This window comes from Flavobacterium sp. PL12, from assembly GCF_039123485.1.
Taxonomy (GTDB): Bacteria; Bacteroidota; Bacteroidia; order Flavobacteriales; family Flavobacteriaceae; genus Flavobacterium; species Flavobacterium weaverense.
Genome location: NZ_JBANDI010000004.1, coordinates 57,672 through 115,342 on the forward strand (window position 1 = coordinate 57,672; position 57,671 = coordinate 115,342).

At 31.7% G+C, this 57,671-nt stretch carries 45 protein-coding genes and 1 tRNA gene (2 of these 46 cut by a window edge); 25 read left to right on the plus strand and 21 right to left on the minus strand.

Annotated features, from left to right (window positions below; genetic code table 11):
- From RCH19_RS03020 to RCH19_RS03040, 5 genes are all read left to right on the plus strand, one after another.
- On the plus strand, positions 1-1,191 hold the final stretch of the coding sequence (locus RCH19_RS03020; RefSeq protein ID WP_343021977.1) for an HsdR family type I site-specific deoxyribonuclease. It extends 1,860 nt beyond the left edge of the window; the window shows 1,191 of its 3,051 coding nt (coding positions 1,861-3,051); its start codon lies beyond the left edge, outside the window; its stop codon occupies positions 1,189-1,191.
- The gene (locus tag RCH19_RS03025; RefSeq protein WP_343021978.1) at positions 1,191-1,886 is read left to right on the plus strand and encodes a SprT family zinc-dependent metalloprotease; all 696 of its coding nucleotides are present in this window, start codon (positions 1,191-1,193) and stop codon (positions 1,884-1,886) included. Before RCH19_RS03020 ends, RCH19_RS03025 begins: the two co-directional genes overlap by 1 nt.
- Before the next feature lie 23 nt (positions 1,887-1,909).
- The gene (locus RCH19_RS03030) at positions 1,910-2,518 is read left to right on the plus strand and encodes a hypothetical protein (RefSeq protein ID WP_343021979.1); all 609 of its coding nucleotides are present in this window, start codon (positions 1,910-1,912) and stop codon (positions 2,516-2,518) included.
- Positions 2,519-2,633: 115 nt separating this feature from the next.
- The gene (locus RCH19_RS03035; protein WP_343021980.1) at positions 2,634-4,295 is read left to right on the plus strand and encodes an ATP-binding protein; all 1,662 of its coding nucleotides are present in this window, start codon (positions 2,634-2,636) and stop codon (positions 4,293-4,295) included.
- A 62-nt stretch (positions 4,296-4,357) separates the two neighbouring features.
- Positions 4,358-4,588 carry a hypothetical protein gene (locus RCH19_RS03040; protein ID WP_343021981.1) on the plus strand — a complete coding sequence of 77 codons (231 nt, stop codon included), beginning with the start codon at positions 4,358-4,360 and terminating at the stop codon, positions 4,586-4,588.
- Positions 4,589-5,425: 837 nt separating this feature from the next.
- Here the strand turns inward: RCH19_RS03040 and RCH19_RS03045 are convergent.
- The 6 genes from RCH19_RS03045 to RCH19_RS03070 all read right to left on the minus strand — a co-directional run bounded on the left by RCH19_RS03045 (position 5,426) and on the right by RCH19_RS03070 (position 9,801).
- Positions 5,426-6,430, minus strand: coding sequence for a DUF6371 domain-containing protein (locus RCH19_RS03045; RefSeq protein ID WP_343021982.1), 1,005 nt, complete (start codon positions 6,428-6,430; stop codon positions 5,426-5,428).
- A 60-nt stretch (positions 6,431-6,490) separates the two neighbouring features.
- The gene (locus RCH19_RS03050) at positions 6,491-6,691 is read right to left on the minus strand and encodes a hypothetical protein (protein ID WP_343021983.1); all 201 of its coding nucleotides are present in this window, start codon (positions 6,689-6,691) and stop codon (positions 6,491-6,493) included.
- Positions 6,691-7,746, minus strand: a complete 1,056-nt coding sequence (locus RCH19_RS03055; protein WP_343021984.1) for an AAA family ATPase — start codon at positions 7,744-7,746, stop codon at positions 6,691-6,693. The genes RCH19_RS03050 and RCH19_RS03055 overlap by 1 nt, the downstream gene beginning before the upstream one ends.
- A 79-nt stretch (positions 7,747-7,825) precedes the next feature.
- Complete coding sequence (locus RCH19_RS03060; RefSeq protein ID WP_343021985.1) at positions 7,826-8,293, minus strand: hypothetical protein; 468 nt, start codon at positions 8,291-8,293, stop codon at positions 7,826-7,828.
- Positions 8,294-8,295: 2 nt separating this feature from the next.
- On the minus strand, positions 8,296-8,592 hold the full coding sequence (locus RCH19_RS03065) for a helix-turn-helix domain-containing protein (protein ID WP_343021986.1): 297 nt from the start codon (positions 8,590-8,592) through the stop codon (positions 8,296-8,298).
- 135 nt (positions 8,593-8,727) lie between these two features.
- Positions 8,728-9,801, minus strand: coding sequence for a hypothetical protein (locus tag RCH19_RS03070; protein WP_343021987.1), 1,074 nt, complete (start codon positions 9,799-9,801; stop codon positions 8,728-8,730).
- 125 nt (positions 9,802-9,926) lie between these two features.
- On the opposite strand from RCH19_RS03070, the gene RCH19_RS03075 reads away from it, so the two are divergent.
- The 8 genes from RCH19_RS03075 (at position 9,927) to RCH19_RS03110 (ending at position 28,660) form a co-directional block, all read left to right on the plus strand.
- Positions 9,927-10,484: a restriction endonuclease subunit S gene (locus RCH19_RS03075; protein ID WP_343021988.1), complete on the plus strand. Its 558-nt coding sequence runs from the start codon at positions 9,927-9,929 to the stop codon at positions 10,482-10,484.
- 1 nt (position 10,485) lies between these two features.
- Positions 10,486-12,009, plus strand: a complete 1,524-nt coding sequence (locus tag RCH19_RS03080) for a type I restriction-modification system subunit M (protein WP_343021989.1) — start codon at positions 10,486-10,488, stop codon at positions 12,007-12,009.
- A gap of 162 nt (positions 12,010-12,171) precedes the next feature.
- The gene (locus RCH19_RS03085) at positions 12,172-13,926 is read left to right on the plus strand and encodes an RNA-binding domain-containing protein (RefSeq protein ID WP_343021990.1); all 1,755 of its coding nucleotides are present in this window, start codon (positions 12,172-12,174) and stop codon (positions 13,924-13,926) included.
- A gap of 309 nt (positions 13,927-14,235) precedes the next feature.
- Entirely contained in the window at positions 14,236-15,480 is a 1,245-nt protein-coding gene (locus RCH19_RS03090) for a restriction endonuclease subunit S (RefSeq protein ID WP_343021991.1), read from the plus strand.
- Positions 15,481-15,625: 145 nt separating this feature from the next.
- Positions 15,626-18,655 (plus strand): RNA-directed DNA polymerase, encoded by a 3,030-nt coding sequence (locus tag RCH19_RS03095; protein ID WP_343021992.1) that lies wholly within the window; start codon positions 15,626-15,628, stop codon positions 18,653-18,655.
- A gap of 3 nt (positions 18,656-18,658) precedes the next feature.
- The gene (locus RCH19_RS03100) at positions 18,659-21,820 is read left to right on the plus strand and encodes an HsdR family type I site-specific deoxyribonuclease (RefSeq protein WP_343021993.1); all 3,162 of its coding nucleotides are present in this window, start codon (positions 18,659-18,661) and stop codon (positions 21,818-21,820) included.
- 50 nt (positions 21,821-21,870) lie between these two features.
- Positions 21,871-22,515 carry a SprT family zinc-dependent metalloprotease gene (locus tag RCH19_RS03105; RefSeq protein WP_343021994.1) on the plus strand — a complete coding sequence of 215 codons (645 nt, stop codon included), beginning with the start codon at positions 21,871-21,873 and terminating at the stop codon, positions 22,513-22,515.
- Between the two features lie 70 nt (positions 22,516-22,585).
- On the plus strand, positions 22,586-28,660 hold the full coding sequence (locus RCH19_RS03110; RefSeq protein WP_343021995.1) for an NACHT domain-containing protein: 6,075 nt from the start codon (positions 22,586-22,588) through the stop codon (positions 28,658-28,660).
- Positions 28,661-28,764: 104 nt separating this feature from the next.
- Here the strand turns inward: RCH19_RS03110 and RCH19_RS03115 are convergent, their stop codons facing one another.
- Both RCH19_RS03115 and RCH19_RS03120 read right to left on the minus strand, forming a co-directional pair.
- Positions 28,765-30,129 carry a tyrosine-type recombinase/integrase gene (locus RCH19_RS03115; RefSeq protein ID WP_343021996.1) on the minus strand — a complete coding sequence of 455 codons (1,365 nt, stop codon included), beginning with the start codon at positions 30,127-30,129 and terminating at the stop codon, positions 28,765-28,767.
- Positions 30,130-30,182: 53 nt separating this feature from the next.
- A tRNA-Met gene (locus RCH19_RS03120) sits at positions 30,183-30,256 on the minus strand.
- 152 nt (positions 30,257-30,408) lie between these two features.
- On the opposite strand from RCH19_RS03120, the gene RCH19_RS03125 reads away from it, so the two are divergent.
- Together RCH19_RS03125 and RCH19_RS03130 are read left to right on the plus strand one after the other, a co-directional pair.
- Positions 30,409-30,801, plus strand: coding sequence for an START-like domain-containing protein (locus RCH19_RS03125; RefSeq protein ID WP_121926133.1), 393 nt, complete (start codon positions 30,409-30,411; stop codon positions 30,799-30,801).
- Between the two features lie 54 nt (positions 30,802-30,855).
- A complete protein-coding gene (locus RCH19_RS03130; protein ID WP_343021997.1) occupies positions 30,856-31,695 on the plus strand; it encodes an aminotransferase class IV in 840 nt (279 codons plus the stop codon).
- Here RCH19_RS03130 and RCH19_RS03135 read toward each other — a convergent pair.
- The 5 genes from RCH19_RS03135 to RCH19_RS03155 form a co-directional block, all read right to left on the minus strand.
- The gene (locus tag RCH19_RS03135; RefSeq protein ID WP_343021998.1) at positions 31,692-32,252 is read right to left on the minus strand and encodes a YqgE/AlgH family protein; all 561 of its coding nucleotides are present in this window, start codon (positions 32,250-32,252) and stop codon (positions 31,692-31,694) included. The genes RCH19_RS03130 and RCH19_RS03135 overlap by 4 nt on opposite strands.
- 118 nt (positions 32,253-32,370) lie before the next feature.
- Positions 32,371-32,643: an HU family DNA-binding protein gene (locus RCH19_RS03140; RefSeq protein ID WP_026706853.1), complete on the minus strand. Its 273-nt coding sequence runs from the start codon at positions 32,641-32,643 to the stop codon at positions 32,371-32,373.
- 178 nt (positions 32,644-32,821) lie between these two features.
- Positions 32,822-33,769 (minus strand): methionyl-tRNA formyltransferase, encoded by a 948-nt coding sequence (fmt, locus tag RCH19_RS03145; protein WP_343021999.1) that lies wholly within the window; start codon positions 33,767-33,769, stop codon positions 32,822-32,824.
- Positions 33,769-35,664: an ATP-dependent DNA helicase RecQ gene (locus RCH19_RS03150; RefSeq protein WP_343022000.1), complete on the minus strand. Its 1,896-nt coding sequence runs from the start codon at positions 35,662-35,664 to the stop codon at positions 33,769-33,771. Before RCH19_RS03150 ends, fmt begins: the two co-directional genes overlap by 1 nt.
- A 60-nt stretch (positions 35,665-35,724) precedes the next feature.
- On the minus strand, positions 35,725-36,264 hold the full coding sequence (locus tag RCH19_RS03155) for an ATP-binding protein (RefSeq protein WP_121926134.1): 540 nt from the start codon (positions 36,262-36,264) through the stop codon (positions 35,725-35,727).
- Between the two features lie 146 nt (positions 36,265-36,410).
- Between RCH19_RS03155 and RCH19_RS03160 the strand changes: the two genes are divergently transcribed.
- The 4 genes from RCH19_RS03160 to RCH19_RS03175 all read left to right on the plus strand — a co-directional run bounded on the left by RCH19_RS03160 (position 36,411) and on the right by RCH19_RS03175 (position 39,874).
- On the plus strand, positions 36,411-36,695 hold the full coding sequence (locus RCH19_RS03160) for a DUF493 family protein (protein ID WP_343022001.1): 285 nt from the start codon (positions 36,411-36,413) through the stop codon (positions 36,693-36,695).
- An 88-nt stretch (positions 36,696-36,783) separates the two neighbouring features.
- On the plus strand, positions 36,784-37,509 hold the full coding sequence (locus tag RCH19_RS03165; RefSeq protein ID WP_343022002.1) for a DUF4290 domain-containing protein: 726 nt from the start codon (positions 36,784-36,786) through the stop codon (positions 37,507-37,509).
- 77 nt (positions 37,510-37,586) lie between these two features.
- On the plus strand, positions 37,587-38,897 hold the full coding sequence (gene murA, locus RCH19_RS03170; RefSeq protein WP_343022003.1) for a UDP-N-acetylglucosamine 1-carboxyvinyltransferase: 1,311 nt from the start codon (positions 37,587-37,589) through the stop codon (positions 38,895-38,897).
- Between the two features lie 107 nt (positions 38,898-39,004).
- A complete protein-coding gene (locus tag RCH19_RS03175; RefSeq protein ID WP_343022004.1) occupies positions 39,005-39,874 on the plus strand; it encodes a cation diffusion facilitator family transporter in 870 nt (289 codons plus the stop codon).
- A 191-nt stretch (positions 39,875-40,065) separates the two neighbouring features.
- Here RCH19_RS03175 and RCH19_RS03180 read toward each other — a convergent pair whose 3' ends face one another.
- From RCH19_RS03180 to RCH19_RS03190, 3 genes are all read right to left on the minus strand, one after another.
- On the minus strand, positions 40,066-42,546 hold the full coding sequence (locus RCH19_RS03180) for a DUF5686 and carboxypeptidase regulatory-like domain-containing protein (protein WP_343022005.1): 2,481 nt from the start codon (positions 42,544-42,546) through the stop codon (positions 40,066-40,068).
- 95 nt (positions 42,547-42,641) lie between these two features.
- Positions 42,642-43,055, minus strand: a complete 414-nt coding sequence (gene aroQ, locus RCH19_RS03185; protein WP_343022006.1) for a type II 3-dehydroquinate dehydratase — start codon at positions 43,053-43,055, stop codon at positions 42,642-42,644.
- A 75-nt stretch (positions 43,056-43,130) separates the two neighbouring features.
- Positions 43,131-43,694, minus strand: a complete 564-nt coding sequence (locus tag RCH19_RS03190; protein ID WP_121926003.1) for a porin family protein — start codon at positions 43,692-43,694, stop codon at positions 43,131-43,133.
- Between the two features lie 600 nt (positions 43,695-44,294).
- On the opposite strand from RCH19_RS03190, the gene RCH19_RS03195 reads away from it, so the two are divergent.
- The 3 genes from RCH19_RS03195 to RCH19_RS03205 all read left to right on the plus strand — a co-directional run bounded on the left by RCH19_RS03195 (position 44,295) and on the right by RCH19_RS03205 (position 47,599).
- Positions 44,295-44,927 carry an outer membrane beta-barrel protein gene (locus tag RCH19_RS03195; protein ID WP_343022007.1) on the plus strand — a complete coding sequence of 211 codons (633 nt, stop codon included), beginning with the start codon at positions 44,295-44,297 and terminating at the stop codon, positions 44,925-44,927.
- 75 nt (positions 44,928-45,002) lie between these two features.
- Positions 45,003-45,899 (plus strand): site-specific tyrosine recombinase, encoded by an 897-nt coding sequence (locus tag RCH19_RS03200; protein ID WP_343022057.1) that lies wholly within the window; start codon positions 45,003-45,005, stop codon positions 45,897-45,899.
- A gap of 179 nt (positions 45,900-46,078) precedes the next feature.
- A complete protein-coding gene (locus RCH19_RS03205; protein ID WP_343022008.1) occupies positions 46,079-47,599 on the plus strand; it encodes a PAS domain-containing protein in 1,521 nt (506 codons plus the stop codon).
- A 116-nt stretch (positions 47,600-47,715) separates the two neighbouring features.
- On the opposite strand, the gene rny is transcribed toward RCH19_RS03205, so the two are convergent.
- From rny to RCH19_RS03220, 3 genes are all read right to left on the minus strand, one after another.
- Positions 47,716-49,278 (minus strand): ribonuclease Y, encoded by a 1,563-nt coding sequence (gene rny / locus RCH19_RS03210; RefSeq protein WP_121926007.1) that lies wholly within the window; start codon positions 49,276-49,278, stop codon positions 47,716-47,718.
- A gap of 208 nt (positions 49,279-49,486) precedes the next feature.
- The gene (locus RCH19_RS03215; protein ID WP_121926008.1) at positions 49,487-49,780 is read right to left on the minus strand and encodes a cell division protein ZapA; all 294 of its coding nucleotides are present in this window, start codon (positions 49,778-49,780) and stop codon (positions 49,487-49,489) included.
- Positions 49,781-49,788: 8 nt separating this feature from the next.
- A complete protein-coding gene (locus tag RCH19_RS03220; protein ID WP_343022009.1) occupies positions 49,789-50,079 on the minus strand; it encodes a hypothetical protein in 291 nt (96 codons plus the stop codon).
- A gap of 175 nt (positions 50,080-50,254) precedes the next feature.
- On the opposite strand from RCH19_RS03220, the gene RCH19_RS03225 reads away from it, so the two are divergent.
- The 3 genes from RCH19_RS03225 to RCH19_RS03235 all read left to right on the plus strand — a co-directional run bounded on the left by RCH19_RS03225 (position 50,255) and on the right by RCH19_RS03235 (position 55,268).
- Positions 50,255-51,952 carry a M23 family metallopeptidase gene (locus RCH19_RS03225; RefSeq protein WP_343022010.1) on the plus strand — a complete coding sequence of 566 codons (1,698 nt, stop codon included), beginning with the start codon at positions 50,255-50,257 and terminating at the stop codon, positions 51,950-51,952.
- Between the two features lie 6 nt (positions 51,953-51,958).
- The gene (locus tag RCH19_RS03230; RefSeq protein ID WP_343022011.1) at positions 51,959-54,427 is read left to right on the plus strand and encodes a carboxypeptidase-like regulatory domain-containing protein; all 2,469 of its coding nucleotides are present in this window, start codon (positions 51,959-51,961) and stop codon (positions 54,425-54,427) included.
- 118 nt (positions 54,428-54,545) lie between these two features.
- A complete protein-coding gene (locus RCH19_RS03235) occupies positions 54,546-55,268 on the plus strand; it encodes a hypothetical protein (RefSeq protein WP_343022012.1) in 723 nt (240 codons plus the stop codon).
- A 9-nt stretch (positions 55,269-55,277) separates the two neighbouring features.
- Here the strand turns inward: RCH19_RS03235 and RCH19_RS03240 are convergent, their stop codons facing one another.
- Together RCH19_RS03240 and RCH19_RS03245 are read right to left on the minus strand one after the other, a co-directional pair.
- Positions 55,278-55,979, minus strand: a complete 702-nt coding sequence (locus RCH19_RS03240) for a hypothetical protein (protein WP_121926013.1) — start codon at positions 55,977-55,979, stop codon at positions 55,278-55,280.
- Positions 55,980-56,019: 40 nt separating this feature from the next.
- Positions 56,020-57,671, minus strand: partial view of an ABC transporter ATP-binding protein gene (locus RCH19_RS03245; protein WP_343022013.1) — the 3' portion only. Its footprint extends 217 nt past the window's final position; only the last 1,652 of its 1,869 coding nucleotides appear in the window; its start codon lies beyond the right edge, outside the window; its stop codon occupies positions 56,020-56,022.

Here is a 57,671-nt window from a genome sequence, read left to right on the forward strand (position 1 = left end):
CTAATTGTAGTTTCTAAATTATTAACTGGTTTTGACGCACCACCTTGTTCTTATATTTACATTGATAAAAAAATGCAGGATCACACGTTGTTTCAAGCTATTTGTCGCGTAAACCGATTGGATACCGATGATAAAGATTATGGTTATATCGTCGATTATATGGAACTGTTTGGCAAAGTAACTGATGCCATTGATGTTTATACTTCCGAATTAGATAGTGAAGGTTTTACCAATGAAGAAGTAAATATTCAGTTAAAAGATCGAATTAAAGCGGCTGCAGATCGACTGGAAGTAGCGATGGAAACGGTGGAAGCCATTTGCGAAAATGTTGATAGTCCAAAGAATGATTTGAATTATATTCGTTTTTTCTGCGGTAATACAGAAATTGCGGAAGAATTAAAAGGCAATGAATACAAACGTATGGCGCTATATAAAGCCATCGTAGAATTTATCAGAGCCTATACAAACATGGCTGCCGATTTTGAAAATGCAGGCTATGATGCAAAAAGTATTCTGAGATTTAAAACCAAATTAGAAGATTATTTAAGTGTCAGAGAGTTAATTAGAAAAGCCAGTGGTGAAACAATTGATTTGAAATCGTTTGAAGCCGATATGCGTTTTTTAATTGATACTTACATTAGAGCCGAAGAATCAGAGAAAATCACGCCCTTTGATGATATTTCCTTGTTAGAATTGATGGAAACGAGTATGACTGATGCAATAGCTTCTATGCCTGCTTCAGTGAGAGGAAACAAGGAAGCTGTTTCTGAGATCATGGAAAATAATGTGCGAAGTAAAATCGTGGAAGACCATTTACTAGATCCTAAATATTTTGATAAAATGTCACTTTTGCTACAAGAATTAATCGAAGCTCGAAAAAGAGAAATGATAGACTATCAAGAATATCTTATCCGAATGGCTGAACTAACTAAAATGGTCAATAAGGGACAGCAAGAAGATATTCCGAAAGCATTGAATTCAAAAGCAAAAGTTGCGTTGTATCATTTGTTAGAAGATGAGCAACTGGCTATGGTATGTGATGAAGCGGTTCACTATGCTAAACAAGATGGCTTTAGAGAAAATATGATGAAGCAGCGTAAAGTGAAAAAAGCCATTAGTGATATTGTTGAAGACGACGAATTAGCCAGGAAAGTGTACCAAATTATTGAAATTCACAAAGGCGAGTATTAATGAGTAGTACCAAAGTAATTATTGGATCAGTTGCCGTTGAGGTTCAGTTTAAACCAATTAAAAATTTACATTTGAGCGTGCATCCACCTTTTGGAAAAGTGACGGTGTCGTCTCCTGATTTTTATGATTTAGAGAAAATTAAAATTTACTTGGCTACTAAATTGTGTTGGATAAAAAGAGAGCAAAGGAAAATTGCCAGTCAAGATCGCGAAGCACAGAAGTTATATCTTACTAAAGAAAGCCATCAGCTTTTTGGAAAGAGATATCTCTTGGAAGTCGTAGAAGCAAAAAGATCCAAAATAGCAGTGCAGCATGCCAAAATCATTTTACACGCACTAAAAGACGCCACAGTAGCGCAGAAACAAAAAACACTGTACAATTTCTATCGTAAAGAGTTGCGTTTAAAAATAGAAACCCTAATAGATCTTCACGCAACTAAAATGGAAGTTCCTTGCCCGACTTTTAAAATACAAAAAATGAAAACGAAGTGGGGGAGTTGTGCCTCTGCATCTAACCGACTATTATTTAATATTGAATTGGCTAAAAAGCCTTTGGAATGTGTTGAGTATATAGTAATTCACGAATTAGTTCATTTACTGGAAAGAAAGCACAATAAAAACTTTATTCTATTGATGAATCGCTTTATGCCTGACTGGAGAGTGCAGAAGAAAATTTTGAATGAGTTGCCTTTATAATCAATTATAATTAATAAAAACGAATGGAAATATTAGATAAAATTACACTCAAAGGGCTACTTATTGCGCAAAAGCACGGATTAGTAGAGTTGCCAGAAAAAAAAGCGATTCCTTTTTGTGAAGAAATAATTGAAGACTTTATAAGATGCCAAATCGAAGATTTATTTGAATTTCAAACTTTAGAACAATTTATAAATACTGAAAATTTATTTTCGAGAGCAGCTCTATATACTTATGGGAAAGCTGCTGAATTCGCACTTTCACATTGTGTTGGTGAACCTTTGGAAAGAATTGGATATAATTTTGATGATTTTATGAATAGTACTATTTCTGCTAATATTCCTGTTACAATTCTAGATCAAATAAGCCAATATTCAAAACAAATTTTGGAAATGTATCATGAAATGTATAGTCAAACGAGGGTGAGTCAAGAATTACTTATCAAAGAAGGTATCTCCTTTCATGATTGTCTTTTTAAAATTTTAAGTGAAGTCTTTTTTATAGGAAAAAAAGTCGTTTTATCACTTGAAATTGATCAAAATGAAAATATAGACTTTACAAATAACGCCATTGACATCAAATACGATTACGATACTTACGAGGAGATTTACAAAGACACTATTGATGCTTAAAAATTATAATGTAATTATTTATAAAATTAAATAAAAATAGACCCTCTAAGTTTTCACTACGACGCACTCTGGCAGTGTGTCGTTTTAGTTTTGCATTATACTAAAACGCAAAATTATGAAAGTCAAGGAAATCACTATTTTAAAAGCCGTAGAAAAAGTTCATCAAGTTTCAAAACATGGTAAGTTAGATTTTGATAGATATATTGATGTGCGACCCGAAATACGTCATATTTCAGCTTATTTTCAAATTAGCGATATTCAAAGTATCTTACTTGCTAGTTTTATTAGTTTGTCCTGTTTTGACGAAATTGATTTGAACGAGTTGATTATTTATTTCGGTGTAGAAAAAGTAGGTTTACTAAGTTACTTAAATGATATTGAATATCTAGTTGACAAAAATATTTTAGCCAAAGACAGACACGGAAATATACTTCGTACTGATTATTGTGTGAAGAAAGATCTATTAGATTTTCTAGTTTCTAACACAAAAATCCCTTCTGAATTGATTTCGATTCAACCTAAAGAAGATAATTTTTATGCATTTTTGAAAGATATAGATAAATTAAGTAATGCTAAAGATGAGAAAGAAATTCGTTATAACAGCTTCGTATTTAAATTTAAAAAATTATTGCAGGACAATAAGAAGTTTCCATTGGTCAATTATGCCTGTGAGCATTTAGAGCCTATCGATTCTTTCATATTTTTTGACACTATAATTGATGCGATCGCCATAGGGGATAACAATTTTAATACTGCTTTTCAAAAAACGGTTGATGATTTTACCAACAGTAAGAGTGATACATTTAAGTATGTTTCTACTTTTCTTTTGGGAAAAACCAAGTTGAACAAGTTGAATTTGCTAGAAAAAGACAAAAATGAATTTGCCAACAGACACCACCTAAAGTTGTCAGTAAAGACAGTAAAAATGCTTCACGATTTAGAAGACATTGTATTTCTTCAAAAAGACAGTAACAGTGACAAGCTGATTTATCCAGATAAAATTCAAAAAACAAATTTGTTTTACAATCCTTTAGAAAAACAGTTGCTGGAGCCTATTGTAAATAGTATGTCGCATTCGTCATTTTCAAATTTACAAAAACGATTAAAAGATAATCATCTTCCAGTAGGGGTGCCTGTGTTATTTTATGGCGCGCCAGGAACAGGCAAAACAGAAACGGTATATCAAATTGCTAAAAAATATAAAAGACCAATATTTAAAGTAGAAATCTCGGAAACCAAATCGATGTGGTTTGGTGAAAGTCAAAAATTGGTTAAAAAGATATTTACGGATTATTATGAATTCAAGAAACAAGAGAAAGTATGTCCGATACTGCTTTTTAATGAAGCCGATGCCGTAATTGGAAAACGAAAAAGTGCTGGATCTTCAAGTGTTTCTGATACTGAAAATGCTATTCAGAACATTCTCTTAGAGGAACTGGAAAATTTTGATGGAATTCTGTTTGCTACTTCAAATTTGGTAGCTAATTTGGATCCTGCTTTTGAGAGAAGATTTCTTTTCAAGATAAAATTCGATACACCATCTTTAGAAAACGCTGCTAAAATTTGGAAAAATAAATTACCGACAATAACTCGTAAAGAAGCAATGCATTTGGCTAATAGTTATAAGTTCTCAGGTGGTGAAATGGGAAACATCGCTTGTAAATGCATTATGGAAAAAGTAGTATTGGGAAATAAATTGACTTTTGAAAAAATCATCTCTTTTTGTGATTCCGAGAAATGGGACAAAAGTGCTATTACCACTAAAATTGGATTTTAACGTGCTTCTTTTGGCAGAGCCTAGCAATATATTTGCTGTTTAACTTAAATAAATCAACTACTATGTCACAAATGATTAGCAAAGACGGTGAATTAATTAGAATTTGCCCTAAACAAAGTAATAAAATTGAATACTCAACCACTTCGGGAAGATCGTGGCACACTCGTTATTCTGGATCTTCATATGGTGAATTCAATGATTTAACAGATGCGGGAAAAGAGCTGTTGGCAAATACGTCCAAAGGGCTGTATTTCTCAACTACTAATGGCAGAAGCTGGCACAAAAGAGGATAGTTGATATTAGGTTTTTGAACCTCTCTAGTTTGTATAGTCTCTTAGGTTTCATTATTATATTTAACAACTGACAATCTCCGTCAAAAGAACTTTTAGTGATATGGCAAAAACTAAATCTTGTTCACAAAGCTGGATATATTAGTAGGATTTTCATCTAGCAACTCATCGCAGCTTACTTTTCTTTAACAAAGAATTAATGTACAATAATATACAAAAATGAGTTAGACAGAAGCCTTTGTACGGATACTTTTCTAAGAATCAAGTAATTTCTACATACCTCTTAATGTTATGGAAATCCTGTCGAGTTCAATAATTTAGATTTGTTCTTTTTTTAGCTTTTGAAATAATTTGTTTGAAAAGAGCTCGCATTCTTTTGGATTTAAATTGTGTAAAAAAGTAGTGCATAAAATTATGTGCATGCAGAATATTGAGTAATTCGATGCTTTATATAATCTAGATAGGAATTATATGTGTATTCAACCAAAAAAAAATTCTGAAAAGTTTTTATTAGCTACAAAAATTCTGTCTGAAATTGAACTAATATTACTAAAAAAGCAGTTGTTTGAAATGAAATACGTCACTCCTCCACGTCACTCCTCTTAAATGAGGTCTAGTTTTTAAGAAGATTCTATTTAACAAAAAACCCTTAAACAGTTGTTGTTTAAGGGTTTGTTCTTGTAGCGAAGACGGGAGTTGAACCCGTGACCTCAGGGTTATGAATTCGATTAAATTTATTAAAAATGATCGAAAATATCCTTTATTTTCTAGATTATATCAAAAGTGTGTACGGAATCGTGTACTGGTTAATATTAAAATTTGAAGCTAAATTAATCAATTTTATTTAATTTTAACAATAGGATTATCATTTTCATCAAGCAAATCAAAAACAGAAATTAAAGTCAATATTTCGGGGTTAATTTCTGCCAGTCTTTGTACTTCAATTTCAACTTTAGATTGTTTTCTTTGAGTGGGAATTGTATAGTTGTTTTGTTGTGCTTCAAGATAAATATCCGCTAAATCTGTTCCTACTTGAACGTCCCTATTTTCTATAAATTGACTACATCTTATTCTAAATCCTTCTCTTTGTAATGCAACTGTAATTTTATTCCAGTCGTCAAATTCTGATTTGTCTGGATAGACTACAATATTGTATTCTTTGATAGGTAATAATAATTCTCTTTTTAAGTTTGCTTTGCCTCCCGTTGCCATCCACGTGTACTCAGGTAGCAATAAACTCATCATAACAGTAGTTTTTTCAGATTCCGTAATTGCAATTGTTTGATGAGTGTTAGCATTTTTTAAATGCAATCCAAACAAACATTGTTGTAAGCTGTACGGTTCTATTTTTAGGATTTTGTGTACCCAAGTAATGTGAGGGGATGGTTTTTTTATTCGTGATCCTGATTTTTGATTATAAAGCATGACTTTTCCCGCCATTACTTCATTTTGGGAGTTAATTTGCCAAAACACAGTTGCTCCTTTCCAGTACACCGATGTTCCAATAAAATACTTTTCAATTACGGATTCTATCTCTTCATCCGAAAAATAATTTCTGAGGAATAGAACTAAATTGTTTTGACTGAAATTCTTTTTGCATCGATTTAGTAATTCAGGATTTAATGTAGATGCTTTTATTTTTACTGGAGGGTTTACTATGGTTGCGATCGTACCATTATGTTTGGGTGCTAGATGATATTTGCAATTACTTTCCCGATCACATCTGCCGAAATTTCCTTCTACAAGGCTGTTTTGTTCATTGTCAAAGTACCTAACAAAGGTTTTTTTTTGGCAGCTAGGACAAATAAATTTTTTACTGGATTTATCAAGTGAGTATTGATGCATGGGACTATTTTATATTCGTAAACTTCGTAACATTCGCAAGGCTTACGATTGTTACGAATGTTACGAGTCTTTATTTTTACTAAAACAGGTTTCAATTAAATATTTCATTACTTCTAAATCTAGAGCTGGTTTTTTGCGCTTTGGAGTCGTTAATTCTTCAATAACAAAGGGTTTGCTATCAGCTTCTAACATATCAAATAGCAGTGTTTTCTCCTTTTCGGGGAGAGTCTGTATTATTTGATAGGTTAGTTGTGCGGTCATTAATTAGTATCTGCTTTTTTTATCTTGTTTCTAACTGTTCCCTCTGATATGCCTAATTGTGTTCCAATCTCAACATTACTTAATCCTTGATTTTTTAATTTAATTATCTCACTAATTTGTTCGCTGTTATTTCTTGGTTTCAAATGTTCCATTTCATCATCGTAGCTATCAAATACAAATTCTAAAAAATTGGACTGCTTCTCAATTGTACAAATAATTACATTTTCGGTGTCGTATATTAGTTCCGTATTACGCTGTTTTATTTGCTTAATATAGCGCAGTCCATTTTTCTGTATGCTTTCACCGATGGCAAAGCAGCTGTCGCAAAAGTTAATTAGCATTTTACTACCTGATAGGTCATTTTTACTTAAAGGTTTAGAGGAGTCTCGTTTAGGAGTATGTGCAAGTACTAATATTGATAGGCCATATTTTTTCTTTATACTGTTTAGAAATTTCATTAGAGGCAAAGCCTCTTTTGCTTTTTCAGTGTCATTCTTTAAGTATGTAAGATTATCAATAACTATAATTTTAGCTTGAGTTTCAATAATTGCTTTTTCTAAGGAAAAGCATAAAAACTCTTCAAAGTCTTTGAATTTGGCAGGTATCTCCTGTTCAGGATTTATTTCTACTCGTATTAAATTTTCATTAAATACATAGTGTTCGGTGTAACTTTTAGAATATCGATTTTCGATCTGCTTGTCTGATAATTCAAAATCAAAGTATAGTACCTTTTGTGCTTCAACTTCATTTTTGAAACCTATAATAGAAATCCCCTTACTTATAGAATTTGAGATTTGTAAGGCTAGTATTGATTTTCCTAAATTCGTATCTGCAAATAAGATGCAGATCTCCCGTTGATACCATAATTCACTGAATAGCATATTTGGAATTGGACGATTTTTGGCTTCTTCAATCCAGTCATTCATCGGCTTAATCATAAAGCAACTGGGACTTTCTTCCACATTCGTGCTTTCAAATGCAGCTTTCAAGTCGGTTTCTAGGCTTTGTTTAAAGTCAATTGTTGCATTTAAGTTATTTGGTTGTTGTTCTGGCATATCTGATTATTGTAAATTGTATACAGAATGTAGTACAGAATGTAAGACAAGCTGTAATACATTCTGTATACAAATAGATTTAAAGTTGAATTCTGTTCTCAAAAGCTTTGTAAGCTATATAATCAATCAGTCCTGTGTAATCGAAGGTGTCTTCTTGGTATAGAACACAAAATCGAAATTGGTTATTTTCTGTTCCAAACGCTGCGATGAATCTTTGAAGATCAAATAATAGTTTTTCAAATTCCTCTATAAGATGCTCAGGGAGTTGATTATCTTTTAACACTTCCAATACAATATTTTTTAGGTCTACTAGCGTTTCTTTCTCGCTATGATCTTGTGGTTGTCCTTTTTTTGCTAAAATCCAAGAAAGGAGGTAGATGAATTTATTCGAATTATAAATTTCGTCTTCTTGAAGTTCTACGTCAAAATGATTGGCAATAATGGTGCGAAGGATTTCAGAAAGATTCACCCCTAAATCCATTGATTCCTCGTTTAGCCTGTCACTAAGGTTTTCAGGCACACGGACGTTTAATAATACTGATTTCATAATTATCCTATTTGGTTTAAATAATTAAGTACATCAATTCTCTTAAATCGAATGGTTCGTTTAATTCTTGTAAAGGGAATTATACCTTCTTTTCTGATTTTCCACAAAGTAACCTCGCTACAACTTAATAGCGTGCAAGTTTCCTTTACAGAAATCCAGTCCTCTAATACGGAGGACTTTTCTGGGGAGATTAGTCTAAAATTTTCTAATAGTAGTAGAACTCTTTGTTGAAGTGCTTTGAGTTCTTTTACCTCTTCTTGGAGGTTGTCAAATGATTGAAAAAATTGTGTCTGATTCATAATAAATTTATTGAATATTAATTGATTGCAATGAAGGCAACTTGTTTAATATCAGCAAATTAATTTTATGTCTGAAAATAAAAATTTTATGTCTGAAAATGAAAATTTTATGTCTAGAAATGGATTTTGTAAAAATCAGCCTTCTGGAAAGTAGTTTTGATTGAAAATTTTCCATTCATTTTCCAGATTTGTTACTCTTTTTGCGTGTAGTGTATTCTCTTCTTGTGGGTCATGGTTTTTTAAGTCTTTAACTTGTTCATAAAACGTCATGTTTACGAGATTCAAGAACTTACTATCGGTTTTTCCAATATATAATTTATTGATTTTTAAAAAACTAAAAAGACTTTCTAAATTTGATCTATTTATTTCGTCAAATTTTTTAATCGTCACCATTGTAAATACATATGCAGTAATACTTTTAAAGTTGTCCAATTGGGTATGGGCTTTTAATGAATATTCAAACATATTATTAAAATAAATGTCTATTTCGAAGTTAAATCTATTATTAAGTTCAAGTAAAATATCGACTTTTATTTGAAAGGATATAATGTCGTTAATTAAATCTTCATTGTAATAAGGATATTCATTTTGTAGAGAAATATCACCATATAAGTACGGTAAAAGGCTGTATGTATTTATTTTGTTAATAATTGATTGTTTTTCTATTGCTAATTTATGAAGATATGTTGGTGTATAAACAAATTTTTCGTTTTGAGCTGTTTTAACAATAAATGATTTAGTAGGATTTGTTAGATTAACCGTCTGATATATTTTTTTAAATTCCATTAATGCAATTTTTTTCATTTCTGTAAAATCCATTCCGTAAATAATATCTTGGAAATTATCAAAAAAATCTAATTTGAGATGCTCTGATTTAGAAATATATAAATCGCAAATATGTTCATATATTTCGTGTAAAAGAATAGAAGGTATATCTAAGTGAGTGTCATGAATTTCGTAATCAATTTCCGATTCTGGAATATTTAGCTCTATTAGTCGCTCTCGTATTTTTTCGTCACTAATAATTTTTTTAAAAATGCCTTTTTCTGCTAATAGATATTCAAAATCATATTCGTTACCCATAATTATTTCATGTTCTGAAAAATCCTCTTCAATGAATTTCATATAATCTTTTGGTAGATTATTTTCTATTTCTAATAGTTTTGTTTCTAGTTCGCTGCGATCTACTATGCCAAAAAAATATTTCATATTCTCTATTCTTTTAAAATCATCTTGTTTAGTACGAAACATACTCCTGTTTCTTATGCCAAACTTAATTAATTTTTACTAACTTTACAAAAAATAATTAAGTATACGGTGTACTAAAATAATCCATGAATAGGAAACTAACCGATATAGTAAGAATGAAATCAGGAGTATTTGCTAAAAGCGATACTAATCCTGATGTGTATTACATACAATCAACTGATTTTGATTTGAATAAGGAGTGGGTAAAACATCTGAATCCAGTTTTGAGCAGAACGCCAAAATTAATAAAGCACTTTTTGAAAAAAGGGGATATTCTTTTTGCTGCTAAGGGTAAAGAATTTTTTGCAGTCGTTTATGATGGAAGCTATTCGCCTGCCGTTGCTTCGACAACTTTTTTGGTACTGCAACTTACAACAAGTGAAGTCTTACCAGAGTATTTAGCTTGGTACTTAAATCATCCGAAAATCCAGAATGTTTTATGGACTTATGCAGGAACTACTGCAATACCTTCAGTAAATATTGCAACATTACAGAATATTGATATTTCTACTCCCCATTTTGTCAAACAAACTACTATCTTAGATCTTTATTTCTTACAAAAAAAAGAAAAGTTCTTACAGGACAGGATTTTAAAACTGAAAAAAGATTATTTAAACGAACTAACATACAAATCATTACAATAACATGAGTGCTAAAATAAATCAAAAAGAGATTAACCAAACCGTATGGAAAGCCTGTGATACTTTTAGAGGTATTATTGATCCTTCACAATACAAAGATTACATTTTGACTATGTTGTTTTTGAAATACATTAGTGATGTAAATAAGGAAAAGCGAAATGACTATTTACAAAAGTATAATGGCGACGAAGCGAGAACAGACAGAGCTTTGAAAATGGAACGTTTTCAAGTTCCTGAGCATTGTAGTTTTGATTATTTGTATGAGCACAGGAGCGAAGCCAATGTTGGGGAATTAATCAATATTGCTTTAGCAGATTTGGAAGAAGCCAATCGCGAGAAACTGAGCAGCGAGGATGGCAGCGGAATCTTTAGAAACATCGATTTCAATAGTAGTAACCTTGGTGATGTAAAAGATAAAAATACCCGATTAAAACATTTATTGGGGGATTTTGCCGAATTGGATCTAAGTCCGTCGCATTTGGAGCGTGAAGATGTAATTGGAAACGCTTACGAATATTTGATTGCCAACTTTGCAGGCGATGCAGGAAAGAAAGCGGGAGAGTTTTTTACTCCTGGTGAAGTTTCTACCTTGTTGGCCAAGTTGACTAAGTCTAAAGTAGGGGCACGGATTTGTGATCCTACTTGTGGATCAGGTTCACTATTGATAAAAGCAGGAAGAGAGGTAGGAACGAACAACTTCTCTTTATATGGACAAGAAGTCAATGGCAGCACTTGGGCTTTAGCGGTTATGAATATGTTTTTGCATGGTTTTGATAACGCTACCATTCGTTGGGGTGATACCATAAGAAACCCAAAATTAAAAGAAGGCGATCAATTAATGAAATTTGATACCGTTGTCGCCAATCCTCCTTTCTCATTAGACAAATGGGGTGCAGATATGGCAGTAAGCGATGTGTATAATCGTTTTTGGCGTGGTGTGCCTTCAAAGAGTAAAGGAGATTGGGCTTTTATTAGTCACATGATTGAGACTTTGAACGAAACAGGAAAAGCCGGTGTAGTAGTGCCTCATGGGGTTTTGTTTAGAGGAAGTAGCGAAGGGAAGATTCGCCAAAAAACCATTGAAGATAATTTGTTGGAAGCCGTAATTGGTTTGCCTGCCAATTTGTTTTTTGGAACAGGGATTCCTGCAGCTATTTTGGTTTTCAATAAAGACAAAGGAAAAAATACTGATGTATTATTTGTAGATGCTAGCAAACATTTTGAAAGCGGAAAAAATCAAAATAAACTACGAGACAGCGACATTGCCAAAATCGTGGCGACTTATGATGATTTCCATAACGGAAAATTAAAAAGCGGAATTGCAGAAGATAAATACAGTTTTGTAGCCACAGTAAATACAATTATAGAAAACGACTATAACTTGAACATTCCTCGTTATGTAGATACGTTTGAGGAAGAGGAAGCGATTGATATTTATGCTGTACAACAAGAAATTGGAAAACTGGAAGAAGAATTGAAAGAAGTACAGTTGCAAATGAATCACTATTTACAGGAATTAATAGATTGATTTCAAATGTATACACGAAATTAGTATTATGTGTTCATGTCAAAATAATAGGTATACAAAAAGACCATTTCGTATACATATTTAAAAAACAGCTATAGAACCCAACGTTTTTACGTACATTTTAAAACAGAAGTAAAATAATTTCAATCCTATTTCAAAATTATGCACAAGTACACCAAACATAGTATTCAATGGTTTTATAATCTTCTAGCGCAAGGGGAATGTGATATTTTAGATTTCAAACAGCAACTTGATGACAAAGTTATTTTTGGAAGATCAATAAAGAATTTTGCGTCTAAATATGAAGAACAAGCTAAAGATGTTGTTGCTTTTGCAAATAAAAAAGGAGGATTTATTTTTATAGGAATTGTTGACGATACTAAAGAAATTAATCCTGATTTTTTTGCTACTGATGCTAAAATATTTGAATTAATTAGACAAATTCAAGACAGAATTTTTCCGTCGATTACTTTGCATTCGCATAAACTTAAAATCAATGAGAGTGAAATACTCGTTCTTGAAATCCCTTTTTCACAACAAATGCATAGAACTTCTAAAGGGGAATATCTAATTAGAAGTAATGATGGAAATCGAGCGATTGAGCCTTATGAGATTGCTACAATTCAATCAGAGAAAGGATTAATTGTTTATGACCAGAAAACTTGGGATTTGCCTTTTCAATCAAGTGAACAAGACAAGCATGGAAATTCAATACCTGGATGGCAGGATATTTCAAGAACACGATTTCTTTATAATAAAATTCAAAGTGAGAAACCTAAAAGCCCTTATTTAAAAAACACATCAAATGAATTTACTGAAACGTTAGGTCTTGTTAAAGAGGAAAAAGGGGTGTCGTTGCCTACAACTGCAGGAGTTTTATTTATTGGAAATCAAAAAGCATTAAAAGAAATTCCATATAGTCAAATAAAGTATATAAGATATTACGAAGACGGAAGTTATAAGCCATTTGAATATACTGGAAATTTAATAGAGATCGCAGATGCTTGTTTTGCCCAATTGAAATCAGAAATTAAAGTCAAAGAATTTCATTTTGGGTTATTCAGAGATTATATTGATGACTATCCAGAAATAGTTTTACGTGAAATGCTTATCAATGCAATTGTTCATCGTGATTATAGCAGACAGCAAATTATTGAGATTAGGAAATACCCGAATTATATTGAATTTGAAAGTCCAGGTCATTTTCCACAAGGGATTGATGAAACTAATTTTTTAAGAAAAACAAATCCTCGAAATCCTAATATTATGGATGTTATGCGGGAGGTTAGTTACGCTGAAAAAGCAGGTACAGGATTTGATAAAATTTTTACAGCATTATTATCTAAAGGAAAAAAATTACCCAAATCTATTCAAAATGAACATTCTATTATTTTTAGGATTGATGCTGATGTATACTCTGAAAAATTGGCTGAGTTAAGTTATGAGTACAAGCAAATTACGGGTTCGGATATTGATCTCGAAAAGTTATTAGTTATTAATGCAATATATACTGAAAAGAAACAAACTTTTCAACAACTAGAAGCTAACCCTTTTGTAAATCAGTACCAACTTCGTAAGATATTAACGGAATTGCAAGAAATAGAATTTATTGAAGTTACTGGAAAAACATCTGGAGTAAAATATATCATTCATAAAAACAAATTAGCATCCACCGAAGATAAAATAAGTTATTCTAAAATAAAGAAACAAGAAAAGGCAAGGCAGATTGAAGCAATCATAAGATACCTTGAAACTGCTGACGAAATTGATAATGAAGCAGCAAGAAAATTACTCAATTTGCCTGATTCTGATGTGTCCTATATTTCAAGACTTTTTGCTGATATGATTGAAAAAGAACATTTAGAAATTGCACGTGAGATAAAACACAATCAAAGAACATATAAAATTAAAACATGATTGCAAAGAAAAATTCGTTGATTTACAGTGGTTTAGCCTGTTTCTTCTTTGCGTGTTTCTTTGCAAAAATAAAAACTTTCAAACAGAGCAAACAGCAGTTGTTATGTTTTTCATTCTTTGATATACAATTCCTAATGAGTTTTGCAAACAAACAAAGGCTGTTACTATGGAAGTTACATGATTTTTGTTTGCAGATTTGTTTGCAGAAATGAAAACATTTAACAACTGGTGCAAAATCATTAGTAGATTTATTTGCTGGTTCAGGAGGTTTTCAGTTAGGGGTCAAAATAAAATAATTTAAGAGCATAGATGAACACACCAACACAACATAAAGTCAATTACAAAAACTCTCCTGTAGGTTTGATTCCTGAAGATTGGGAAGTGAAGAAGTTTAAAGATATTTTGAAAGAAGGAAAATTAGGTGGGAATTATGAAAATTCAGAAGCTAATGAAGGTGTTCCTGTTATGAAAATGGGAAATCTCGGAAGAGGTGTTGTGAATTTAAATAAAATTCAATTTTTACCAGATAACGAGAAATATAATGAAGATGATATTTTAAAAGAAGGTGATTTATTATTCAATACAAGAAATACTTTAGACCTTGTTGGGAAAGTTTCAATGTGGAGAAACGAATTACCATTTTCACTTTATAATTCTAACTTGATGAGAATGATTTTTAGAGTGGAAGATGTTGGATCAAATAATTTTATGAATTTTGCTTTCAATTCTCATTATTTATTAAGTCAGTTAAGAGGAATAGCCACGGGAACTACCAGTGTAGCTGCTATATATGGCAAAGACTTAAATAAGATAAAGTTTTTGTTACCTTCAAAAGAAGAACAAACCGCCATAGCCAATTGTCTTTCTACTTGGGACAAAGCCATTGCAACCCAAACCCAATTGATTGCTCAAAAAGAACTGCGTAAAAAAGCCTTGGCCAATAGACTGCTGACAGGTAACGTAAGGTTGAAAGGTTTTGAAAAAGTGAAATGGGTAGAAAAGAAAGCAGATGCGATATTCAGGAATAATACTGATAAAACTCATAACGGAGAATTGGAAATATTATCTGCTTCACAAGAAAGAGGAATTGTGCCGAGAAGCTCCAATAATATTGACATCAAATATGATGAAAATTCATTAGTTTCCTATAAAAAAGTTGAAATAGGTGATTATGTAATTAGTTTGCGTTCTTTTCAAGGAGGTATAGAATATTCAGAATATGAAGGAATTGTAAGTCCTGCTTATACGATTTTAAAAGAAATTATTCCAATATCAAAAGTGTTTTATAAAGTCTATTTCAAAACAGAAACATTTATTAATAGATTGAATACTATTATTTACGGAATCCGTGATGGTAAACAAATAAGTTTTAAAGATTTTGCAACATTAAAATTGCCACATCCATCAATCGAAGAACAAACCGCCATTGCTAAGGTTTTGCAATGTGCAGATGAAGAAATACAATTATTAAAAAAGAAATTGCAACAACTCAAAGACCAGAAAAAAGGGTTAATGCAAGTTTTGTTGACAGGGAAAAAGAGGTTGGAGTTTTAAAACCGCAAAGCTCGTTACATTTCGGGATGTAACGAGCTTTGAAATTCAGTTCTCCTAGATTGGTAGATTGAACTGTGTAAAGATAGGGGCTATTTTAAATATTAGCTTTGCAGATTTTGCAAGAACTTTAAAAAATAATATAATTATGAGGTTTAGTAGAGAATATGTGGATTCGGCATATAGAAAATTGAAGAGTTATGTCTATTATGATAATTTTTCGCTGTTATTGAGGCAACAATTAGCAGAATTTGAAGCGGGTGAAGATTTTGATAAAAGACTTGATACTTTGGTGATTTATCTTAATATGCCTTTAAGTCTACCAAATTACTTTTCAGATTTATTAAAAACAATTGGATATGATGTAGCGCCTAAGAAGTTTGATAGACCTAAAAGTACTGATGATTTGATTATCAGTAATAATTTCACATGTGATAGTTATGACCTGCATAAAGTAAATTATTTTTTTAAAGGTGAAATAGAATTACATATAATATCCATTTTATGGATATTGGAGGAAGGTTATACCTTACATACAGATTATTGCAGAGATAATTATGCGTATTTTTTAGAATTAGATTCTGAAAAGGGAAAAGTGGTTGATGGGTTAAGATTGTTTAAACCATATTTTGATCAGTATCAGCGATGGAGAGATCGAGGTATTGATTTGGCAAAAAGAATTCTAGAGGATGATACTGATGTGGTAATAATTTCACTTGATATCAAGGAATATTATTATAATATTGTTTTTGGTTATGATTTAAGAGAAAAATTAGAAAGAACAATTAGAGATAGACTTAATTCTGATGCTGTTTTGTTAACTCCACTACTTTTTCAAATCAATGATCAATATTCTAAAGTATTTCCAAATAAAGAAAAATCAAAATCTGTTTTACCTATTGGTTTGTTGTCCTCAGGGATTTTGGCCAACTGGTATTTAAAAGATTTTGATTCAAAAATAAAATCAGAATTATCACCTGCTTACTACGGTAGATATGTTGATGACATTCAAATCGTTTTGTCAAATACTAAAATACCTAAGGGTTTTGATTCTAATAAATTTAAATCTTCTTTAGAATCTTTTATGGATAAATTTTTTGTCCAAAGAAAAATTTTTAATTCAAATATTGAACAAAGAAATAGCGACAAGGGAAAAATTGATTTGATATATAGTTTTTGTGATAAGAACCAGATTGAAATTCAAAAAGAAAAAATTGCGATATATTCCTTTGAAAGTAAAGAGTCTCGTGCTGTTTTGGATATGTTCAAAAAGAAAATTGAACAAAACAGTAGTGCTTTTTGGTTTTTGCCGAATGAGGATAGTATCAGTGATGATTTTGATGAAAGTGTTTATGAGTTAACCTATTCGGATACAATTAATAAACTTAGGAGTGTAATTGACATTAAACAAAGTAAATATGGTGCATCCATATTTCTCGCAAAAAAAATAAAAGTTAGTTTACTTTCTGAAAACTCAAAAGATGAAAAAACTACAGAACAAATTTTAACTTTTTTTAAAGGAATTGTAAATCTAGAGTTTTCATCTATTTGGGAAAAGGTTTTGACTTATTTTGTGATTACAAATGATAAGGACGCATTTTGGCAATTTTATAAAGAGACGATTACAACAATAGATAAGATAGGGCAAGGGAATGGAAATCTTAATGCAGCTACGATAGTTAAAACTAAAGAATATTTAGGTAAATACTTAATGAATTGTTGCGCAATGTCGTTGTCGCTAAATTCAGGCTTTATCGATGCTGATTGGTGGAAAAGTAAATGTTTAAATTACAATTTTCCATGGTTGTCTAATGACTATTATAATGTAGAGAGTTTGAAGAGGAAATATATATATTCAAATTTACTTCGAAATAGTTTTGTTGTTGTGCCCTTGCTGAATTACTTGAAAATTTCTGGAAAGGATAAAATAAATTTCATAAATTATAATTATTTGATGTCTCTGGATATACTGCCCTATGATTATTTTGAATTTGATGAACATAAACTAAAGTACGCACCTAGATTCATTTATTTTTATGAGTTCAATATTAATAAATATTTAAAGGAACTTATTTCAAAAGTAGCGAATAAAGACTCAAATTTTATAGAAGTTGATGCTTTTCAAAAGGATTTCAATCAGCCAATTTATGATGAAAGTTTTAATGATTTTTTTAAAGTAAATTATGAGATCAGAAATATGCATATTTACGGGCAAATGAACTCTGTGGATATGCATAGAGATAATTTAAAAGGTAATTATTTTTCTGTAGAAAAGGGAAGTGAAAGTTGTGATTATAAATTAGGTTATAATAAATTGATTATCCCATATTCAGGAAAGTTAGAAGACGATTTTAGAATTGCGGTTGCAAATGTAAAGGTCAGTATTGGTAATATTAGTAATTCACTTTTCAAAATTCCAGACACATCAAAAGTAAGAAGAAAGGAATTGATCGATATTTTGAATGATGCTGAAAAGGTTAAAGCGGATGCATTGATACTTCCAGAAGTCAGTGTCCCTCATAGATGGATACATATGATTGCAGATGAATCTCGAAGAAAACAACGTTTAATTATTGTTGGTTTAGAACATATTCGAATGAATAATATTTGTTATAATCTACTAGTAACGTGTTTGCCATTTGAACAAAATGGAATAAAAGATGTCGTTGTTAATTTCAGATTAAAAAACCATTATTCTCCTGAAGAAACTAAATTAATTTTAAAGAAGGGATTTGTAGTTCCTATGCCAAAAGTTTCACTGTATAATTTATTTGTTTGGAAAGGAGTAAATTTCGCAAATTATAATTGTTATGAATTAGCGGATATTAATCATAGGTCATTGTTTAAATCTAAGGTTGATTTATTATTTGCTTCTGAATATAATGCGGATGTAAATTATTTTTCAAATATAGTAGAAACGGTTTCCAGAGATATACATTGTTATTTCGTTCAAGTTAATAATTCTGACTTTGGTGACTCAAGAATTACGGCTCCCAAAAAGACAGAATCTAAAGATATTTTAAAGTTAAAGGGAGGTGAGAACAATGTTATCCTTTTAGGTAAAATAGATATTAATAAGCTAAGGAATTTTCAAAAGACACGAGTTTTTGGTCAAGACACTTCAATTTTTAAAAATACTCCACCTCATTTTGATCATGACGGAGTTGAAAACAGGTAAGATATGAGTACACCATCCTTCAAAGAAGACCATAGTTCACAAATCCCAGCCTTGCAATTATTGCAAAAATTGGGTTACACTTATTTATCTCCAGAAGAAGCGGACGAGCTTCGTGGCAATAAAACAGGTCAGGTGATACTTGAACCAATTTTACGAAAGCAATTGCATGAAATCAATAGTATTCAGGTAAGTTCTTCTAAAATGGCTTTATTTAGTGATGCCAATATCGAAAACGGTATTCAGGCACTCAAAGACATTCCTATGAACGAGGGCTATATTGCCGCTAGTAAGAAAATCTACGAAATGATTACGCTGGGTAAGGCTTTAGAGCAAAGTATTGATGGTGACAAAAAGAGTTTTACCATGCAATACATTGACTGGAAAAACTTAGAAAATAATGTATTTCATGTGACGGAGGAGTTCAGTGTCATGCGTACAGGAAGCAAAGATCATTATCGTCCTGATATTGTTTTGTTCATCAATGGTATTCCGCTTTCTATTATCGAGTGCAAACGTCCAGATATAAAAGAACCCATTACCGAAGCGATTTCGCAACACATCAGAAACCAACAAGAAGACGGCATCAGGCATTTGTATATTTACAGTCAACTGTTATTAAGCATTTCTACTTTGCAAGCCAAATATGCTACTACCGATACCAAAGAAGAGTTTTGGGCTTCATGGAAAGAGAAAAGCGATGCCAATGAAAAAACAATTTCTGATTTAGTAAATCAACCGTTGAACACTGCTCAAAAGGCAAAGTTATTCCAAAACAGAAAGGATTGGGAGAAGCGCATTATTGAACTAAAAGAAAAGGAGCGAGTATCCGTTAGCGAACAAGACCGCTATTTGTATTTTCTTTGTCGTCCTGAACGAATGTTGGCTTTAATCCAAGATTTTGTATTGTTTGAAGGCGGAACACGCAAGAAAATTGCACGTTACCAACAGTTTTTTGCCATCAATAAAATCATCAAAAGAATTCAGATTACAGAAGGAGGAAAACGAAATGGTGGAGTAGTGTGGCACACCCAAGGAAGTGGAAAATCACTCACAATGGCCATGTTGGCTAGAAAGATTTACCTAACCATCAGGAATCCAAAAATTATATTAGTTACGGATCGTGTAGATTTAGATACTCAGATTACAGATACTTTTAGGAGTGTTGACGTGCCTGTACACAATGCCAAAACAGGAAATCAATTAGTAGAGCTATTGCAAAGTAAAAGTGACGCCGTAGTAACTACAATTGTCAATAAATTTGAAGCTGCTGTAAATCAATTGGGTTCAACTCCATTAGAGAGTGAAAACATTTTTGTATTGATTGATGAAGGCCATAGAACACAATACGGAACCTTTAATGTTAAGATGCAAAAGGTGTTGCCAAATGCTTGTTTTTTAGCCTTTACGGGTACTCCGTTGATGAAAAAAGAAAAGAGTACCGCTCAAAAATTTGGCGGAATCATTGATGCTTACACTATTTTGCAAGCGGTAGAAGATGGTGCTATTGTGCCTATTATTTACGAAGGTCGTCATGCGGTACAAGATGTCAATCAAAAAGCATTAGACCGAGGTTTTGATAATGTTTCTGAACCTTTGAGCGAATATGAAAAAGTCGATTTGAAAAAGAAATTCAGTAGAGCCAATTTGATTTCAAAAACGGAACAACGCATTGACGAAATTGCAAGAGATATTTCAGATCATTATACTCAAAACTGGGGGTTAGACAAAACAGGGGAACGAAGTGGCTTTAAAGGAATGGTGGTAACGCCAGATAAGGCTACAGCAGTTAAATACAAAAAGGCGTTTGATTTAATTGGCAAAATAACAAGTGAAGTCATTATGTCTGCACCAGATAGTCGCGAGGGTAATGACGATATTCATGGAGAACCTACAAATGAAGTAGTTGCTTTTTGGCGACAAATGGAAGTCAAACATGGAAAAGATTTTGATAAATCCTTAATCAGGCAGTTTAAAAAAACAGATTATCCAGAATTGTTGATTGTAATTGATAAGTTGTTAACTGGTTTTGATGAACCAAGGGTAGTGGTGATGTACGTTTGTCGAAAATTGCGCGACCACACTTTATTGCAAGCTATTGCAAGAGTAAACCGCGTGGCTAAGGGTAAAGAATATGGTTTTATTGTAGATTACGAAGGAATTATTGGCGAGCTAGACGAAGCTATGAATGCGTATTCTGATTTCAATGAATTTGACGATGATGATTTAGCGGGGACTTTTACCGACATTAAAACAGAGATTGCAAAATTACCTCAATTGCATTCAGATTTGAATGCTATTTTTAAGCAAGTTTCAAATAAATGGGACATCAGTAGTTATGCGGCGTTGCTAACAGATGAAGCGATTCGAGTAGAGTTTTATCAGAAGTTTTTGGACTTTGCCAAGATTTTGAAATTGGCTTTTTCTTCTATTGATTTTGAAAACAATACTCCTGACAAAACAAAAGAGCTATATAAAACTCATTTTAAGTTTTATGCGCAATTGAGAATTTCGATTATAAATACCTATTCGGATAAAATCGATTTTAAGAAATACGAAAAGCAATTACAAAAACTGTTAGATCAACATGTAACAACAGAAGAGGTAATCCGCTTAACAGAGCAAGTTTCTATTTTGGATGCAAAAGCATTCGAAAAGGAACTAGAAAAGGTTGTTGGTACACGTGCTAAAGCAGAAACTATTGCCAGTAGAACAGCAAAGCATATTTCGGAAAGAATGGATGAAGATCCAGTTTTTTATAAAAAATTATCAGAGTTAATTCGAGAAACAATATCTGATTTAAGAGCTATGCGTATTTCTGACGTTGTGGCCATTAATAGATTGAAAGAATTAAGAGAACAAGCGATTAGTAAAAAATCAGATGATATTCCAGAAGCTATTATGCAGCACGAAAAAGTGATTCCATTTTATCGATTAGCGAAAACGAATAGTTTTATTTCAAATGATTATACTATTCCGTTTGCAATGGAAGTAGATCAGATCATAAAACAATATTTAATTGTAGATTGGACCACAAAACCTGATATTATTAGAAAAATGACGTTCTATATTGGGGAATATTTAATCGATGAATTGCATATATCAATAGAAGAAGCCGATGAAATGGCAGAGAAATGTATTGAAATTGCTAAGTTAATTTACAAATAATCATGTTGTATTCAATCCATTTCGGTTCTAAGGAAATAGTGTATACAATTTTGTATACAAAACGTAAGACATTAGGTATTACAGTCAATCCTGATATGGGAATTGTGGTAAAAGCGCCTGAAGAAGCTTCTTTGGAATTAATAGAAACCAAAGTAAGAAAGCGTGCGCCTTGGATTATCAAGCAGCTCAACTTCTTTTTGACTTTTCACCCAAAACCCAAGGACAAAAAATATGTTACTGGTGAATCTCATTTTTATTTAGGAAAGCAGTACCGTATTGAAATTATCGAAGACAAAAAGAATGAGGTTCATTACAAAGGACGCTACATTCAAATCAATACCAAAAATAAAAACAAAGCTAAAGAGTTGCTAAATGATTGGTATCGCATAAAAGCTAAAGAAAAATTTCAAGCTATTGCAGAACCCATTATTGAGAAGTTTAAAAAATACAATGTAGAACCCACTGGAATCTATATTCAAGAAATGAAAACCCGTTGGGGCAGTTGTACACCAGAAGGAAAGATTATTTTAAACCCTGAATTAATCAAAACTCCAAAAGGTTGCATAGAGTATGTAATTATCCATGAACTATGCCATTTGGTACACTACAACCATACTCAAAGGTTCTTTGACTTACAGGCCAAAGAAAATCCTTTGTGGGAGAGATGGAAAAAGAAATTAGAGGAGTTTGGGTAGATGATAGAGTTGTTAGTGAAATTTAGTCAGAGTATAATATTCAAGGTCGAATTCCTAAAAAAATAAATAAATGAATGAAGAAATAGTATCAGCAAGTGGAGAAAGAGCAGCTATGGGTGGGTATTTACCTCAATTTGATGAGTTCGCTTGGTTTGTATATTTGAATCTTGTAAATCAAAAACTTGAATGGATAAGAATTGCAGATCCTAAAGCTGAAAAATTAGATGATATTCAATATTCTACCTATTCAGAAATTCATGCTTATCAAGTAAAGTGGACTATTGCTGATGCAAACATATCTTATGCAAATTTTATTGATTTATTGCCACTTATCTGTTCTAGTTGGAAAAAATTAAAGAATGTTAATCCTAGTAAAAAAATAATCCCTCATTTAATTACAAACAAAGCTACTTCAGCACATGACAGTTTGAAAAATGGAAGGGATAAAATTGGCTCATTTGAAGATTTTATCTCTGAAGTATGGCTAAAAATAAAATCGAATCAATTCATTGATGACAAATGGAAACCGATTATTGAAGAACTCAAGAATATTTCAAATCTTAATGAATGCGAATTTGAAGAGTTTATTCTTTGTTTTGACTTTCAGCCAGATTATAAACAAAAGTATTTTAGTGTAGGTAATATTAGATATTCTAAAGAAGACGAAGATCTTCAACAGATAAGTCGATTTATTATTGAAAAAGTGGCGAGTCCTGAAAGAATTGTTGAATTTAATCGTCAAGAAATAATTAAAGAGTTGGGTTGGTCTGATAGATTTAAGACTACTTTTAATCATGAATTAATAGTTGATAGACAGAGATATCAACCAATTCAATCGACAATTAATTTGTTGAATTCAAAGTTAGGTGAACATAAAAAAGGATATCTATTTTTACAAGGTGGTCCTGGTTCTGGTAAATCTACCTTATTGAATCAATGGTCAAAAAGTTTAAAAATGCGTATAGTAAAATACTACGCTTTTGATTTCGTTAATCCATCATCTTATTTAAATTTTTACGAAAGAGGAAATGCTACTCATCTCTTCTTTGATTTAGTTTTTCAATTAAAAGAAGCAGGGATATATAAGAAAAACATACTTCCATATAAAGATTTAATTTTTTTAAAAGAAGTATTCAATGAGCAATTGGGAGCAATTGGACAGGACTATATAACAAATGGTCAACCGACGATCATAATAATTGATGGATTAGATCATGTACCTAGAGAGTACAAGTCAACAACGAATAGTTTTTTGCGAGAACTACCTTTACCTTCTTCACTACCAGAGGGTGTATTCATCATTTTAGGTAGTCAATCTTACGAACTTGAAGATATTCGACAAGAAATAAAAGCTGAATTTAAGAATGGAAACAGGACGATTCAAATAGATTCGCTCAAAAAGGAAGAGGTTTATCAATATATTAACACTCTAGATTCTTCGGTTCAACTTAGTCATTCACAAAAGTTGCAAATATTTGAAAAATCGCAAGGACATCCTCTTTACTTATCATACTTAATTGAAAAAATCAATGACTCAGAGTTTATTGACGATACAATCGAATCTTTTCAAGTAATTGATGGAGATATTGATAATTATTACAAAAAAATATGGAAACCTATCCAAGATGAAGATAACTTAATTCATTTACTAGGATTGATAGCAAGAATTAATGGTTCGATTAACCTTTGTTTTATTCAGGAGTGGGGATTTGATCGTAATGTTTTAAAGTCATTCAAAGAAAAGGCAAGAATTCTCTTTAATGAAACAGAAAAAACTTTGTCTTTTTTTCATAATTCATTTAAACAATTCCTTCTTTATAATACTTCATTAGACTATTTGACAGATGAATTTGATTTAACCACAAATCTGAGTTATCACAATCAACTTGTAGATTATTATATGAAATCAAAGATAGAGAAATCATGGAAACAAAATTATCACCTTTTTCAAGCTAGACAATTTGACAAGTTTATTTCAAAAGTTACACCTAATAGCTTTACAGCTCAATTATTAGATTTTAGACCTGTAGAGGATATAAAACAAGATGCAAAATTAGGAATTGAAATAGCCAGACAGACAAAGAGTATTAATACTCTCATAAAATATCTATTTTCATTGTCGGAGATTGAAAGAAGATTATTCAATGTTGATCCTGCTTTATTTACTGAAGAACTTTTAATTCTTGGTAAATTTGAATTAGCACGAGATTATCTTAGAACGGGTAATATTCTCCATTGCAGTGAATCATATGCTTTCAAAGCATCTCGTTTATTTATTGAATTTGGATACAAATCTGAGGGAGCAATATTATTTAATTTAGCATATCCAGAAATTATTTCAGATTATGGTATTAGCATTTCAGATTCTCATGGCTATGAACAAATAAGAGACTCCTTAGAAGAATGGGTTTATACATCCTCATATTTTGAAAAAATAGAGAAAATCTTTTCAATAATTGAGAATATTAACTTTTCGGATAAAATAAAGGGAAACACATTTGAGAAAAAGAAAGCTGATTTATTTTTAAGGTTACTTTCTAATCTTGGATATAGCTTAATTGATCAAAATAAATGGGATGATTTTAATCAGGTTATTGAAAAAATAGATGCCAACTCTTCAAAGGGAAAAAAAACTTTATTTGAACTTGTTCGGTTTGGTATTGAACAATGTATTGATTTAAAGGATAGTATTCATGCAAATGAGTACTTATCATTATTAACAAAGTATTTTACAAAACAAAAGACCAATCCAGTTGGGAAAATATATATTGCAGATTTAATTTATAAAGTTACTAGAGATGTTAATGAAACATATAGTTGGATTAAAGATATTAAACAACCGTCGAGTGTATTTAAAGACGAACTAGGATATAACGATTCATTAGATGCTTTTACTCCATTAATAAAACTTAACAAGTTACTTAATTTATGCGATAAAGGAATTTCTATAACTTCAGCAATTCCCTCTGTTGATAAAGGTACTGATCAAGAGGTTCTTGTTGAGTTTGAAAGAATGTTGTGTCTTACAACTCAAATTTTAAACGATGGGATTCTTCAAAATGCTTTAACTACAGATATAAAAAGTAGAGTTTTTCCTATTGTCAGATTCTACTATAAAGAGATTTCTCATCGAAATAATTATTGGTATAAACTTACACAGTGCAAGGGAGAATATTTTGATTTATTGATTTTTGCAGTTTCTAAATTAAATAATGAAAGTTTAGAAAAACTTGGAGATTATTTGTTTGATGAGTTTTTAGAAAATTCCAATTATTGGAATGCTACTACTAAAAGAAAAATAATTGAATCGTTTTTAAATAATGGTTTAAATACTAAAAAAGCAATAATACAGTTAAGGGGTTTAGAGGAATTCATGTTAGTAGATCGTGATATAGATGGTCGTATAACGGAATGTTTAGCTCATTCAAAGGTATGGCTTGGTATAGGTAAGTTTGAGGAAGGTGAAAAATGGCTTAAACAAGCTATTCAAGAATCTATAGGTATAGGCTATAGAAAAGATTATCAATTTAGTTCATGGATTGGTTGGTTAAGAAAAATTAACATAAAAGATTCCTTAAATGCGCCAACAAGAATAAAATGGTTTTTGTCTCATTTGAATCATATAAAAGAAACTACCGAAGGAAGAGCTTATTGGGATGCTTCTGAGGAATTATTAGAAGTTGCATATGAACATAATTTTAGTGATGGTCTTGAACAAACAATTTGGCAATTGGATCACAACCTAATAGATTTTAATGATTCGTTATCACTTTTTATTAAATATTTTGTAAAACGAATCGCAACTGAGGAAGAGTTAATTAGTATTATTCAACTATACAATGATTTGTATTTACTTCTCTCTGAGTCTGTCGATTCTTCATTGATAAAACTTATTTTAATAAAAGGGGACGAAATCATGGGAGAGGATTTTTTAGTTAAGTATGTTCCAAGTATTATTTCAGCTATTAATATTCGAGCATATGAAGAAAATAGATATTATTTACTCTCTGAAATTGAAGACTATTTTTTATTAAGAGGATTAAAAATAACGGATTATTGTTCAGGCTTTAAGAAACCTGTAAAAAAGGAAAAGGGCAGTTCATCAAGTTCTTCTAATACTTTAATTTTAAAAACAAATCATGTTGGAATTGATGAAACAGAAGTACTTGAACAAATATCTAATTTTGACGATTTTATGAAGATGGTTCAAGATGAAGATCAAGCTAATTCATTTTTTAATTGGTCAAATGTTATAGATAAAATATCTCCCTCATTATCTTCAACTCAAATAGAAAAGGTTGCGAATCTACCTAAAATTGGAAGAAAAGAATCAGATCTCTATGCTAAATTAAGTGAAGTAGCTTTTGGAATGAAGGATGAAGATCTTGCAACAAAATTAGCCAATAAAAGTATTGAATTGTCGAGCGAGTCGGGATGGGTTAAATATTATGATGGTGGTACTAGAATTAAAGCTTTTACCGCTTTAAGAAAAATAAATCCAATACTTTCATCCGAAAAAGCCTTTGAAATTTTTACTCATGATATAATAAGTGGGAATTATCCAAGTATGTACATTGAACATCTTGAAGATATAGTTCCTTTGCTAACGGAGAATTATATAGAAGAAGAGCTTTGGTCTGAAATATTTGGTTATTTACAGAGGCTCATGTCAAATAGTAAACCTTTTGAGGACTTGCCTACATTGGCTTCAATAAATCAACCAATAATGGAAACATTAATAGATTATTTGGTTTATCTATCAAAGAGTCCTGTCAATTTAATTAAAGAACAATCGCTACTTTTATTAGCAAAGTATATTAATCAAAGTAATTATTATGCATTGGCTCAGATTACAAATGAAAATTTGGATGATTATATGTGTTTGAATGTTATAATAGCATTATTTGAGTTAAAATCTCCAAAGATTTCTGAATTAAAATCTAAAATCCAAATATTATCTTTATCCGCTGATTATGAATTAAGAGAAAGTTCAAAATACATATTAACTGAATTAGGAGAAAACATTTCTACTCCAAAAGCCATTATTAAATTGCCAAGCATATATTTTTTACATATATCTGACTTAAGAAATATGGATTTTAACCAAGAGTTTACCTACTCCTTTCCAAAAGTTGATATTAATGATGCTAGAGATATGATAAGTCCATATGATTTTTTAATAAAAGTATTATCGGAGGAGTCAAATATTGCAGAATCGAATCTCATTCATAGAGCTTACTCTATTATGAAAGAAATAGGTAATAAAGAGGAATGGGCTCTTGACTATGAAAAAAAACTTAGAAATCATTTAGAAGAGATTTCATTAAAATATTCATTTAAAAGACCAAGAGCTATTACTGCTAGGAGAGCTATAATGCATGTGGCTAATGAATTAATTGATTCAGGAACTATAACAGATGATAGAATTCGTAATGTTTTTAAAAGCCATGATCATGCAGTCTTATTTTTTTCTGAATTTGCAAAGCCTGAATTCATTCAAACAATTAGAGAAAGGGATTATGGTGGGGTTGGTAGTGAATGGGTAAGTAGAATAAATGAATCTTTAAGACTATCTGAGTCTTTACTGAACTATTGTGAGAACTTTATAATCGTTGGAGAATATAGTCAAATTACAAATTTAGACTGGGGTTCTCCATCGGAAGAATATATGTGTCAAATAGCCATCACTGATGAATTAGATGAAGGAGAAAGTTATATTTTTGAAACTGTTTTTCATCAATTAAGCATAAATTACCATAAGTTGGTAGGTGGAGGAAATTCTATTATTGTAATTAGAGATCATAGATTTGATCAATTCGATATAAAATCAAGATGGATAGCTATTAATCCTGTTTTAGCAAGGCATTTAGGATGGATTCCTGAACCAACAAAATTATTTGCTTGGAAAAATTCACAAGATGAATTAATGGCAGAATCAATTTATTGGTCAAATGGAAATATTGAGATGACACCTCGTAAAGATGGAGAAGTTGGTGAAGGGTGGTTTGTTATAGTTTCTGACAAAGGATTAGAAAAGATTAAAACTTTAGAAAAGGATTTGTTTATTCAAAAAAAGTTGAAACGTACAAAATATGAGGATTCAGTTTTTATGGATAATGAATTATATAATGTAGCAAGAATATAGAGTTGAATCTCATGATGTAAAAAGTATGATTAATGATGAAATAAGAGCGCTTCAAAAATGAGAAGTTATAAAAATTAAAACAAAAAAGTAAAAAATATTAAATGTTACTTCAATAAATGAGAATAATCATCAGGTAAAGCAGCATCAATATCACGAAGATACTTTTCAAGAGCTTCCATTGTTTGGTGTCCTGTAATTTGCATCAAGGTACTTTTGGTTTCAAAAGGGGTTAAGGTTTTGTTTAACTCTCTGTACAAGTTTGTTATTGAAGTGTGTCTGAAACTATAAAGCCCATAATCCTTTCCTAATTTAAACTCATCTTTTACAGTTTTGAAACGTTTTGAGAAATGATCTCTTCTGTTATTTTCTTCCGCATCCCATTCTCCTCCAATTTGAGTTGGACAAAATAAGTAGTCAGTAGGGTTCATTTTCGATAAATCGGGTAATAAGTCCAATAGTTTTTGCGGTATTATTTTAATTTTGACTGCTTTATTTTTGGCTTTAACGAATAGTTTTTTTCCTTCTAAATCCAAATCACCTACTTTGAGCCTGCAAACTTCAACGGGTCTTAAAAAGTTATACGATATGAATTGGATAAATAAGAGTAGAATTTCGTCGTTTTCTCGTAGATATTTTAATAAATCAATCTCTTGATTGATAGAGTAGGTTTTGTTTCTTTCTGGGGTGGATTTTAATGTATTTATACTTGTAACTATATTATCTTTTATGATTTCATTATCAACTAATACTTGAGCCAATGAACTTAAATCAATACGGGTATTATTTCTATTTCGAGCACTAGTGTTCTCTAAAACTAAGTTCAAGTAATTGATAATAGTTTTTTTGTCTAATGTTGAAATTCCGCAGGTAGATCCATTGTTTAAATCCATCCAATTTAAAAACCGATTGATTCTTCCTTGTAATCCACTGTACGAAGTTTTGTTTATTACTTTGGCTTTGATTTTTAATCCAAAGTCAAAGGCTTCTCGAATAGTCATTTCATTTAGGATAGGAACGGTAGTAACGTCAGTTTTAGTTTGGATTATCTGTGGAGCTATGTCAATAGCAGAGACAATAACTTTTGGTTCATCAGTCTCATCAATGTTTAAAACTTCATTGATAAGAGCAGTGTTTTCTTTACTTGGGTCAAACCCTTTTCTTAATAAGTGTAGAAGATTTATTTTTAGAATTTCTAAACATTCTAATCGTTCTTCTTTTGTCTTTAATAAATTGACACCTGCTTTTATATTGTTTCGTCGAACTAATTTTTTGGTATCAGGATTTCTAAAAGAATAATAAAGATACCATTCTTTAGAAAGTGCCTCTTTTTGTTCGGTTTTGGAGAGTCTATTCCATTGTGAAATATCAATTCCTCCAGTGTAAAATTTTGGTGTGTTATAGTTAAGTTTCATAGGCAAATCGTGTACGGAAACGTGTACGGCACGTAAAAGTAGTGAAATTGATTCCATAAAAAAAGCGGCTTCGTGTACACGAAGCCGCTTGCCTATTGATTTTAATCTAGTAGCGAGACCGAGATTTGAACTCGGGACCTCAGGGTTATGAATCCTGCGCTCTAACCGACTGAGCTACCTCGCCAAATACTCAAGGTTTGTTGGCCTTGAATGCGGGTGCAAATATATAAATTATATTAAAGATTGCAAACATATTTTAAAGAAAAAAAATATTTTTGTAAATGCTTTCTTTTTGTAGTTATATTCTATATATTTCGGAAAAATTAAATGCAGCTCATGGATCAGAAAGTACGTTACGAAATCGAGTTTCCTATAAATTCTTCGCCTCAATTATTGTATCAATATATATCGACTCCATCAGGTTTGTCTGAATGGTTTGCCGACAATGTTAATTCTCGTGGTGAGTTCTTTACTTTTATTTGGGATGACTCAGAAGAGAAGGCAAGACTTGCTTCTAAAAAAACGGGCGAAAAAGTGAAATTCAAATGGGTTGATGATAAAGGAAAAGATACTGAATACTTTTTTGAACTACACATTTTAGTTGATGAACTTACTAAAGACGTTTCCTTAATGGTAGTGGACTTTGCTGAAAAAGATGAAGTAGACGAAGCAACTTTATTATGGGAAAATCAAATCTCTGATTTGAAACATCTAATAGGTTCTGTTTAGTAAAATCATATTTTATAACATATATTTGCCCTAAATTTTATTTAGGGCTTTTTTATGATCAATTTTAATGGAACTATCGTGTCTGAGGACGCTAATATACTTACTCAAAATCGTGCTTTTTTATATGGTGATGGAGTTTTTGAAACTGTTAAAGTATTAAATAATAAAGTACTTTTCTTGGAAGATCATTACTTTAGATTAATGTCTTCGATGAGAGTTGTTCGTATGGAGATTCCAATGAATTTTACCATGGAATATCTTGAAGAGCAAATACTTTCAACTGTAAATGAAAATTCGATAGCGCATTCTTCTCGTGCGCGTATAACAGTATATAGAAATGACGGCGGTTATTACTTACCCAAAATTAATACCGTGTCTTTCATAATTAGCGCTGTTGGTTTAGAAAAGCAGTTGTACTCTTTTGACAAAACCAATTACGAAGTGGATTTATACAAAGATTTTTACATTACTAAGCAGCTACTTTCTTCTATAAAAACTACTAATAAAATAATAAATATTACTGGAAGTATATTTGCCGACGAGAATGGTCTTGACAACTGCATATTATTAAACGACAGTAAGAACGTTGTCGAAGCTTTACAAGGTAACCTCTTTATGGTATTGGGTGATAAATTGATTACGCCACCAGTTTCAGAGGGTTGTTTAAATGGTGTAATGAGAAAGCAAATTCTTAGTTTAGCAAATAAAATAGCAAACTTGGAAGTGATTGAAGAAGTTATTTCTCCATTTGATCTTCAAAAAGCTGATGAATTATTTATTACGAATGTAATTAAAGGAATACAACCAATTACTCAGTATCGTAAAAAGAGTTTTTCAACGACTAGATCGGCTGAAATTTTAGAAAAACTAAATGAAATGATTGGAACTATTTAATTTAAATAAGGATTTTCGGGTGCGTTTAACCAAATTAAGTAATCGCCGCCAAGTTCTTTAATTTGATCTTTCCAAAAATGAGTTGCTGATTTACCAATTATTTTATTTTCGTAGCTATTAGAATTAATGATCCAAGAGTGACTTTCCATTTCGCTCTCTAATTGTTTTTCCTCCCAACCAGTATATCCTAAAAAGAAGCGGATATTATCATTGCTAATTTCTCCTTTATTGATCAGGTCTTTAGTAGATTCAAAATCACCTCCCCAGTAAATACCATTAGATATTTCAATACTATTGGGAATTAAATCTGGAATGTTGTGAATAAAGTACAAGTTATCCTGTTCCACAGGACCACCATTGTATATTTTAAATCGGGCGTGGATTTCTGGAATTAAATCCTGAATGGTGTACTTTAAAGGTTTATTTATAATAAAACCTACAGAACCTTCTTCATTATAGTCCGCTAATAAAATTACGGATCTGTTAAATGCTAAATCCCCTATTATAGTGGGCTCTGCTATAAGCAAATATCCTTTTTTTAATTTATCTTTAATCATTAGACTGGATTTTTTAATAAATTTAAGTTTTTTATTATAATACTGCCAAATAAAATCGATAAAATGTACAAAAAAACCTTCCAGTTGGAAGGTTTTGATTATATACAAGAGAATAGAATTAGTTTACTGCACCTTCTAATTCAGCACCTGCTTTAAATTTCACTACATTTTTAGCAGCGATTTGGATAGTTTTACCTGTTTGAGGATTTCTACCATCTCTAGCAGCTCTAGCAGAAACAGACCAAGATCCGAAACCTACTAAAGATACTCTTCCACCTTTTTTCAAAGTCTCTCCTACGTTTCCTAAAAATGACTCTAAAGCTAATTTTGCTGCAGCTTTTGTAATTCCTGCATCAGCAGCGATAGCATCGATTAATTCTGATTTGTTCATAATAAATAGTTATTAATTGTTGGTTATACAAATTGTTAATACACAAATTTAGTAGGAAATACGTTCCTTGCAAGTGTTTTATGTTAATTTAATTTATTTTGTTGATAACTTAATTTTTTTGTTGATAAATGATTAATTTTTTAACCTTTGGTTCCCATTACCCCCGCATTTGTTGATGTTAATGCACATTAGCTTCCTCTGAAAATTTAATTCCATTTAGTAATTCGGCTGTGCTCATTTTTTTCTTTCCTGGAAATTGTAGCTGAAATATTTGTATAAATCCATCCTTTACAGCAACTTTTATTTCCTTTTTTGTGCAAATTAAGCTACCGGTTTTATAATCGTGAGATTTAGTAATCATCTTTGACTCATAAATTTTCACATTCCATTCTTCTGTTTTATCTGTAAAGAAGCTCCATGCTGCAGGATACGGACTTAGGCCTCTAATCAAATTATGTATCTCTACACCTGATTTATTCCAGTCAATTTTGCAATTATCCTTATTGAGTTTGTATGCCGTTTTTATATGGGAATCATCTTTTTGAATAATGGTGGTTACGTTTCCTTTTTCAATCATTCTTAAGGTCTCAATAACGGTTTCACTACCCAAATTCATTAAGCGATCGTGTAAGTGTCCTGCATTTTCATTTTCATCAATTGCAATCTGCGAACTCAAGATCATCGCACCCGTATCAATTTTATCATCTATAAAAAACGTAGTGACACCAGTTTTTGTTTCTCCATTTATAAGAGCCCAATTTATTGGCGCAGCACCACGATAATTTGGTAATAAAGAAGCATGTAGATTAAAAGTTCCAAGTGTAGGCATTTCCCAAACTACTTTAGGTAACATTCTGAATGCGACTACAATTTGTAAATTAGCATTGAGAGCCTTTAATTCTGATAAAAAAGCTTCATCTTTTAAATTTACTGGTTGTAATAAATTAAGATTATTTGCTAGTGCATAATCTTTTACTGCTGAGTATTTTATCTTTTGTCCGCGCCCTGCTGGCTTATCTGCAGCCGTGATGACACCTACAATTTCATAATCATTCTTAATTATAGTATCTAGGATTCCCACAGCAAATTCAGGTGTTCCCATAAAAACAATTCGTAATTTTTCCATTATGATTTTAAAGTATATTTATTATTTGGTTTAACCAAAATTATGTCATTTTCTAATAATTCTTGTAACACAAAGATAACATCGTCCGGACTACTTCTCGTTTTATTTTGAATATCCCTTGAGTTTAAATTATCTTCGTGAAGTAGCTTTATTATTTCTTTCGAAAGAAGTTTAGTGTCTTTCTTTTTAATTTTTTTAGTAATACAAAAGGAGCAGATACCACAATCTACGCTTGTCTCCTCGCCAAAATAGTTAAGAATCAGCCTGCTTTTACAAATTGATTTTTCGCTTACGTAATTCACCACAGCTTTCAGCTGTTCTTTTTTTAACTGATTTTGATTCTCTAGATGTTTAGAGACCCGACTTATTGTCCGTTCGTCTTCGCGTACTTCATTAAATAGTATTGTAGCGTCATTATTTTTCGAATGATAATCTATAATTTCTTTCTCTTTTAATTTATGTAAAACAGCTAAAACTTCTGATTCCTTGTGACTAGATTTTTTAGAAATTAATTGCAAGTTAAAGGCTGTTTGCATCTCGTAAATTCCAGGATAGGTTCTTAGTATTGCTAAAATAATTTCTTCATCGTTGTGATTTAAACTCATGTAACGCATAACTTCTTTAGAGGGAATGAGAAACTGTAGTGTTATCTTTTCTGAAAATTCTTGAGATAGCGTGATAATACCTTGCCGATCTAGAAATTGTAAAGCGTTATACGTTTTTAACGTTGGGAACTCATATTTTAAACAAAATCGATGTAAATTAAAATTAAATTTCTCGTTAATTCCTTCACCATATGCGATTTGGAAATAATTATTCAACTTGACATACATCAAATTTAGAAATTTTTTATCGGGTAGAATTTTTATAAATTGATTTTCGGCTTGTGTAATATCTGATGGATTTGTCAACAAGAGCGCAAATGCTCTTTCGCCATTTCGACCTGCTCTTCCAGCTTCTTGATAATAGTTTTCCATGTTTTCTGGAAGCTGTATATGAATCACAGTTTTTACATTGGCTTTATCAATCCCCATCCCAAAAGCATTTGTAGCAACAATAACTTGGACTTTTTCATCCATCCACGCCTCCATATTTTTATCCTTTTCTTTGGACGAAAGTCCTCCATGATAATAAGTAGCATTAAATCCTAAAGAATTTAATTGAGAAGAAATTTCTAGACAGGATTTGCGATTTCGAACATATATTATTGAAGGCTGCGGATTTTTTTTCAGAATTTGTTCAATTCTAAAAAGTTTATCTTCTACTTCAAAAACCATATAAGCGATATTTTCCCTTGCAAATGATTTCTCAAAAACATGAGGTTCATGCAATCCTAATTCAGTGATAATATCTATTTTAACTCTTGGCGTTGCTGTTGCGGTCAAAGCCAAAAAAGGGGTAGTAGGAAAATGTTTTTTTAATTCAGAAATTTTCAAATAGGCTGGGCGAAAATCATGTCCCCATTGCGATACACAATGCGCCTCATCGATGGTAATTAAATTAATTGGGAGGTTTTTTATCCGTTCTAAAATCCAATCAGACTGCAGTCTTTCAGGTGAAACATAGAGAAATTTATAATTGCCAAATTGGCAATTGTCGAGTAAATCTATCATTTCTTCAGAGCGAATGCCACCGGTCAGAGCAATAGCTTTGATATTTCGTTTTTGTAAATTAGCGACTTGATCTTTCATTAGAGCTACTAATGGCGAAATCACTAAGCAAATACCATCTTTCATTAAAGCTGGAATCTGAAAACAAACGGATTTACCGCCACCTGTAGGCATTACTGCAAAAGTATCGTGGCCGCCTAAAACTGATGTAATAATTTCTTTTTGTAGGGATCTAAATTTGTCGTGTTTCCAATATTTCTGGAGTAGCGCAACTGCTTCTGGCATAGTTAACAAGTTTCATTAGATTGAAAAACATCTCCAAAAAATAAATTCTAAATCGGTATTTTATTTAGAAATTTCCTCTAATATAAATAGAATTCTGTTATCCATAGTATCTTTTGGAACTTCTATCAATTCGTAACCGTAATTATGATACGTTTCTATAAGATGAGAATTGATTAATTTCGCTTGCTCGAAGTTTTCATAACGTGCATCATCACTGATGTAGATTTCCTCCCAGGGTGGAAGAATAAATATTTTTGCGTACTTGTGTTCCTTGCATGCATTATCAAAAGTAGATGGATAACTATCGCCTATGTAGTGCATATATGCTAGAACATCTGGAATTCCGCGATCAATGAAAACTACTTCATGTGGCTCATTTGTAGCACTTTCGAATTGTTTTTTTCTTCCTTCTAACAATAGTTCGCTAAATAAAAGAGGTTTTTCAAGGAACAATTGCTCTATTCCTTGCTTTTTTGCTTCTAAAGTTACTTCCCGCGAAATTTCTGGATAACAACAATGGCCTTTTGCGACCAATCCATCGATGATAGTCGTTTTACCTGTTCCTGGACCGCCAATGATAACTATGATTTTTGTTTGCACCTTTAAAAAATAAGGCGCAAATTTACTTAAACTTATTGGGATTTGAAAAAATGATTGCTTTTTAAATACGATTAGGCAAAAAATCATAATTCAGCAATCATAATTTACTAATGAAACCGTATATTTGCCCTTATTTAAGATAGAAAATGGATAACAAGACTAAAGAATTCTATGATAGATTAAAAGTAGAGTTGGATATGAGTAATACATGGCCAAGCATATACTTGTTTAAATTTATTGTACCTACAGTAGACGATAATATAGTGCGTGTTGAAGCTGCATTTGATTGTATGGGAGCCGTTATCAATACTAGAAAATCTAAAACCGGAAAATTCACTAGCATATCCATCGATGTTACGATGAAAGATTCTCAAGAAATAGTAGATAAATACCTCGAAGTTTCTACAATTGAAGGTATTGTTTCTCTTTAAATAAAAAATATAATTTTAAATGACAAGCTGAAATGATTCTAAATTAAGAGGTTAATTGTCGGATAAATTTAAAAATATAAATTCAAATATGAATTCAAAATATATTAAAGAAAATTCAAACGATGTGGTGCATCATTTGGAATACAATGCAGAGCGATCTCATTTAATTATTCCTGAATATGGCCGTCATTTACAAAAACTAATAGATCAAGCAACAAAAATTGAAGATGATGTAGAGCGCAATAAAGCTGCAAAATACATTATTCAAGTTATGGGAAGTTTGAACCCTCATTTACGCGATGTTCTAGATTTTCAGCACAAATTATGGGATCAGCTTTTTGTTATGTCTGATTTTAAATTGGTAGCTGATTCTCCTTATCCAATTCCCTCTCGTGAAGTATTACAGTTAAAACCTGACGTGCTTCCTTACCCGCAAAATTTCCCAAAATACAGGTTTTATGGTAACAACATAAAATACATGATTGATGTGGCAAATAAATGGGAAGATGGCGATATGAAAAGTGCATTAGTAAAAGTAATTGCTAATCACATGAAGAAATCATATTTGAGTTGGAATAAAGACACCGTTAAGGATGATGTCATTTTTGAACATTTATATGAACTTTCAGATGGTAAATTAAATTTGCTTCAAAGTGAAGAGGAGTTATTAAATACTACCGATTTACTAAGAACGAATAAACGAGTTTCGAATAAAATTCTACCGATAGGCCAACCAAAAATTCTTAGCAATAAGAATCCAAAAAGCGGAAAGCCAAATCCAGCGCATAAAAATCAAAATAGAAAACCTTTGTAAAACAGTTATTTTTTAAGGATGTTGCTCATAGTACAAGCAATTTAATCATAAATAATAACCAATAATATAAATAGAAGATGGGAATTTTTAAAATAGAAGGAGGCATTAGTCTTAAAGGTGAAATCACGCCACAAGGAGCTAAAAACGAAGCATTACAAATTTTGTGTGCTGTTCTTTTAACACCTGAAAAAGTGATTATCAACAATATTCCTGATATTATTGATATTAATAAACTAATCACGCTTCTTGGAAATTTGGGTGTAAAAATTCAAAAAAACGGTCATGGATCGTACACTTTTCAAGCGGACGAAGTAAATATTGACTATTTAGAAACCGAAGCTTTTAAGAAAGAAGGTGGTTCATTACGGGGTTCGATCATGATTGTTGGTCCATTATTAGCTCGCTTTGGAAAAGGATATATCCCAAAACCAGGTGGAGATAAAATTGGCCGAAGAAGATTAGATACGCATTTTGAAGGTTTTATAAACCTTGGAGCTAAATTTCGTTACAATAGAGAAGATCATTTTTACGGTGTTGAAGCAACTGAGGGTTTAATTGGTGCTGACATGTTACTTGACGAAGCGTCAGTTACGGGTACTGCTAATATTGTTATGGCTGCTGTTTTAGCTAAGGGTATAACAACTGTTTACAATGCTGCTTGCGAACCATATTTGCAACAGTTGTGTAAAATGCTAAACTCTATGGGCGCTAAAATCTCAGGAGTTGGTTCTAACTTATTAACGATTGAAGGAGTTACAACTTTAGGCGGGTGCGAACATCGAATTCTTCCTGATATGATTGAAATAGGAAGTTGGATAGGTCTAGCTGCTATGACAAAATCTGAAATTACCATTAAAAATGTTAGTTGGGATAATTTAGGACTAATACCTAATACTTTTAGAAAACTTGGAATCACTTTAGAACGTCGAGGAGACGATATTTATATTCCTGCTCACGTGGATGGATATGAAGTAAAAACTGATATTGATGGTTCTATACTTACAATTTCTGATGCACCTTGGCCTGGATTTACTCCAGATTTATTAAGTATCGTTCTTGTAGTTGCAACTCAAGCAAAAGGTGATGTTTTAATTCACCAAAAAATGTTTGAAAGCAGATTGTTTTTTGTTGACAAACTGATTGATATGGGCGCGAAGATCATGTTATGTGATCCGCATCGTGCTGTTGTTATGGGGCATGATTTTAAATCACAACTTAAAGCTACAACAATGTCATCTCCTGATATTCGTGCTGGAATTTCTTTATTGATCGCTGCGCTTTCTGCAAAAGGAACAAGTACAATTCAAAATATTGAGCAAATTGATAGAGGTTACGAAGCTATAGACGAACGATTGAGAGCTATCGGAGCCAAAATAGTAAGGGAGTAAATACGCTCTTCAATAAAAAATATCGTTTAAGTGAACCACACAGGATTTTAAATTCAATTAGGTTTACTTAAACGATTTTATTTTTAATGTAATTTATAAAAGATAGAATGTCAATCGAAAAAACAGCAATACGAGCAACTTATTTTAGTATTATCGGAAATACGTGTATGGCTATTGTAAAAGGCTTAGCTGGTTTTTTTGGAAATTCTTATGCTCTGATTGCAGATGCAATAGAATCTACTACTGATATTTTTGCTTCATTTCTAGTTCTGTTTGGTATTAAATATTCGAACAGACCTGCCGATGAAAATCATCCTTATGGTCACGGTAGGGCAGAGCCATTAATTACTTTTCTAGTAGTGGGTTTTCTAATTACGTCTGCGACGATAATTGCTTATGAAAGTATTATTAATATTCAAACTCCACATCAGCTCCCTAAACCTTGGACTTTAATTGTTTTAGGCGCCATTATTATATGGAAAGAATATTCGTATCGAGTGGTGATGAAGAGAAGTTTAGAAACAAATAGTTCATCGTTAAAAGCAGACGCTTGGCATCATCGTAGCGATGCGATCACTTCTGTAGCTGCATTTATTGGTATTTCAATCGCTCTTTTTTTAGGTGATGGTTATGAAGCAGCTGATGATTGGGCAGCACTTTTTGCATCTGGATTCATATTATATAATAGTTACAAAATTTTTCGACCCGCTTTAGGCGAAATTATGGATGAGAATTTACATGATGATTTAATTGCTCAAATAAGAGTCGTTTCTATAAAAGTCGATGGTATTTTAGATACTGAAAAATGCTTTATTAGAAAAGCAGGGATGCAATATCACGTTGATTTGCATGCTACAGTGGATTCAAAGATTTCAGTAAAAGAAGGACATGATCTTGCACATAAATTGAAAGACACTTTAAGGGAGACAATACCGGAGCTTGGACATGTTTTGATTCATGTAGAGCCCAATGATTAGATTTCAATCTCAAAAACTAAAGAGGATTGTAATATCAATAATTTTTCGTTTAGCCTTTTTATAGTTAAAAAATATCTTTATTTTTAAAATTGAGAGTAGTCAAAAAAGGTGAATAAACGTATTGTTACATTTCTGTATCATTGATGTTATTCTTTTTTTTTACTTTACTCTAGATAGGGTTTAGGAGAGGATTATTCTAAAATATTTAAAAATTTTAATCCAAAGACTACTCCGTCGCCTTGAAAACCATTTTGGTACGATCGAACATAATCAACTCGTAGCATTTTAAATTTACCAAAACCTAAATTGTCTAATCCAATTGTCGCTTCAGTATATGGTTTATTTTCTGGTGTAGAAAGCGAATGGAAACCTAAGTTTAATGTAGATTTTAATTTATTAAGTAATGGAATTTTGTTCATAATATAACCTTTATCGTTGTACTCACCATGCAATTCGAAATAGGAATTATTTGTACTGTTAGAGTAGTAAGGAAGCAAGTTAAAGACATTCAAATAACGCTCTGTTTGTCCTACATGAGTTTGATTTCCATTAAAATGCTTATAATCGATAAAAGAAATTTTTTCCGCATTTAGAAACTTCCCAGCTCTTATATTTATACCTAAAACACCCTTATTACTTAATTTTAAATCATACGTTACTCTCGTGTTGAAATGATCAAATTCATACTTCTTTTCATTAGATGCAAATGCTTTCTCATAGGCTACATAAAGAGTGGGAAATTTTTCATTTGGAATATTAAATTTACCATCTGGTCTAGAAGAATATGTATTTCCAAAATTTATTCTAGCATTTATCGTTGCTTTGGTTAAATGATGTGTGTCGAAAGCTGGAGTTATAAAGTCGTTTGGAGCTAAAGGATTATTCGATGTGTACAAATCATCCTTACTAAAAAATGAATAGTCAGTATTATTAGATAGTGCTTTACGCTGCTGATATTCTAACTTACCGTTTATATTTACTCCATTGGCAACATCTTGGCTATAGCCAATGCCTGCTGCTTCTAAATTATACAATTTCATGAAATTATTCTTAAAAGCCAGAGAACTAACAGTATTGACTATTTTACTAATAGGGTTAGTAGCATTAAACTGCTTGACTGTGCTTCCACCTGAAACATACAAAGTGGCATAATTTTGATTATTGAAACGATGCAAAAATTGCCCCGTAGCACGTAGTCGATCTTCTGCGATTCCATAATTAAATTTGGTGCTAATAGAAGTGTAAGCTCCTTTTTTTTCTAAATTTTTTCTGTTAATATATTTGAAGCCAGAATCGAAATTGTAACCTTGAACAGTATTAAAACTAAATGATCCTAAATTTAGCAGTCCTTCATAACTAAGACTGTATTTCTCCTGGCTATTTTTAAACGTGTATCCCGTAACTAACTTTAGTACTTTGAATCTATTACCTTTTTTATCTATTGAATCGAGATATTTTTCAGAATTTCTAACTTTATAAATACTGTCTTTTCTACTATAATCGGTGTTCTCTTCTACGGTCAAAGGAATTGGTCGATTGCTATTCCAGAAAAGACTATCCTTTTTATTTGAATCAATTTCGATACGAGTAATTTCGCTCGAAAATGTTTTTGGAATGAATGCCTTCATAAATGCATAATTACTGTAGACGTAATTAAATTTTCCAGTGAATCCTATACCAAATGCTCCAGCTTCAATATCAAGACTTTGAGTGTTTTTTGCCCAAATTTTATTATTGCGATTATAGCTAAAGTTCTGTTTTATGGTCATTTGGTCAACAAATTCTTCTTTCATTCTGTACCCTTTTATATTTAAGTCTACAGCATAAATTGCCCATGAATCTTCAACTATGTATATGTAACCCTCAAAAACGGGTTCACTATCTCGCTTTGCAATAACTCTAATCTTGTTGATCATAGTGTTATTCTCGTCAAAAAAGGTCCCTTCTAACTTGTAATTATAATAATTGAATGCATTAGTAGCGATTGGAGAAATCATTTTTATACCAAATTCAACGGTATTGTCATAGAAATCGTAGAAGGAAGATCGGGCAGTATTGTAGCTGTATCCATTATCTCTACCGCTAACTTTTGAGGCTGTGACTATTTCTTTTAGATTGTTAGGCTTCTCAAAGGATATTTTCGAAAAAGTTTCAGAGAGTGAAATAATTCCTGTTCCTGTTGAATCTAGTGCGCCATTTAAATCACCAATTTTTTGACCTAATATTTGCTTGGGTGCATTTTTTAATTTGAAAATCCCTCTAGAATAAAAATCAGCGTTAAATCTGTTAGTTTTCTCTGTATTTTGTTTTCTACTAGCAATTGCATTTTTTATGATCGCAAGAGCGGGATTAATTTTCTTATTTATCACTACCTCATTAAGTGAGAAACTTTCCTCAATCATTTTGATGTCTAGTGTATAAGGAAGCTTAGCAATTTTTATTTTTTGCGTTTTAAAACCTAAATATTGAAAGATTACTGTAGCGTTTTCTTTTCCTTTTAAATTGAACTCAAAATATCCTTGCTCGTTTGTACTGGTACCATTGTAGGTGTCTTGTTGAAGAATGGTTACAAAAGGAAGTGGATTTCCTTTCTCATCTGAAACGATTCCTTTTATTTGTGCAGTGCTTATAATCGAAAAGAAAAATAATAGTAATAAGTAGTTTGTTTTCATGAAAGTTATTTCTCTCACAAAAATAGAAGAAGTTTAAAAATAGCCTATTAATAATTTGTTAAACATTTACAGTAGAGATTTATAAGCTCCTGAACTTACAAATACGATTGTATTGCTAATTCGTAGCTTTTTAATCCAAAGCCCAGAATTACACCTTTAGCATTTCCTGAAATATAGGATTGGTGTCTAAAGCTTTCACGTGAAAATGTATTGGAAATATGTACTTCAACTACAGGAGTACTAATTGCTTTGATTGCATCACCTATTCCTATAGAAGTGTGTGTGTAAGCGCCAGCATTAAGTATTATTCCATCGTATGAAAATCCAAATTCTTGTATCTTCCCTATTAATTCTCCTTCGATATTACTTTGATAGTACGATAAATCAACGGTTGGAAATTGAATTTGTAAAGTGGTAAAATACTCTTCGAAAGTTAGGCTACCGTAAACTTCTGGTTCGCGTTTTCCTAAAAGATTTAAATTTGGTCCGTTGATGATAATAATTTTCATAATTCCTTTTTTGTAAAAATAAAAAAACCGTTCTAATTTATAGAACGGTTTTGAAAAATTTAATTTTTATATTTTTTAGAATTTAAATCCTGCAGAAACTTGAACTACAGAGTTTTTAACTTGTGCTTCTTTAGATGCGTCTGTTAAACCCAAAACGTAACGACCTTGTAAAAAGAAATTATCAGTGATATTAAAACTTAATCCACCTGCTAATCCAAAATCAAAAGTCTCTGCATTTTTTGCATCAAATTTATTTTTCTCACTCAATAAAATAGAAGCTTGAGGTCCTAGGTCTAAACTAACCGCTTTACCTAAGCTTATTTTAGCCATAACAGGAATAGACAAATAACCTAACTCATTCTCAAATTCCTCTACTGCGTTTTTATAAGATGCACCTACAGTTGAGTATAGCAATTCAGGTTGGATTGCAAAACCTTCCGTTAATTTTATTTCAGCTATCAAACCTCCGTGGTAGCTTGTAATCGCATCAGTTTTGTAATTAGTGCTGTTTACTCTGATTTCACTTCCAGTTTGATTTGCAAAATTTAAACCACCTTTAAAACCAAAACGTACTGACTGTGCTTGCATAGTTGCTGAACCTACTAATAGAACTACTGCTGCTAGAATTACTCTTTTCATAATTTTTAATTTAATGTTTATTAATACTTGAAATGGGTCTTTTATTAAACTACTTAGTTTAATAATTATTGTTTACTAATTAACATCCTCCATTTCAAGAACTGTTCCAATAAATCATAATATGACCAAGTTTAACGTGTCATGTAACTTATAATTAATTTGAATCTAGTTTATTATTTGATAACTCTTTGCTTTTAAGTATTTTGGACGATTTTTACTTAAATATTCGAGAACTATTTTAGATGTGTTTATTTTTATATTTTTTTCGAATAAATAATTTATTTACTCCTAAGTGGTAATAGTGACGGTATTTAAAGGGATATTAATGCCACTGATGTCCCAATTTTACACATAATTTGTATTTTTTCTGCCTTAACAATGCTCCTATGAAAATCCTTATAATTCAGTCAAAAAAGACTTTTTTTACGTAATTAAATTTAGAATAGTATTGTATCAAGCTGTCCAACAAATAGTTACTTTACCTTTTTATATTTATAATTTTTTACTGACAAAAAGAGCTAATATTATTGGGTAAAAGCGATTAAAATTAGATTGTTTAGGTCTATATTTGCACTTTTAATTTTTAAAAATAATAAAAGAATGAAAAATTTAATTTTTACAGCTGCGGCTGTACTAGCATTTGGTTTTGCTAACGCTCAAAGCGAAAATGATTCAGCAAAAACTTTCGGATTTGCAGAGAATGATATCTTTGTTGAAGGTAATTTAGGTTTTACTTCTACGGATAACAAAAACACAAACGCAAAAACAAATTCTTTACAATTTTCTCCAAAAGTTAGTTACTTCATTAGTGATAATGTAGCAATTGGTGTTCAAGTAGGTGTTGGTAGCGCTAAAGGTGAATTAAACGGAGTTGATGTTTCAAAGAGTTCTAGTTTTAATGCTGGAGTATTTGGAAATTATTACTTTCTAGAATTAGGAAAAAGATTTAAAACTTACGGTAGTGCTAATATTGATTTTGGAAGTGCAAAATCAGGTTTAGGAAATGCTGAAGTTAAATCTAATGGTACAGCAGTTGGAGTAGGTTTAGGTCTTAACTACTTCGTAACAGAAAGAATCGTATTGAACTTTGGTTTAAGAAACATCTTAAGCTACAATACTTCTAAAGTTGATGCTCCAGGAGCTAAAAGTTCTTCAAACTTTGGTTTTGACTTAAATGGAAATGTTGCTAATCCATTCGCTGCAGGAAGCTTTGGTGTTGGATACAGATTCTAATTTTATTAGATATCGATTTAAAACCTCTCATTTTGAGAGGTTTTTTTTTGCTTAAAAAGTTGTTACTTTGTATTGATGGAGTGGAATTCGTATATAAAAAGTTATCAGTCATATTTGAAAATTGAGCGTGGACTTTCGGTCAACACGATTGATAATTATTCCTATGATATCGAGCGTCTACTTTTACATTTAACCCAAAATAAGATAGAAATATCTCCAATCAATATATCAGAAGAGTGTTTGCAGCAATTTATTTATAGCGTAGCAAAGGAAGTAAATCCGCGCTCGCAGTCGAGAATAATTTCTGGACTTAAAAGCTTTTTTAACTACTTAATATTTGAAGATTATCGAAAAGACAACCCACTAGATCTTATTGATACGCCCAAAACCGGTAGAAAACTTCCAGATACTTTATCTGTAGCGGAAATTGACCAACTTATCGACGCAATTGAATTAACGTCCAAAGAAGGAGAGCGAAATCGAGCGATGCTTGAGACACTTTATGGATGTGGATTGAGAGTTTCAGAATTAATCACTCTAAAAAATTCTGATTTATTCTTTGACGAAGGATTCATCAAAATTACTGGAAAAGGAAATAAACAGCGTTTTGTTCCTATAAGTGATATAACTCAAAAATACATTCAAATATATAGAGAAACAGTTCGAAACCATGTTTCTATACAAAAAGGATTTGAAGACACCTTATTCCTAAATAGGAGGGGACGACAGTTAACGCGCGCTATGATTTTTACAATCATAAAAAACTTAGCTGTAAAAATAAATTTAAACAAAACAATAAGCCCACACACCTTCCGTCATTCTTTTGCTACGCATCTATTAGAAAACGGAGCAGATTTGCGTTCTATCCAATTAATGTTAGGACATGAATCAATTACCACTACTGAAATTTATGTACATCTTGATAGAAAATTTTTGACAGAAGTTTTAAATTCCTTTCATCCTAGAAAGTAGTTATTTAATATACTTATTTATCATACTCGTCGTGAATTTTTATTCATCAAAACGTAGTAATAATTCTAATCAAATATTCCATAATTTGTTTAAAAAGATAAGAATTTATTCATATTTTAGCACATAATTAAAAAATTATTGAGTAAATTGTGATACAATAATACCTTATCTAAAGCGCTATGATTTCGAACTTTATTAATAACGGAAATTGCCAAGAGGTAAATGAATTTTACAGTAAACTGTTTGAGGAAATTCCTGATTTAATATTTGAATTTGTGATCACTCCTGACAACACCTACCTGTTTCCTTTAGTAAGTAAATCAGTAAATGAGCTTTTCGAATTATCCTCTAATAATTTTAATGATAGTGATAAATTTCTTGTCTACGAAAGAATATTTGAAGCGGATCGAATTCCATTTTTTGATTCTTTGGTAGAAGCAAAACGTAAACTTGAAAGATGGGAATATGAATTCCGTGTATCACTTCCTAAAAAAGGGATGCGATGGTTAAAAGTTTCATCAAAACCGGAGCGTTATCCTGATGGGAACATTGCCTTTTACGGAAGAATTTCTGATGTGACAGAAATCAAGAAGCAACAGTTACAGGTGAAAATTTCTGAAGAACGCTTTAAGTTTGCTTTGGAAGCATCAACTGCTGGTGTTTGGGATTGGGATGTCGTCAACAATACCGTTTTCTATTCTTCACAATCAATGAAAATTTTAGAGCAAGCTTCATTGGATGTTTTTGATACTCCTGAACGATGGGATCAAATTGTACATGAAGATGATTTAAAAAAATATTACTCAGATATTGAAGAGCATTTTGCTAATAAAACTCCTTATTACGAAAACCAGCATCGAGTATTAACATCGAGCGGAAATTACAAATGGATTTTAGATAGAGGTAAAGTTATTGAGCGTGATGATAATGGGAAACCACTGCGCGTAATTGGAACTCATACTGATATATCTGCTCAGAAAGAAAGAGAGTTGGAATTAGTTAAAACAATGGAATTATACAGTAAACAAAATAGCAGACTTTTAAATTTTTCGCACATAGTTTCTCATAATTTAAATACGCAAGCTGGAAATATTCAATCTATACTAGATTTTATAGAAGCTGATGATGATTCAGAGAGTACTAAAGAAATGCTGTTTGATTTGCGAACTGTTTCGAATGATTTGAATGAAACAATCGAAAATTTGACGCAGCTTGTGCTGATTCAAAGTAATTCTAATATTCCAATCAAATCTCTAAATTTAAAACATTATTTAAACAAGACTTTAGATTTGATAAAGAATGTCAAAAACTATGATCAAGTAACCATCATAAATGATATTGATTCAGAAACCTATGTAGATTTTAATCCGGCGTATTTAGAGAGCGTATTACTAAACTTTACGACAAACGCTATTAAGTATTCCTGTGTTGAACGTGGCGTGAGTATTAAATATTCATTTTCGATCGAAGATGGTAAAAAAACATTGTCAATTTCTGATAATGGCCTTGGAATAGATTTAGAAAAGCATGGTAGCTCACTTTTCGGAATGTATAAAACGTTTCACAAACACGATGATGCTAGAGGATTAGGTTTACATCTTACAAAGAATCAAATCGAATCGATGAATGGTACTGTCGCTGTTGAAAGTGAAGTAGGCGTAGGTTCAACCTTTAAAGTAGTGTTTAAAGACATCTTATAGGAATCATAGTAATTATTCTGCATCGTAAATTTAAGTACAAGAAACGCCTTCTAATAATAAAGCAAAAAAAAACTTCTCAGCAATGAGAAGTTTTTTTTAAAACTATTTTGTAATTTTTATTTAGCGATATTAACTGCTCTCGTTTCACGAATAACAGTAACTTTTACTTGCCCAGGATAAGTCATTTCTGTTTGGATTTTTTGAGAGATGTCAAATGATAGGGAAGCAGCATTTTCATCTGATACTTTCTCACTTTCTACAATAACACGTAATTCTCTACCTGCTTGAATAGCATAGGCATTCTTAACTCCGTTAAACCCGTAAGCAACTTCTTCAAGGTCTTTAAGACGTTGAATGTAAGAATCTAATACTTGTCTTCTAGCTCCAGGTCGCGCGCCTGAAATAGCATCACAAACTTGTACGATAGGAGATAATAAAGATTTCATTTCTATCTCATCGTGGTGCGCTCCAATAGCGTTACAAACTTCTTCTTTTTCACCAAATTTTTCAGCCCATTGCATACCTAACAATGCATGAGGTAAATCACTTTCAGCATCTGGTACTTTTCCGATATCGTGTAATAAACCTGCTCTTTTAGCTAATTTTACATTTAAGCCAAGCTCAGCAGCCATAATTCCACACAGTTTTGAAACTTCACGAGAGTGTTGTAGTAAATTCTGTCCATAAGACGAACGGTATTTCATACGACCTACTACTTTAATCAATTCAGGATGTAATCCATGAATTCCTAAATCAATAACCGTACGTTTACCAACTTCAATAATTTCGTCATCAATTTGTTTAGCAGTTTTAGCAACTACTTCTTCAATACGTGCAGGGTGAATACGACCATCAGTAACCAATTTATGTAAGGCTAAACGAGCGATTTCTCTTCGTACTGGATCAAAACAAGAAAGGATAATTGCTTCAGGTGTGTCATCTACAATAATTTCTACTCCTGTAGCAGCCTCAAGCGCGCGGATATTTCTACCTTCACGACCAATGATTCTACCTTTTACATCATCTGATTCAATGTTAAATACAGATACACAGTTTTCAACTGCTTCTTCTGTACCAACTCTCTGTATCGTATTGATAATGATTTTCTTTGCTTCTTGCTGAGCTGTTAGCTTAGCTTCTTCAATCGTGTCTTGTATGTGTGCCATTGCAGAACTTTTAGCTTCTGCTTTTAGCCCGTCTACCAACTGATTTTTAGCTTCCTCTGCAGATAATCCTGAGATTACTTCTAACTGTTGTAATTGGCTTTTATGTAAACGGTCAACTTCTGATTGTTTCTTGTCTAAACTTTCAATCTTAGTGCTGTATTCTAAAGTTTTAGATTCAAAATCATCATTCACTTTTTTAGCCTTCGATAATTCATTTGAAATTTGAGATTCTTTATCTCGAACTCTTTTTTCTATTTCAGCAACTTTCTTATCACGTGATAAAATCACTTGTTCATGTTCTGATTTTAATTCGATAAATTTTTCTTTTGCTTGAAGAATTTTATCTTTTTTTATGTTTTCTGCTTCGAGATTAGCATCTTTCAAAATTGAAGCTGCTTCTTTCTTAGAATTTTTTATTAAGTTAGAAATATTGCTTTTTTCTATTAATTTGGCTATCCCAAAACCCGCTGCAATACCTATAATACCTGAGATTACGATCGTTAATATGTCCATGTTTGTTAAAATTTATATATAAAAAAAGCCTACATTAATTGCTTGAATAAACTCGAAAAGACAAGTTTTGAGCTAACTCACTGTTCAAGTTTCCTCGCCGAAGCGTGGCATGCTTTAGTAGTGATGATTTGCTCATTCTAAATTGTTAGTGTTGAGTTTACCAATTGTGAACTAATGTAGGCAGTATCTTAGTTTTTGTAAAGAACGTTTATTTGTCGAGATATTGATCTAAAACAGCATTGATTTTTTTAATTCTCTCGATGGTTGCTTCACCGTCAATAGCATTATCAATTTGTTTTTGTTCTGTTTGCGAAGCAAATTGTAGGGCACACATCGCCAATACATCTTGTTTATCACGTACGGCGTAATTTTCTTCAAATTGCTTAATCATTTTATCAATTTTTTTAGAAGCGCTTCTAAGCCCTTCTTCTTGAGAGGGATCTACCGTTAAAGGATAAACCCGGTCTGCTATCGATATTTTAATTTTAAGCTTTTCGTCCATATCTTATCTTAATCTGATAGTTGTGCTATACAATAATCTATTTCGCGAATTAATGAATTTATTTTAAGCTTTGTATCTCTTTTATTATCGTCACTGCCTAATAATGAACTGGCTATTTTGAGTGTTTCATACTGTGATTTCAATGACTGAATCTCTTCAGATTGAGCTTGTATTATCGATGCAGTATTTATTAATTCACTTTTTAAATCTTGATTATTTTTCTCTAAACTTTTCATTTTAATGAAAAGTTTTTCGACTTTATTTTCAAGAGTATCAATAATTTCTGCAATTACACTCATTATATATCTTATTCATTACATAATCATACAAAGTTAGTATTCCTTTTTAATTTTGCAATATTTTATTATTTTTTTTGTCTTAATTTAGTTAATTATCAGTAGCGCAAATAGTTATAAACATTTTTTTTTACTGCAATTCTGATTAGTTTTTTTATCTTAGCAAAAATGTAAAACAATGAAATTTTCAGTACTTTTTTTATTTTTTAGCTTCTCAGTTTTTGCTCAGGTCGAATATCCAAAAGATTACTTTAGATCGCCTTTAGATATCCCAATGCAATTGTCTGGAAACTTTGGGGAATTGAGACCCAATCATTTTCACGCTGGTTTCGATTTAAAAACGCAGCAAAGAGAAGGTTTAAATGTCTATGCTGTAGCAGATGGATATGTTTCCCGAATTAAAATTTCAACTTTTGGTAACGGCAAGGCGATTTACATCAATCATCCCAATGGATATACTTCGGTGTACGGTCATTTAAAAACGGCTAATGGTGATATAGAAAAGTATATTAAGAATACACATTATAAGGAAAAGAGTTTTGAGATTGAAATGTTTTTCAAACCAGATGAGATGACTGTAAAAAAGGGTCAGATTATTGGTTTTTCAGGTAATACTGGATCATCTGAAGGTCCACATCTTCACTTTGAATTTAGGGATTCAAAAACGGAGTTTGTTATCAATCCGATGCTTTTTGGTTATGATAAATTTATAAAGGATACCAAGAAACCTACTGTTTCTGGTGTTTACGTTTATCCTCTTAATGCTAAAACAACAGTAAACCGAGCGAAGCGACCATTAATGCTTAATCTCTCTTTGCAAAAAGATGGTACCTATCTTTCTGAAAAGGTGGTTTCTAATGGAGCGATTGGTTTTGGTGTTTCAACTTATGATACTGACGATGTTTCGTTCAATAACAACGGAGTTTATAAAGTGCAGTCGTTTTTCAACGGAAAACCTAATTTTGGTTATGACTTTAATACGTATTCTTTTGACGAAATGCGTTACATCAATGCTCTAGTAGATTATTCGAGATATAAAAAATTACAACAGCGTGTTCAGAAACTGTACATGAAAACCCCATATAATTTAAGTATTATTAAAGCAGATAGTAATAATGGAGTTTTGCAAGTTTCACCAAATGTTACATCGCTTTATCGTATAGAAGTTTCAGATTTTTTTGGTAACAAAAGAACTATTTCTATTCCCATTCAATATGACCTGTTAACTACTATTATAGGTTCAGAACCTGTTCAGTCTAATTATTTCATTAAAGCGAACAAAGACAGCAATTTTGCACTTGGCAATATGTCCGTATTTTTTCCTGCAGGAACTTTCTATGATGATTTCGATTTTACCTTTGCAGTTAAGAATGATACCTTGGTTCTTCACGATGATACTGTTCCAGCGCATTCTAATTTTACGATTACTATTGAAGATTTAAAATCTACTGAAGCTCAGAAGGCGAAAATGTTTATCGGAAGAATTGACGGTAAGAAGATAAACTATAACTCGACGTATAGAAAAGGAAATACTTTTAGCACTAAGTCTAGAATTTTAGGAAACTATGCTTTAGTAAGCGATAATATAGCGCCTAGAATAACTATTGCCACTCCTGTCGAAGGAAAGTGGATTAGCTCTCAAAAGACAATTCAGGTTTCTATATCCGATGATTTGTCAGGTATAAAATCGTATAATGGATATTTAAATGGAAAATGGATTCTAATGGAATACGATAATAAAACAAGAAAACTAACTCATTTTTTTGAAGACGGAATTGTTGCTGATGGAGCTAATGAATTAAAAGTTGTAGTAACTGACAATGTAGGAAATTCAACTACCTTTGAAACTCGTTTTTTTAGAAATCAAAAAAAGTAATATCATTTGAGTGCAATCAAATTCTTTTCTGTATTTATTTTATTCGTGTTGAGTTTGAATTTGTCGGCTCAGACTGCTCGAATTAAAGGTGTTATTTTAGATGAAAATAGCGAGCCGGTAGAAAACGTAAATGTCTCGTATCTCAATATGGCAACGCAATCTAATAAAAACGGCTTTTATGATTTAAAGATCCCTGCAAACCAAAAAATAACTCTAGTTTTTACGCATGTTTCTTTGAAAAAGATTTCCGTTAGTTTTATTTTAAGCGCTAATGAAAACAAGGAATTTAATCCCGTCATGAGCGATCAACAAGAGCAAATGGGAGAAGTTATTGTTTCAGCAAATAACAAAAAAGTGATTACTGGTGTAACTACCATAGAGCCTGAAATGATTCGCAAAATCCCAGGTGCGAATGCAGGAATCGAAAATATCTTAAAAACACTGCCGGGAGTAAATTCAAATAATGAATTGAGTACACAATATGCCGTACGTGGTGGTAACTATGATGAAAATCTGGTTTATGTTAATGAAATTGAGGTTTATCGTCCCTTTTTAATTCGTTCTGGGCAACAAGAAGGTCTTAGTTTTACAAACACCGATTTAGTTCAAAATGTAGATTTTTCAGCTGGAGGTTTCCAAGCCAAGTTTGGAGATAAATTATCTTCCGTTTTAGACATAACGTATAGAAAGCCAACAAGTTTTGGAGCAGGGATAGAAGCGAGCTTTCTTGGCGGAAGCCTGTATGTAGATGCTGTTTCTAAAGATAAAAAATGGTCTGCTGTCACTGGTGTTCGTTACCGCAACAACAGTCTTTTAGTTAAAAGTCAAGAAACACAAACGAATTTTACGCCTTCTTTTGCAGATATTCAAACTAATATAAATTACACTTCTTCACCCAATTGGCAATGGAGTTTTTTAGGTAATATTTCTCAAAACAAATACCAATATCAACCTTTAACACGACAGACTCGGTTTGGAACTTTAGATAACCCAATGCTACTAACTGTTTTTTACGAAGGACAGGAAAAAGATAAGTACGATACTTATTTTGCAGCATTAAAAACTACATTTAATGCAGCAGATAATTTTACTTTGAAGTTTATAGGTTCGATATTTCACACTTTGGAACAAGAGTATTTTGATATTTTTGCACAGTATCGACTTAGCGAAGTCGATTCTAGTATTGGTTCGCAAAATTTTGGAGATGTTGCGTATACAAGCGGAATAGGATCACAATTGAATCATGCTCGTAATGACTTAGACGCATTAATTGTCAATACGGAGATTAAAGGATTTCATGACTGGAAGAAAAGTAAATTAGAGTGGGGAATTAAATACACTCGAGAGTCGATCAGAGATCGAATTATAGAGTGGGAGGTAATTGATTCGGCTGGATTTTCAGTAAATCCACCTATTCTTAATTTGCCTAAAAACAATCAACCTTATAATCCATACGTTGGTCCTCTTTTACCTTATCAAAATGTGCGAGCAACTAATTTTAATTCGATCAATAGATTTTCAGGTTATTTTCAATGGAGTTTAAAATCTACTATTGGTTCAACTGAAGTTTTTTATAATGCGGGAGTTCGCGCACACAACTGGGAAGTTCAAGGGGAAACTCTGGAAGGGAAGTCACAAACTACCTTCAGCCCAAGAGCACAATTTGCAGTAAAACCAAATTGGGAAAAAGATATGGTTTTTAGAATATCGGGAGGATTATATCATCAGCCGCCATTTTATAGAGAGTTACGAAATGCAGAAGCGGTCGTTCAACCAGATACTAAAGCGCAACAATCAGTACATTTTGTTCTTGGTAATGATTATAGTTTTAAGATGTGGACTCGTCCATTTAAATTAGTATCTGAAATTTATTATAAGTCACTGACAGATGTAAATACATATACTATTGATAACGTTCGTATTCGCTATGCAGCTAATAATAACGCAAAGGCATACGCGCAGGGATTAGATGTTAGACTAAACGGCGAATTTGTTCCTGGAACTGAATCATGGATTAGTTTTGGTTATTTAAAGACAGAGGAAAACAGTAATGAAAGAGGATATATTGGACGTCCCACTGATCAACGCTTGAAATTTGGGTTGTTGTTTCAAGATTATATGCCAAATATTCCAAGCTTGAAATTGTACTTGAATTTGGTTTACAACACAGGATTGCCAGGCGGTTCACCATCGTACGCAGATTCTTATTTGTACCAAAACCGATTGAATGATTATCGTCGTGTGGACGTTGGATTTTTTAAGGTGCTTATTGATAGTAAAATGGGAAAAAGAAAGAGCGATTGGTTAAATAATTTTAAAGAACTGGCAGTGGGATTAGAAATATTTAATCTATTTAATAACCAAAATGCAATTACAAATACGTGGGTGAGAGATGTTTATTCGAAAAATCAATATGCAATCCCTAATTATATGACCACGCGCGTTTTTAATGTGAAATTAACGGCTAAATTGTAATCACGCAAAATCTGAGTTTCGAAGAGATTTTCAGGTTTATTGAATTCGTTAAATCAGCGCTAATAACGGTTAACGTTTTTTAAAAATGCTTACATTTGAATTTTAATAGTATTACAATATGAAAAAACTACACATAACACTTATAGGAATTACAGTTTTGCTTTTTAGTAGTTGCAAAGAGGAAGTTGAAAAACCAAAAGTAACTTATGATCAAACAATTAAGACAAAAGAATCTATAAGAGCTGATTCTTCGCAAATACAAATAGCTGATTTACCTCTTCAAATGGATGGAACGGATTATTTATTGCATCCTGTTGCTGACTTAAGTATTCGTGAAAAAGGAATTAAGGCGCGTTATGGATCTTCAAATGTGAATGATTTAAGTTTTACTATTTCTAATTATGGTGAATTTGAAATTACTGGTTATCTGCAGAATATAAAGTTTCAAAAAATTGATTCGGATTCAATTCATAAATTAACTGACAAACCAGTTTTAATACAAACAGCTACTTATTTAAAGTCAGTTGCTGATCGAACGAACAGTCAAGTCATGGTTTACACCATGTTTGATATGGATACTAATAAAGATGGGAGATTAGATACAAGTGATATCAAAGCTCTATATTTAAGCGAAATTAGTGGCGATAGATTTACCAAGATTTCAACTGATTATCAAGAGTTAATCGACTGGAAATTGATTACGTCTAGAAATCGATTATATTACAGAACTGTTGAGGATACGAATAAAAACGGCGAATTTGATAAGAAGGATGCTGTCAATTATTATTATATCGACTTGTCAAATAAAGAATGGAAGATTATTAGTTACGAACCAGTTTAGGCTCGAATCTTAAATTAAAATATCACTTTCTAAATCTGATTTTTCGATTGTGAAATCGAAGTCAAGCTTTTTTACTAATTGGATAACTAAATTTTTATACCAATTCTCTGATTTTGGATGAATGTATATTTTTTCGATTAGCTCATCAATGTTTACATTTATTTTAAGTCCTTCATTAATTTTTATTGCGCTATCGCCAATGTCTGTAATGATGCGGACTTCACCTTCATATTGGAAACTTTTTCGTTTGAATAAGAAAGGAAAGAACATATCATCAAATGGAATGTGTTCTTTTTTGTAATCAATATAATTTACTTCGCCTATATATTGCTTAAAATTTGCTTCTTGAGCAAGTGATTTTTGCAGTCTTCCTATTGTGGATTGAATGGCCAAACCTTCACTGTTTTGAGTGAATATTTGCCACATAGCAAACGATTCATATTCATTAATGTGCCAACTGCTAATAGCCACTTTTTCTCGATGGCTTTTATAAAACTTTAAGAACCCAGGATTATCGATGGAAAGTTTTTTAATTTCTTCAAAAGTAGGTTCGCTAAAAGTTCCCTCGTACTGATCTTCAAATTTATCCGATCGAGACATAAATAGCTTTTGCGACATCAATAAATCCAAAAATTTTGATAGATCAAGGTACTTCCATATAATAGTATTGGGATCCTCAGGTAGTTTTATGTTTGGATTATGAATGTACATTTCAATCTGTTTTTATATAAGGTGCTTTAACAGTAAGTTATTATTCAAAGGATTGCATGGATACTAATTTATTATAATTTCCATTAAGTGCTATTAGTTCGTCATGCTTACCTTGTTCGACTATTCTTCCTTTCTTCATTACCACAATTAAATCAGCTTTTTGAATGGTTGAAAGACGATGCGCAATGACTATCGACGTTCTATTCTGCATCATGTTTTCAAGTGCTATTTGAACAAATTTCTCACTCTCAGTATCTAAAGCTGATGTAGCTTCATCTAATATCATTATAGGAGGGTTTTTCAAAACAGCTCTTGCGATAGACAAACGTTGTTTTTGTCCACCCGAAAGTTTGTTTCCGCTGTCGCCAATGTTTGTATGTATACCTAAAGGTAAATCTTTTACAAACTCATAAGCATTCGCAATTTTTAATGCTTCCATGATTTCATGATCTGTCGCATCGTGTTTACTTAGAGCGATATTTGCTTTAATAGTGTCATTAAATAGAATACTGTCTTGGGTAACAAGCCCCATTAAATCACGAAGAGATCGTAAATTCATATCTTTAATGTCTATACCATCGATACAAATTGTCCCTTCGTTTACATCGTAAAATCGAGTTAGTAAATTAGCAATTGTACTTTTACCGCTACCAGATTGTCCCACGAGAGCAATGGTTTGTCCCTTTTTTACTTCTAAAGAAAAATCTTTCAAAACACTTTCTTTCTCGTATTTAAAGTTGACGTTTTTGATTACTATATTGCTATCAAATGTGTCTTTCTTAATGGCATTTACTTTGCTAGTAATTGAATTTTCTTGGTCTAAAATTTCTAAAACGCGCTCTGCTGCGGCATTACCACGCTTTACCGCATAAGAAGCTTTAGATATTGATTTTGCTGGAGTTAGAATGTTGTAAGCAAGTCCCATATAAGCAATAAAAGAAGCTCCATTAAGTGTCTTTTCAATTAAAACCATGTGTCCACCATACCACAATAGAATAGCGATAACCATTATTCCCATAAATTCACTCGCTGGTGAAGCTAGATTTTGACGATTTCCTATGCTATTTGATAAATTGAAAAAGCGCTGAGTTGATTCTTGAAAAACTTTGTAAAAATGATTTTCAGAATTATATCCTTTTACAACTTTAAGTCCGCCCAATGTTTCCTCAATAGTTGATAAAAAGATTCCTTGTTCTTGTTGTGCCTTTGTCGATTGCTTTTTTAATTGTTTTCCAATTAATGATATAATATAACCAGAAACGGGAATAAAAATAAAAACAAATAATGTCAGTTTTACACTGATCGAAAGCATTGCAATGATGGTGAAGATAATTGTTAATGGTTCCTTGACGATGAGTTCAAGAATCGATAAGAACGAAGTTTGAACCTCGTTTACATCTGCAGAAATTCTAGAAATAACGTCTCCCTTTCTTTTTTCTGAGAAGAATGCTAATGGCAAGTTGATTGTTTTTTTATACATCGCATTTCGCATATCCTTCAAAATACCGTTTCTTAAAAAGGTAATGAAAAACATTGCGAGATAATCAAACAGGTTCTTCAGTAAAAATATCGAAATAATAACTCCTACCATTATTGACAACGTATATCCTACTCCGTTTTCCGCTGTAGTAGTTGTAATGTAGTAGCTCAAAGAATGTTCTAAGAATAGTTTAGTGCTTTCAAAATACGTTT

Excerpts from the sequence above, each read along its gene's own strand:
- rny (WP_121926007.1), bottom strand. The coding sequence starts at position 49,278 with ATGGACATATTAACGATCGTAATCTCAGGTATTATAGGTATTGCAGCG.
- RCH19_RS03160 (WP_343022001.1), top strand. The coding sequence starts at position 36,411 with ATGGATAACAAGACTAAAGAATTCTATGATAGATTAAAAGTAGAGTTG.
- RCH19_RS03165 (WP_343022002.1), top strand. The coding sequence starts at position 36,784 with ATGAATTCAAAATATATTAAAGAAAATTCAAACGATGTGGTGCATCAT.
- RCH19_RS03065 (WP_343021986.1), bottom strand. The coding sequence starts at position 8,592 with ATGAATCAGACACAATTTTTTCAATCATTTGACAACCTCCAAGAAGAG.
- RCH19_RS03095 (WP_343021992.1), top strand. The coding sequence starts at position 15,626 with ATGAGGTTTAGTAGAGAATATGTGGATTCGGCATATAGAAAATTGAAG.
- RCH19_RS03050 (WP_343021983.1), bottom strand. The coding sequence starts at position 6,691 with ATGACCGCACAACTAACCTATCAAATAATACAGACTCTCCCCGAAAAG.
- RCH19_RS03190 (WP_121926003.1), bottom strand. The coding sequence starts at position 43,694 with ATGAAAAGAGTAATTCTAGCAGCAGTAGTTCTATTAGTAGGTTCAGCA.
- RCH19_RS03110 (WP_343021995.1), top strand. The coding sequence starts at position 22,586 with ATGAATGAAGAAATAGTATCAGCAAGTGGAGAAAGAGCAGCTATGGGT.
- RCH19_RS03040 (WP_343021981.1), top strand. The coding sequence starts at position 4,358 with ATGTCACAAATGATTAGCAAAGACGGTGAATTAATTAGAATTTGCCCT.
- RCH19_RS03060 (WP_343021985.1), bottom strand. The coding sequence starts at position 8,293 with ATGAAATCAGTATTATTAAACGTCCGTGTGCCTGAAAACCTTAGTGAC.
- RCH19_RS03200 (WP_343022057.1), top strand. The coding sequence starts at position 45,003 with ATGGAGTGGAATTCGTATATAAAAAGTTATCAGTCATATTTGAAAATT.
- RCH19_RS03215 (WP_121926008.1), bottom strand. The coding sequence starts at position 49,780 with ATGGACGAAAAGCTTAAAATTAAAATATCGATAGCAGACCGGGTTTAT.
- aroQ (WP_343022006.1), bottom strand. The coding sequence starts at position 43,055 with ATGAAAATTATTATCATCAACGGACCAAATTTAAATCTTTTAGGAAAA.
- RCH19_RS03140 (WP_026706853.1), bottom strand. The coding sequence starts at position 32,643 with ATGAACAAATCAGAATTAATCGATGCTATCGCTGCTGATGCAGGAATT.
- RCH19_RS03195 (WP_343022007.1), top strand. The coding sequence starts at position 44,295 with ATGAAAAATTTAATTTTTACAGCTGCGGCTGTACTAGCATTTGGTTTT.
- RCH19_RS03175 (WP_343022004.1), top strand. The coding sequence starts at position 39,005 with ATGTCAATCGAAAAAACAGCAATACGAGCAACTTATTTTAGTATTATC.
- RCH19_RS03180 (WP_343022005.1), bottom strand. The coding sequence starts at position 42,546 with ATGAAAACAAACTACTTATTACTATTATTTTTCTTTTCGATTATAAGC.
- RCH19_RS03130 (WP_343021997.1), top strand. The coding sequence starts at position 30,856 with ATGATCAATTTTAATGGAACTATCGTGTCTGAGGACGCTAATATACTT.
- RCH19_RS03035 (WP_343021980.1), top strand. The coding sequence starts at position 2,634 with ATGAAAGTCAAGGAAATCACTATTTTAAAAGCCGTAGAAAAAGTTCAT.
- RCH19_RS03235 (WP_343022012.1), top strand. The coding sequence starts at position 54,546 with ATGAAAAAACTACACATAACACTTATAGGAATTACAGTTTTGCTTTTT.
- RCH19_RS03115 (WP_343021996.1), bottom strand. The coding sequence starts at position 30,129 with ATGGAATCAATTTCACTACTTTTACGTGCCGTACACGTTTCCGTACAC.
- RCH19_RS03045 (WP_343021982.1), bottom strand. The coding sequence starts at position 6,430 with ATGCATCAATACTCACTTGATAAATCCAGTAAAAAATTTATTTGTCCT.
- RCH19_RS03030 (WP_343021979.1), top strand. The coding sequence starts at position 1,910 with ATGGAAATATTAGATAAAATTACACTCAAAGGGCTACTTATTGCGCAA.
- fmt (WP_343021999.1), bottom strand. The coding sequence starts at position 33,769 with ATGGAAAAATTACGAATTGTTTTTATGGGAACACCTGAATTTGCTGTG.
- RCH19_RS03225 (WP_343022010.1), top strand. The coding sequence starts at position 50,255 with ATGAAATTTTCAGTACTTTTTTTATTTTTTAGCTTCTCAGTTTTTGCT.
- RCH19_RS03135 (WP_343021998.1), bottom strand. The coding sequence starts at position 32,252 with ATGATTAAAGATAAATTAAAAAAAGGATATTTGCTTATAGCAGAGCCC.
- RCH19_RS03085 (WP_343021990.1), top strand. The coding sequence starts at position 12,172 with ATGCACAAGTACACCAAACATAGTATTCAATGGTTTTATAATCTTCTA.
- RCH19_RS03220 (WP_343022009.1), bottom strand. The coding sequence starts at position 50,079 with ATGAGTGTAATTGCAGAAATTATTGATACTCTTGAAAATAAAGTCGAA.
- RCH19_RS03240 (WP_121926013.1), bottom strand. The coding sequence starts at position 55,979 with ATGTACATTCATAATCCAAACATAAAACTACCTGAGGATCCCAATACT.
- RCH19_RS03080 (WP_343021989.1), top strand. The coding sequence starts at position 10,486 with ATGAGTGCTAAAATAAATCAAAAAGAGATTAACCAAACCGTATGGAAA.
- RCH19_RS03100 (WP_343021993.1), top strand. The coding sequence starts at position 18,659 with ATGAGTACACCATCCTTCAAAGAAGACCATAGTTCACAAATCCCAGCC.
- RCH19_RS03125 (WP_121926133.1), top strand. The coding sequence starts at position 30,409 with ATGGATCAGAAAGTACGTTACGAAATCGAGTTTCCTATAAATTCTTCG.
- RCH19_RS03070 (WP_343021987.1), bottom strand. The coding sequence starts at position 9,801 with ATGAAATATTTTTTTGGCATAGTAGATCGCAGCGAACTAGAAACAAAA.
- RCH19_RS03025 (WP_343021978.1), top strand. The coding sequence starts at position 1,191 with ATGAGTAGTACCAAAGTAATTATTGGATCAGTTGCCGTTGAGGTTCAG.
- RCH19_RS03205 (WP_343022008.1), top strand. The coding sequence starts at position 46,079 with ATGATTTCGAACTTTATTAATAACGGAAATTGCCAAGAGGTAAATGAA.
- RCH19_RS03055 (WP_343021984.1), bottom strand. The coding sequence starts at position 7,746 with ATGCCAGAACAACAACCAAATAACTTAAATGCAACAATTGACTTTAAA.
- RCH19_RS03090 (WP_343021991.1), top strand. The coding sequence starts at position 14,236 with ATGAACACACCAACACAACATAAAGTCAATTACAAAAACTCTCCTGTA.
- murA (WP_343022003.1), top strand. The coding sequence starts at position 37,587 with ATGGGAATTTTTAAAATAGAAGGAGGCATTAGTCTTAAAGGTGAAATC.
- RCH19_RS03150 (WP_343022000.1), bottom strand. The coding sequence starts at position 35,664 with ATGCCAGAAGCAGTTGCGCTACTCCAGAAATATTGGAAACACGACAAA.
- RCH19_RS03075 (WP_343021988.1), top strand. The coding sequence starts at position 9,927 with ATGAATAGGAAACTAACCGATATAGTAAGAATGAAATCAGGAGTATTT.